The sequence below is a fragment of the Actinomadura macra NBRC 14102 genome, assembly GCF_001552215.1.
Taxonomy (GTDB): domain Bacteria; phylum Actinomycetota; class Actinomycetes; order Streptosporangiales; family Streptosporangiaceae; genus Spirillospora; species Spirillospora macra.
Map to the genome: position 1 here is coordinate 168,215 of NZ_BCQT01000003.1, position 57,671 is coordinate 225,885.

General features: G+C 69.6%; 51 protein-coding genes (2 of these 51 running past the window's edge). 24 read left to right on the plus strand and 27 right to left on the minus strand.

The window, feature by feature from the left end; translation table 11 throughout:
• The 5 genes from AMA02S_RS04475 to AMA02S_RS04495 form a co-directional block, all read left to right on the plus strand.
• Positions 1-2,377: the 3' portion of a winged helix-turn-helix domain-containing protein gene (locus tag AMA02S_RS04475; protein ID WP_157430376.1), read on the plus strand. 293 nt of this gene lie to the left of the window's left edge; 2,377 of the gene's 2,670 nt are visible here — the last part of the coding sequence; the start codon falls outside the window, past its left edge; the stop codon is at positions 2,375-2,377.
• 515 nt (positions 2,378-2,892) lie between these two features.
• Positions 2,893-3,906: an ABC transporter substrate-binding protein gene (locus AMA02S_RS04480; RefSeq protein ID WP_067451957.1), complete on the plus strand. Its 1,014-nt coding sequence runs from the start codon at positions 2,893-2,895 to the stop codon at positions 3,904-3,906.
• 10 nt (positions 3,907-3,916) lie between these two features.
• Positions 3,917-4,759 carry an ABC transporter permease gene (locus AMA02S_RS04485; protein WP_084264593.1) on the plus strand — a complete coding sequence of 281 codons (843 nt, stop codon included), beginning with the start codon at positions 3,917-3,919 and terminating at the stop codon, positions 4,757-4,759.
• A gap of 13 nt (positions 4,760-4,772) precedes the next feature.
• Positions 4,773-5,597 (plus strand): ABC transporter permease, encoded by an 825-nt coding sequence (locus AMA02S_RS04490; RefSeq protein ID WP_067451962.1) that lies wholly within the window; start codon positions 4,773-4,775, stop codon positions 5,595-5,597.
• Positions 5,594-6,418 (plus strand): ABC transporter ATP-binding protein, encoded by an 825-nt coding sequence (locus AMA02S_RS04495; protein WP_067451965.1) that lies wholly within the window; start codon positions 5,594-5,596, stop codon positions 6,416-6,418. The genes AMA02S_RS04490 and AMA02S_RS04495 overlap by 4 nt, the downstream gene beginning before the upstream one ends.
• Positions 6,419-6,429: 11 nt before the next feature.
• On the opposite strand, the gene AMA02S_RS04500 is transcribed toward AMA02S_RS04495, so the two are convergent.
• Positions 6,430-6,972, minus strand: a complete 543-nt coding sequence (locus tag AMA02S_RS04500; RefSeq protein WP_067451968.1) for a hypothetical protein — start codon at positions 6,970-6,972, stop codon at positions 6,430-6,432.
• Positions 6,973-7,182: 210 nt separating this feature from the next.
• Here AMA02S_RS04500 and AMA02S_RS04505 point away from each other — a divergent pair, with 210 nt between their 5' ends.
• Positions 7,183-7,629, plus strand: a complete 447-nt coding sequence (locus tag AMA02S_RS04505) for a hypothetical protein (protein ID WP_067451970.1) — start codon at positions 7,183-7,185, stop codon at positions 7,627-7,629.
• A gap of 14 nt (positions 7,630-7,643) precedes the next feature.
• Here AMA02S_RS04505 and AMA02S_RS04510 read toward each other — a convergent pair whose 3' ends face one another.
• The gene (locus tag AMA02S_RS04510; RefSeq protein WP_067451971.1) at positions 7,644-10,334 is read right to left on the minus strand and encodes a LuxR C-terminal-related transcriptional regulator; all 2,691 of its coding nucleotides are present in this window, start codon (positions 10,332-10,334) and stop codon (positions 7,644-7,646) included.
• A gap of 622 nt (positions 10,335-10,956) precedes the next feature.
• Between AMA02S_RS04510 and AMA02S_RS04515 the strand changes: the two genes are divergently transcribed.
• Together AMA02S_RS04515 and AMA02S_RS04520 are read left to right on the plus strand one after the other, a co-directional pair.
• A complete protein-coding gene (locus AMA02S_RS04515; protein ID WP_067451974.1) occupies positions 10,957-11,298 on the plus strand; it encodes an STAS domain-containing protein in 342 nt (113 codons plus the stop codon).
• Between the two features lie 72 nt (positions 11,299-11,370).
• On the plus strand, positions 11,371-12,234 hold the full coding sequence (locus AMA02S_RS04520) for a hypothetical protein (RefSeq protein ID WP_067451977.1): 864 nt from the start codon (positions 11,371-11,373) through the stop codon (positions 12,232-12,234).
• Between the two features lie 136 nt (positions 12,235-12,370).
• Here the strand turns inward: AMA02S_RS04520 and AMA02S_RS04525 are convergent, their stop codons facing one another.
• Both AMA02S_RS04525 and AMA02S_RS04530 read right to left on the minus strand, forming a co-directional pair.
• Positions 12,371-12,970 (minus strand): HdeD family acid-resistance protein, encoded by a 600-nt coding sequence (locus AMA02S_RS04525; protein WP_218004837.1) that lies wholly within the window; start codon positions 12,968-12,970, stop codon positions 12,371-12,373.
• Positions 12,971-13,111: 141 nt separating this feature from the next.
• The gene (locus tag AMA02S_RS04530) at positions 13,112-13,612 is read right to left on the minus strand and encodes a DUF6069 family protein (protein WP_157430378.1); all 501 of its coding nucleotides are present in this window, start codon (positions 13,610-13,612) and stop codon (positions 13,112-13,114) included.
• Between the two features lie 195 nt (positions 13,613-13,807).
• On the opposite strand from AMA02S_RS04530, the gene AMA02S_RS04535 reads away from it, so the two are divergent.
• The 3 genes from AMA02S_RS04535 (at position 13,808) to AMA02S_RS04545 (ending at position 21,902) form a co-directional block, all read left to right on the plus strand.
• Positions 13,808-16,945, plus strand: a complete 3,138-nt coding sequence (locus AMA02S_RS04535; RefSeq protein ID WP_067452266.1) for an ATP-binding protein — start codon at positions 13,808-13,810, stop codon at positions 16,943-16,945.
• 184 nt (positions 16,946-17,129) lie between these two features.
• On the plus strand, positions 17,130-17,552 hold the full coding sequence (locus AMA02S_RS04540) for a hypothetical protein (protein ID WP_218004838.1): 423 nt from the start codon (positions 17,130-17,132) through the stop codon (positions 17,550-17,552).
• 33 nt (positions 17,553-17,585) lie between these two features.
• The gene (locus AMA02S_RS04545) at positions 17,586-21,902 is read left to right on the plus strand and encodes a tetratricopeptide repeat protein (protein ID WP_157430379.1); all 4,317 of its coding nucleotides are present in this window, start codon (positions 17,586-17,588) and stop codon (positions 21,900-21,902) included.
• Between the two features lie 78 nt (positions 21,903-21,980).
• On the opposite strand, the gene AMA02S_RS04550 is transcribed toward AMA02S_RS04545, so the two are convergent.
• Positions 21,981-22,607: a TetR/AcrR family transcriptional regulator gene (locus tag AMA02S_RS04550; RefSeq protein ID WP_067451992.1), complete on the minus strand. Its 627-nt coding sequence runs from the start codon at positions 22,605-22,607 to the stop codon at positions 21,981-21,983.
• A gap of 115 nt (positions 22,608-22,722) precedes the next feature.
• On the opposite strand from AMA02S_RS04550, the gene AMA02S_RS04555 reads away from it, so the two are divergent.
• Together AMA02S_RS04555 and AMA02S_RS04560 are read left to right on the plus strand one after the other, a co-directional pair.
• A complete protein-coding gene (locus AMA02S_RS04555; RefSeq protein ID WP_218004839.1) occupies positions 22,723-23,478 on the plus strand; it encodes an SDR family oxidoreductase in 756 nt (251 codons plus the stop codon).
• 82 nt (positions 23,479-23,560) lie between these two features.
• Positions 23,561-24,301 carry an SDR family oxidoreductase gene (locus AMA02S_RS04560; protein WP_218004840.1) on the plus strand — a complete coding sequence of 247 codons (741 nt, stop codon included), beginning with the start codon at positions 23,561-23,563 and terminating at the stop codon, positions 24,299-24,301.
• On the opposite strand, the gene AMA02S_RS41350 is transcribed toward AMA02S_RS04560, so the two are convergent.
• The 12 genes from AMA02S_RS41350 to AMA02S_RS42755 form a co-directional block, all read right to left on the minus strand.
• The gene (locus tag AMA02S_RS41350) at positions 24,279-24,440 is read right to left on the minus strand and encodes a hypothetical protein (RefSeq protein ID WP_157430380.1); all 162 of its coding nucleotides are present in this window, start codon (positions 24,438-24,440) and stop codon (positions 24,279-24,281) included. The genes AMA02S_RS04560 and AMA02S_RS41350 overlap by 23 nt on opposite strands.
• Positions 24,441-24,599: 159 nt before the next feature.
• A complete protein-coding gene (helR, locus tag AMA02S_RS04565; RefSeq protein ID WP_067451999.1) occupies positions 24,600-26,747 on the minus strand; it encodes an RNA polymerase recycling motor ATPase HelR in 2,148 nt (715 codons plus the stop codon).
• 121 nt (positions 26,748-26,868) lie between these two features.
• Positions 26,869-28,059, minus strand: coding sequence for a CaiB/BaiF CoA transferase family protein (locus AMA02S_RS04570; protein WP_067452002.1), 1,191 nt, complete (start codon positions 28,057-28,059; stop codon positions 26,869-26,871).
• Positions 28,041-29,762 carry a urocanate hydratase gene (hutU, locus tag AMA02S_RS04575; RefSeq protein WP_067452007.1) on the minus strand — a complete coding sequence of 574 codons (1,722 nt, stop codon included), beginning with the start codon at positions 29,760-29,762 and terminating at the stop codon, positions 28,041-28,043. The genes AMA02S_RS04570 and hutU overlap by 19 nt, the downstream gene beginning before the upstream one ends.
• 30 nt (positions 29,763-29,792) lie before the next feature.
• Complete coding sequence (locus AMA02S_RS04580) at positions 29,793-30,662, minus strand: enoyl-CoA hydratase/isomerase family protein (protein WP_067452010.1); 870 nt, start codon at positions 30,660-30,662, stop codon at positions 29,793-29,795.
• Positions 30,663-30,747: 85 nt separating this feature from the next.
• Positions 30,748-32,976, minus strand: coding sequence for an acetate--CoA ligase family protein (locus AMA02S_RS04585; protein WP_067452013.1), 2,229 nt, complete (start codon positions 32,974-32,976; stop codon positions 30,748-30,750).
• Positions 32,966-34,117 carry an ABC transporter ATP-binding protein gene (locus tag AMA02S_RS04590; RefSeq protein WP_067452016.1) on the minus strand — a complete coding sequence of 384 codons (1,152 nt, stop codon included), beginning with the start codon at positions 34,115-34,117 and terminating at the stop codon, positions 32,966-32,968. Before AMA02S_RS04590 ends, AMA02S_RS04585 begins: the two co-directional genes overlap by 11 nt.
• Positions 34,114-34,917 (minus strand): ABC transporter permease, encoded by an 804-nt coding sequence (locus AMA02S_RS04595; RefSeq protein ID WP_218004841.1) that lies wholly within the window; start codon positions 34,915-34,917, stop codon positions 34,114-34,116. The genes AMA02S_RS04590 and AMA02S_RS04595 overlap by 4 nt, the downstream gene beginning before the upstream one ends.
• Positions 34,918-34,991: 74 nt before the next feature.
• Positions 34,992-35,861, minus strand: a complete 870-nt coding sequence (locus AMA02S_RS04600) for an ABC transporter permease (protein ID WP_169806776.1) — start codon at positions 35,859-35,861, stop codon at positions 34,992-34,994.
• Between the two features lie 91 nt (positions 35,862-35,952).
• Positions 35,953-37,074 carry an extracellular solute-binding protein gene (locus tag AMA02S_RS04605; RefSeq protein ID WP_067452022.1) on the minus strand — a complete coding sequence of 374 codons (1,122 nt, stop codon included), beginning with the start codon at positions 37,072-37,074 and terminating at the stop codon, positions 35,953-35,955.
• A 1-nt stretch (position 37,075) separates the two neighbouring features.
• Positions 37,076-38,572 (minus strand): amidase, encoded by a 1,497-nt coding sequence (locus tag AMA02S_RS04610; protein WP_067452025.1) that lies wholly within the window; start codon positions 38,570-38,572, stop codon positions 37,076-37,078.
• Entirely contained in the window at positions 38,569-38,850 is a 282-nt protein-coding gene (locus AMA02S_RS42755; protein WP_067452030.1) for a hypothetical protein, read from the minus strand. Before AMA02S_RS42755 ends, AMA02S_RS04610 begins: the two co-directional genes overlap by 4 nt.
• A gap of 135 nt (positions 38,851-38,985) precedes the next feature.
• Here AMA02S_RS42755 and AMA02S_RS04620 point away from each other — a divergent pair, with 135 nt between their 5' ends.
• Entirely contained in the window at positions 38,986-39,708 is a 723-nt protein-coding gene (locus AMA02S_RS04620) for an enoyl-CoA hydratase/isomerase family protein (RefSeq protein WP_067452031.1), read from the plus strand.
• A 16-nt stretch (positions 39,709-39,724) separates the two neighbouring features.
• On the opposite strand, the gene AMA02S_RS04625 is transcribed toward AMA02S_RS04620, so the two are convergent.
• From AMA02S_RS04625 to AMA02S_RS04640, 4 genes are all read right to left on the minus strand, one after another.
• A complete protein-coding gene (locus AMA02S_RS04625) occupies positions 39,725-40,726 on the minus strand; it encodes a TauD/TfdA family dioxygenase (RefSeq protein WP_067452033.1) in 1,002 nt (333 codons plus the stop codon).
• A gap of 31 nt (positions 40,727-40,757) precedes the next feature.
• Positions 40,758-41,744: a TauD/TfdA family dioxygenase gene (locus AMA02S_RS04630; protein ID WP_067452036.1), complete on the minus strand. Its 987-nt coding sequence runs from the start codon at positions 41,742-41,744 to the stop codon at positions 40,758-40,760.
• A 176-nt stretch (positions 41,745-41,920) separates the two neighbouring features.
• Entirely contained in the window at positions 41,921-43,084 is a 1,164-nt protein-coding gene (locus AMA02S_RS04635) for an acyl-CoA dehydrogenase family protein (protein WP_067452039.1), read from the minus strand.
• Positions 43,077-44,249: a CaiB/BaiF CoA transferase family protein gene (locus tag AMA02S_RS04640; protein WP_067452042.1), complete on the minus strand. Its 1,173-nt coding sequence runs from the start codon at positions 44,247-44,249 to the stop codon at positions 43,077-43,079. The genes AMA02S_RS04635 and AMA02S_RS04640 overlap by 8 nt, the downstream gene beginning before the upstream one ends.
• 242 nt (positions 44,250-44,491) lie before the next feature.
• On the opposite strand from AMA02S_RS04640, the gene AMA02S_RS04645 reads away from it, so the two are divergent.
• The 7 genes from AMA02S_RS04645 (at position 44,492) to AMA02S_RS04675 (ending at position 50,345) form a co-directional block, all read left to right on the plus strand.
• Positions 44,492-45,196, plus strand: a complete 705-nt coding sequence (locus tag AMA02S_RS04645) for an IclR family transcriptional regulator (protein ID WP_084264604.1) — start codon at positions 44,492-44,494, stop codon at positions 45,194-45,196.
• Between the two features lie 13 nt (positions 45,197-45,209).
• Positions 45,210-46,091, plus strand: coding sequence for a hypothetical protein (locus AMA02S_RS04650; RefSeq protein ID WP_067452047.1), 882 nt, complete (start codon positions 45,210-45,212; stop codon positions 46,089-46,091).
• Entirely contained in the window at positions 46,084-46,911 is an 828-nt protein-coding gene (locus tag AMA02S_RS04655) for an alpha/beta fold hydrolase (RefSeq protein WP_067452051.1), read from the plus strand. The genes AMA02S_RS04650 and AMA02S_RS04655 overlap by 8 nt, the downstream gene beginning before the upstream one ends.
• Complete coding sequence (locus AMA02S_RS04660) at positions 46,908-48,074, plus strand: thiolase domain-containing protein (RefSeq protein ID WP_067452052.1); 1,167 nt, start codon at positions 46,908-46,910, stop codon at positions 48,072-48,074. The genes AMA02S_RS04655 and AMA02S_RS04660 overlap by 4 nt, the downstream gene beginning before the upstream one ends.
• Complete coding sequence (locus tag AMA02S_RS04665; RefSeq protein WP_067452053.1) at positions 48,071-48,499, plus strand: Zn-ribbon domain-containing OB-fold protein; 429 nt, start codon at positions 48,071-48,073, stop codon at positions 48,497-48,499. Before AMA02S_RS04660 ends, AMA02S_RS04665 begins: the two co-directional genes overlap by 4 nt.
• A gap of 510 nt (positions 48,500-49,009) precedes the next feature.
• Positions 49,010-49,663, plus strand: a complete 654-nt coding sequence (locus AMA02S_RS04670) for a DUF4360 domain-containing protein (protein ID WP_067452055.1) — start codon at positions 49,010-49,012, stop codon at positions 49,661-49,663.
• A 37-nt stretch (positions 49,664-49,700) separates the two neighbouring features.
• Positions 49,701-50,345: a DUF4360 domain-containing protein gene (locus AMA02S_RS04675; RefSeq protein WP_067452056.1), complete on the plus strand. Its 645-nt coding sequence runs from the start codon at positions 49,701-49,703 to the stop codon at positions 50,343-50,345.
• A gap of 94 nt (positions 50,346-50,439) precedes the next feature.
• Here AMA02S_RS04675 and AMA02S_RS04680 read toward each other — a convergent pair whose 3' ends face one another.
• From AMA02S_RS04680 to AMA02S_RS04690, 3 genes are all read right to left on the minus strand, one after another.
• On the minus strand, positions 50,440-50,805 hold the full coding sequence (locus AMA02S_RS04680; protein ID WP_067452061.1) for a GntR family transcriptional regulator: 366 nt from the start codon (positions 50,803-50,805) through the stop codon (positions 50,440-50,442).
• Positions 50,802-51,578: a hypothetical protein gene (locus AMA02S_RS04685; RefSeq protein WP_067452064.1), complete on the minus strand. Its 777-nt coding sequence runs from the start codon at positions 51,576-51,578 to the stop codon at positions 50,802-50,804. The genes AMA02S_RS04680 and AMA02S_RS04685 overlap by 4 nt, the downstream gene beginning before the upstream one ends.
• 162 nt (positions 51,579-51,740) lie before the next feature.
• Entirely contained in the window at positions 51,741-52,388 is a 648-nt protein-coding gene (locus tag AMA02S_RS04690; RefSeq protein ID WP_067452067.1) for a TetR/AcrR family transcriptional regulator, read from the minus strand.
• A 227-nt stretch (positions 52,389-52,615) separates the two neighbouring features.
• On the opposite strand from AMA02S_RS04690, the gene AMA02S_RS04695 reads away from it, so the two are divergent.
• The 3 genes from AMA02S_RS04695 to AMA02S_RS04705 all read left to right on the plus strand — a co-directional run bounded on the left by AMA02S_RS04695 (position 52,616) and on the right by AMA02S_RS04705 (position 54,644).
• Positions 52,616-52,873 (plus strand): alcohol dehydrogenase catalytic domain-containing protein, encoded by a 258-nt coding sequence (locus tag AMA02S_RS04695; RefSeq protein WP_067452070.1) that lies wholly within the window; start codon positions 52,616-52,618, stop codon positions 52,871-52,873.
• 90 nt (positions 52,874-52,963) lie between these two features.
• Positions 52,964-53,650 (plus strand): SRPBCC family protein, encoded by a 687-nt coding sequence (locus AMA02S_RS04700; RefSeq protein WP_067452073.1) that lies wholly within the window; start codon positions 52,964-52,966, stop codon positions 53,648-53,650.
• A gap of 229 nt (positions 53,651-53,879) precedes the next feature.
• On the plus strand, positions 53,880-54,644 hold the full coding sequence (locus tag AMA02S_RS04705) for an alpha/beta fold hydrolase (protein ID WP_067452076.1): 765 nt from the start codon (positions 53,880-53,882) through the stop codon (positions 54,642-54,644).
• Positions 54,645-54,754: 110 nt separating this feature from the next.
• Here AMA02S_RS04705 and AMA02S_RS39915 read toward each other — a convergent pair whose 3' ends face one another.
• The 3 genes from AMA02S_RS39915 to AMA02S_RS04710 all read right to left on the minus strand — a co-directional run.
• On the minus strand, positions 54,755-56,353 hold the full coding sequence (locus tag AMA02S_RS39915) for a caspase, EACC1-associated type (protein ID WP_157430383.1): 1,599 nt from the start codon (positions 56,351-56,353) through the stop codon (positions 54,755-54,757).
• Positions 56,343-56,693, minus strand: a complete 351-nt coding sequence (locus tag AMA02S_RS43940; RefSeq protein ID WP_369688374.1) for an effector-associated constant component EACC1 — start codon at positions 56,691-56,693, stop codon at positions 56,343-56,345. The genes AMA02S_RS39915 and AMA02S_RS43940 overlap by 11 nt, the downstream gene beginning before the upstream one ends.
• A 219-nt stretch (positions 56,694-56,912) precedes the next feature.
• Positions 56,913-57,671 carry the 3' portion of a LysR family transcriptional regulator gene (locus tag AMA02S_RS04710; RefSeq protein WP_067452079.1) on the minus strand. 108 nt of this gene lie beyond the right edge of the window, so 759 of the gene's 867 nt are visible here — the last part of the coding sequence; its start codon lies beyond the right edge, outside the window; its stop codon occupies positions 56,913-56,915.

Here is a 57,671-nt window from a genome sequence, read left to right on the forward strand (position 1 = left end):
CGCGTTCCGGGCCCGGGACGGGGAAACGCACGGCGACTCGCTCGTCCAGACGGTCGGCGCGCAGCTCGGCCACCTCGATCCGCCGGTCGTCCTGGTCGTGGACGACTTCCCCGCGGAAGCCGGCTCCGGCCCCGCCGAAGCCGTCAGCGGCCTGCTGCGTCACATCGGATCGGGGCTGCACCTCGTCGTTCTGACGAGGAGCAGCCCTCGGATCCTCCTCCAGCGGTATCGCCTGAGGGGCGAGCTGACCGAGATCGGGTACGACGAGCTCGCCTTCAGGGATGACGAGCTCGCGGCCGTCCTGGAGCAGCACGCCATCAGGCTCTCGGTCGCCTCCCGGAACAGGCTTCGGGAAAGCACCGGCGGCTGGCCCGCGGGCACCAGGATGGCCGCGATCGCCATGGCCGGCCGTCCGGGTTCCGCGCGCCTTGCGGAGGAGTTCGCGGGAGACCATCCCGCCGTCGTCGACTATCTCACCGAGGAGATCGTCGATGCTCAGCCGCCGGAACTGCGGCGGCTTCTGCTGGCGGCGAGCATCACCCGCAGGTTCAACGCCGATCTGGTGGCGGAACTGGCCGGCGAGACGGGCGGGCTGTTCCCCGAACTCGTGCGCCGGAACACGTTCGCCGTTGCGCAGGGGGACGGCTGGTTCCGCTACCACCCCATGTTCGCCCAGGCCATGCGGTTCATCCTCCGGCAGGAGTCACCTGGTGAAATGCGGGAGCTGCATTGCCGTGCGGCGGGCTGGCTGGAGCGGACCGGGAACCTCACCGAGGCGGTGGAGCACGCCGTCCAGGCCGGAGAGTGGAGCCGGGCCTCGCGGATGGTGGTGAACCGGTTCGCCATCGGACAGGTTCTCGGGCTCCACCCCGGCGGTTCGCTTGCCGGAGTGTTCGACGCCATGCCGGACGACGTCGTCTCCGGCGGCACGGACCCGGAGCCGGCGATCGTCATGGCGGCCGCAGCCACGGCCCGAGCGGACGACCGTGCCGCGGCCTTCGCCTTGAACCGTGCGAACGCGCTGCTCGGCTCGTCCCCACAGGACGAGGCATCGGCCGCACGGGCATGTCTGGTGACGGTCGAACTCTGGCGCACGGGCGTCCTCCCCTCGGCCGAGGCCCCCGGCCGTCCCGGAAAGGGCATCGCCCGGTTACAGCGATTGCCTGCCAGGATTCTCGACGAGCGGCCGGAGCTGGGGGCGCTGGCCGCCGCGAGTGAGGGGGCCGAACGCCTCTGGCACGGCGAGCTGCGGGCCGCGGCCCGGCTCTTTCGCCGGGCCTCGTCCGCCGCGGAGAATGTGGGAGGGGATCTCCAGAGGCTGTGCCGCCGGGGCGAGCTCGCGCTCACCGAGGCCCTGCTCGGCAACGCCGGAACGGTGTCCAGGCTCCTGAACGGAGCCGTGCGGGGGGAGGGAACGGCCGTGTCGCCGGCCGTCGAGCGGGACGCGGCAGTCCATCTGGCCTCGGCGTGGGTCCTCGTCGAGCAATGGCGCATCACGGCGGCCCGAAGCGAGCTCGCCCTGGCTCGGCTGACCCTCGCCGAGCGCCCCGGTTCCTTCCTGGCCATCGTGCACGGCCTGGTGACGGCCTGGGCCGACGTGGCGCAGGCCCAGCCGGGGCGCGCACTGGACACCCTGCACGCGGTCGAGATGATCACGCCACGGCCACGATGGCTGAAGCGGAGGCTGTGCCTCCTGGCCGCCGACGCGCACGCGGCACGGGGGGAGGGCCGGGCCGCGCGGCTCGCGGTGGAGCGAGCGGGCAGGACCGAGGGCCTCGATTCGCGGTTGGCTCTGGCCAGGGCCGCGATGAGCGACGGCGACGAGACGACGGCCGAGGCGGTGCTCCGCCATGCCCTGCGCGGGGTGGTGGACGCCCCCACCAACGTGCGCGTGGACGCGTGGGTCCTGGAGGCGGGGTTGTCCTACCGGAGAGGTGACCGGTCCCGGGGGCGCCGGTCGTTGGAGCGCGCGCTGAGGCTGGCCACCCGCGAGCAGATCAGACGGCCCTTCGCGATGTCGCGCGCCTGGCTGCGGCCGGTACTGCTCACAGATCACGAGCTTCTCCGGCCCTACCTGCGGATTCTCGAACCGTTGGACCTCCCGGCGGGAGCCGGTGAGGCACCTCGCGACAGGGACGACGCTCCGGTGGAGCCGCTGAGCGCACGGGAGTCAGACGTCCTGCACAGCCTGGCCCAGATGATGACGACAGAGGAGATCGCCGCGGACCTGTGCCTGTCGGTGAACACGGTGAAGACCCACCTGAAGAGCATCTATCGCAAGCTGGCGGTGACGCGGCGGGGCGAGGCCGTGCGGCGTGCGCGCCGCCTTTCGCTGTTGCGGCCGCCGGTGCCGTCGGAGCGTCGGCAGAACGGGTGACCAACGCCGCGGAGTCCGTGCCTGACCGACCGGCTCCGATCGATTGATCGATTTTTGATCGCGCCGCCTCTGGCGTGGTCGGCGAATTCGGACCTTCAATTAGGTGATCAGAGCTGCCTTGATCGGGGTCGGGTCAGAGGATCTCTTACCTTGCGATCGATCGTTCGATCTAGTAGCGTGCAGTCACGTTGCCTGAGGGCGTCCCGCGGACCAGGGTGGCCCGGCAGGCCCGTCGCGACCGGGAGGTCGATGATGGTTTCCGATACCAGCGCGGCTGGCCACGCTCCGGACGACGTCACCGTCGGGCCTGGTGGGCCGAGCTTTCACCGGGAGGTACGCACCCGGCCGCCGACCCGCGCGGTGCGCCGAGCCGTACGACGATCACGCCACCATGACGCGCCCGGTCCAGGGCGGCGCGCTCGACGTCCCGATGGCGGTGCGGGTGATCGGCGCCGCCGGCCGTGCGGCGGGCCCCCACCACGAGCCACCACCCCAGCGCAAAGGAGCACACCATCATGTCGAAGAGCCGGAGAAGGCCGCCGGGCCGCCTCCCCGTAGCCGTCGTCACGTTCGCCGTCCTCGCCACGGCGGCCGGCTGCGGTTCGGGCGCCTCCAACTCCACCACATCGAACGGCACGCCGAAGATCACCGTGCTGCGCTCCAACAGCGCGCTCTTCGAACCGCTCTACATCGCGCAGCAGCAGGGCTACTTCAAGGCCGCGGGCTTGGACGTGACCATCAAGCCAGGCGCGCAGGACACCTCACAGAACGCGCCGTCCGTCCTCAGGGGCGAGGCCCAGTTCGCGATGACCGACAGTTCGGGCTTCCTCAAGGGGGCCGCGAAGAACATGCCGATCCGGATCGTCACCGGGCTGGCGTCCGCCACCACCAGGACCGTCCCCACCGACGGCCTGCTGATCAAGAAGGGCGGCTCCATCGCGTCCTTCAAGGACCTGGAGGGCAAGACCGTTGGCCTCGCGGCGCTCGGTGGCACGTTCCAGTTCATCGTCGAGTACCTGACGGAGAAGAGCGGCGGCGACCCCAGCAAGATCAAGTTCGTCGCCCTGCCGACCCCGTCGCTCACCGACGCCGCCGTCAGCGGCAAGACCGACGCCGTCTACTCCTTCGGTGCCTTCTACGCGGCCGGGAAGCAGGCCGGACTGACGTCGATCGGAAACGGCATGAACGACCTTCCCGGCATCGCCCAGGGCATCCTCTTCTCCTCGCAGAGTTACCTGTCCGGCAACGCCGCGGTGGCGAAGAAGTTCACCGCCGCCATCGCCCAGGCCATCACCTACGCCAACGCTCACCCCGAAGCGATCAGGGCGGTCGACAAGCAGTACACCCAGCTGCCTCCGGCCTACATCGACAAGGCGCCGGTCTCCTTCTACGACAAGAACATCAACACGGCAGTGATGCGTACGGTGGTCACGAAGATGCACCAGTACGGCATCCTCAGCGGCGCGCCAAAGGACGACGCCCTCTACTGGGACGAGATCTCGGCCGCCCCCGCCGGCGGACGCCAGTAGAGGCGACGCCGTGGCCACCTCCACAACGCGCGGGCGCCGGGCCGCCGGCCAGGCGTCCCTCGCCCCGCGCGAGGGACGAAAAGGTCCGGGGCGAGGCGGACTCCTCCTGCTCCAACTGTCGGCCGTGGTGGCCGTCCTCGTCATCTGGGCGGCCTCCGCGGCGGCCGGCTTCGCGAGCTCCACGGCGCTGCCCGGCCCGGTCTCGGTGTTCGGGCAATTCCCCGACCTGCTCGGCAGCAATGCGTACTGGCAGGCGGTGAGCGACACCCTGGGCGGAGCGGTGACGGGCTTTCTCCTGGCGGTCGTCATCGGAGTTCCCCTGGGTCTGGTGACGGGGACGTACGCGGTGGCCGAAGAGTCCGCACGGCTGCTGGTGGACGTGCTGCGCTCGTTTCCCGTCATCGCGCTGCTGCCGGTGTTCCTGCTCGTGCTGGGATCGACACCGACGATGAAGAGCACCGTCGTCTTCCTCGCCTGCGTCTTCCCTCTGTTCCTCCAGGCCCAGTACGGCGCCCGGTCCGTACCTCCGATGATCGCGGAGACGGTGTACGGCTTCCGCGTCCCGAGACTGCTGCGTTTCCGCAAGGTGGTCCTCCCCAGCGCCACGCCCTCGATCATGACCGGCCTGCGGCTCGCGGGGACGACGTCCGTGCTCGTGGCGATCGGCGTCGAGGTGCTCACCACGCTGCCCGGGATCGGCCACGAGGTCGTCCAGGCGCAGCAGGGTGGCGCGTCGGCGTCGGCGTACGCCTACATCCTCACCGCGGGAGCGATCGGCTACGCGATCAACCTGCTGTCCCAGTTCGCCGAGACTCGGCTGTTGCGCTGGCGGCAGCCGAGGCACACCGAATGAGGCGGGTGGAGCCATGCCCCTGAGACCATCGGGCGCCTTCTGGACGTCCGCGCTCAAACAACTGTGGCTGCCGGTCCTGTGCGTCGCCGGGCTGCTGCTCGGCACCGCCGGAAGCACCAGTTTCTACTTCCCGCCGGCAACGGACGTGCTGGCCACGCTGTGGCGGGAACTCGTGCACGACGGGCTGGCGGCCGACCTGCTGTTCTCACTACGCAACATCATGGTCGGGCTGGCCATCGCCATCGTCGTCGGGGTCGGCGCGGGCCTCGTCATCGGCGAGATCAGACTGCTGCGACAGGCGACCACGCCTCTGCTGGACTTCGCCCGTGCGACCCCGACGGTGGCATTCGTCCCCGTCATCATCCTGACCCTCGGCATCGGCTCCGGCCCCAAGATCTTCCTGATCGCCCTCGGCTCCGTCTGGCCGATCCTGCTCAACACCATCAGCGGCGTGCACGGCATCAACCCGGCCGTGCACGAGACGGCGCACAGCTACCGCATCCCGGTGCGGTTGAGGCTGCTGAAGGTCATCCTGCCCGGAGCCCTGCCGCAGATCTTCGCGGGGACCCGCGTCGCCCTGTCGATCGCGGTGGTTCTCATGGTGGTCAGCGAGATCTACGGATCCCCGGTGGGGCTGGGACATTTCATCTTGCAGAGCGGCTCCGGCTTCGCCGTCCCGGAGGTCTGGGCCGGCACGGTGCTCATCGGCATCCTCGGCTACGCCCTGAGCGTTCTCCTCCTCGCGGCCGAGTACGCCCTGCTCGGCTGGTACCACGAGCGGCCGCCCCGCAACAGGCGAGCCAAGCCCCTGCCCCGGAACGAGGTCACGACATCATGAAACGCGGATCCAGCCTGGTCGTGGAAGACGTCTGCAAGACGTTCGGCCACGGCGCGGACGAGCACCGGGTGATCGAGGGCCTGTCACTCCGGGTCGACCCCGGCGAGTTCGTCTGCATCGTCGGTCCGTCCGGCGCGGGCAAGACCACGCTGCTGCGCTGTCTGTCCGGACTGACCCGGCCCAGCTCGGGCACCGTGCGCTACGGCGACCGGCCGGTCGTCAAGCCGCTGGCCGACATCGCGGTGGTGTTCCAGGACTACCGCGGTTCGCTGCTGCCATGGATGCGGGTCCGGGACAACGTGGCCTTTCCACTGGAGGGCATGGGCATCAAGCGGGCCGAGCGGCGCGAGCGCGCCGAGGAGTGCCTGGTCGCCGTGGGCCTCGCGGGCGTCGGTGACAAGTACCCCTGGCAGCTCTCGGGCGGAATGCAGCAGCGGGTCGCCATAGCCCGCGGCCTGGCGTACGAGGCGCCCGTGCTGCTGATGGACGAGCCCTTCGGCTCGGTGGACGCCCAGTCCCGTTTCGATCTGGAGGACCTGACGCTGGCGCTGCGGGCGAAGCTCGGCATCACCGTCATCGTCGTCACCCACGACATCGACGAAGCCGTGTACCTCGGTGATCGCGTCGTCGTCCTGGGCGGCCGGCCGACCACGGTCGTCGACAGTCTCACGGTCGACCTGGGCGCGGCCCGTGACCAGATCACCACGCGCGCCGACGCCCGCTTCACCGATCTGCGCACCCGCGTGTTGACCAGGGTCCGCATGGCTCAGGCGGGAGGCGAGCCGAAGCACACCGAGGCGCCGGACGCCGCCCGCGGGTAGAGGCTCCGCTCTCACCTGGGTCTCTCGCGGGCGTTCTCCAGGCTCTGCAGTCGCTCCGCCTCCTCTGCCGTGTGCAGACCGATCGCGACGAGATCAAAGGGGCTGACGAACCCGTCGCTGATGTGGTGGCCGCCCGCGCGCGCTATCGCGTCGCGCAAAGGCACGGCCCAGTGGTGCTCCAGCAGGAGGAGTGCCGCCGCGGAGCCGGGCGGGATCTCCTCCAGAACGTCCCACGCGTCCTCGGCCAGGATTCCCGCGGACTCGGAATCGGTGCCCGCCTCGGCCGCGGCCGGCGGCGCGATGTGCGGCTCGCCCTCGATGTCGAGACCGATCAGTGCGCCGATCCTGCTGCCTGTCTCGACGGCCTCGTCGTGAGAGAGCAGGCTGAGGTGTTCCACCTCCAGCCCGCCGCCTGAGTCCTTGAAGACGGCGAGCGCGTCGAGCACGCGGATCGTGTCGTCCGACCGAAGCCGTTCGAGTTCCACCACGATGTCGCGCTGGAAGCCAGGTCCGGCGAACCCGAGAGCGATCAGCTGGACGGGTCCGATCGGCATGGCAGCCTCACCTTCGCGGCCGTGGGACGACACGTTTTCCCTCCTCACCAGACGACCGTGCCACGCGGTTCCGGACCTCGCGTCACCCTCTCCGGGTGACCGATCCCGTGCCGCACTTGAAAACCTGCTCGGTTCGGGGATCCAACGGCGCGGCCGTCGAAGCCAGCCTTGAGGACACCACGGCAATGCGAGCGAAAGAGAAGGCGGATCATGGGAGAACGCGTGTTGATCGCCGAGGAGGAACTGCCCGTCTCCGGGTGGAGGGCGTTGCTCTACCCGGGCGGCGACTACTGGTGGATGCTGTATCTGTTCTCTCCGGCCGGGTCCCCGGTGATCCGCAGCGTCCTGAAGTACGCCACCGAGAGTCAGATGGTCATCGGCGCGCATCGGCAGCGCGCGGAGGCCGGGTGGCCCCTGGGGAGCGCCATCGTCAGAGGCGGTGGCCGAGCGGGATGGGCGTTCGCCTACGGGGCGGTCGGCGCGGAAGGCCCGCCGCGGGTGCGCTTCTCCCATGACAGGGTTCTCAGATCCTGCGTCGCGAGGGAGGCGGAGCCCCTCCTGCTCGGCGGGTCCGTCTGGCTCGCCGAGTGCGCCGGTGACTTCGATCAGGTGCGCGTCGACAGCGGCACGCGCTGGAACGTCCGGCTGCTGCTGTGAGACGACGTCTCCTGCTATCGCGGACGGTCACGCTCCAGCGCGAGCCGGGTCAGCTCGACGCGCGAGCCGACCTCCAGCTTCCGGAAGACATGCCGGAGATGGAAGGCGATCGTGTGGACGCTGAGGAACATCTGCTCCGCGATCTGCCGGTTGGTGAGGCCCTGGGCCGCCAACTCGATGATCTTCTTTTCGGTGTCGGTCAGGCTGGCCCAGCCCGACTTCGGCCGGGCCCGGCGCGACCAGTGCCGGCGCCGGACCCCGATCTCCCGCAGCCGGCTGCGCACCCGCGCCGCGTCCCGCACCGCACCGTGCCGCTGGTAGAGGTCGAGCGCCTGGTCGAGACGGTTCACCGCGTCCGGACGGGCGGCGGAGCCGGCGAGGACGACACCGCAGTCCTCAAGGGCCGAGGCCCTGCACCAGGGGTCCGGGCTCTGCGCCGCCTGATCGAGCATGGCCGCGTCCTTGCGGAGCAACCCGCGTGCGTGGGCCGCGGTACCGGCGAGGAAGGCGAAGCACGGGTTCGTCTCGGCGAGCTCGGTGGCGACGGCGACCACGCCCTCGGCCTGCGCCTGCGCGCCGCCGGCCAGCGCGAGCCGGACGAGCCAGGCGGCCGAGTCCGGCGCGATGACCAGCAGCCGGCGATACTGATCATCCGCGACGTGCAGGCGGGAGAGCAGGGCCGCGGCCGCTTCGGAACCGGACCAGGCCTCGGTGAACTGGGCGAGTACCAGGACGCAGCGCAGAGTGTCCGGAACGGCCTGACCCTCCACGAGCAGGTTCTCGAATCGCTCCAGATGGCGTGCGGCCGCCCTCATGTCGCCGCCGCGCAGGGCGGCCGTCGCGAGCACCGAGATCGCCGTGGGGGCGAACAGGTCGGCCCCGGTCTCGGTGGCCAGCCGGAGCGCTGCCGAGGCCTCGGCAGCGGCGTCGTTCGGCCGTCCGGTGGCCAGATGGACCCTGGCCTGCAGCGCGCTCACCCCGGCGGCCCAGGCATGGTGGTCCAGCGAGCTCCGCTCCCGATCGGCGGTGCGCAGGAGCTCCTGCGCCTCGTCGAGCCGGTGCACGTCACTGAGCATCGAGGCGAGGACGAGCCTCGGGTGGGTACGCCTGGCCTGGATCGACCCGAGCAGGGCCTGGCCCACCGCCTCGCGGGCGAGGCGCAGCGCCTCCCGCAGTTCTCCGCGGCCCCACAGGGAGGTGGCCAGCAGGATCCGGGCCGCGATGAGCGAGGCGTCGCCGTGCCGGTCGGGCTTGTCCAGGACGGCCATCGCCCGCTTCTCGCCCGCTCGCTCACCCGGGTCCGCCGCCATGGCCTGGAGGACCGCTACCTGGGCCTGGTCGCGCAGGTTGACGGGTAGCCTCGGGAAGGCCAGCGTGTCGTCGGCCTCGGACAGCGCCTCGGCCGGCCTGCCGCGCAGATGAAGGATCACCGAGACCGCGATCCGCAGCCGCGCGGCGGTGGGCATGGGCGCCGGCTCGGCCAGCGCGGCGCGGGCCAGCGCTTCGGCCTTCTCCAGATCTCCCGTGAGCGTCAGGGTCTCGACCGCCGTCGCGGTCCGGGCCAGCCAGTCCGAGTCCCGCTGATCGGTGAGCTGTAGCGCCCGTTCGGTCAGGTGGAGCGCGGTGCTGGGGGAGGTGGACAGCGCCTGCGCCGCGGCCCGGTCGAGCCGGGACAGCGCGCGGGCGTCGCCCGGCGGGGTGCCCAGGATGAGATGTTCCGCCGCCGTCTCCGACAGCTCGCCGCGTTCGAGGAGGATCTCGCCGATCTGGCGGTGCACCGCCTGGCGGACGGTCATCGGGATCAGCTGGACGATCGTCCGCCAGACGAGCTCATGGCGAAAGCACGCGGCCTGGGCGACCTCGATGAGCACCCCCTCGGCCATGGCCTCCTGAATCGCCGACAGCAGTTCGACCGGAGCCTGGTCGAGGAGTTCGGCCAGATCCTCGGCCGAGAAGCTCCGGCCGAGGATCGACGCCACCTCAAGTAGCCGGCGGGTGTCCGGCTTGAGGTCGTCCAGGCGACGCTGCACGATCATTCGAACACGCTGCGGAACCACATTGGAGATAAGGTTCGCCGAACCCTTGCTCACCTTGACGGCGTCTTCCTCCAGCAGGCCCTTGAGCAGTTCCACCAGCAGCAGCGGATTTCCCGCGGTCTGGGCCGCCAATGTCAGCAGCTCCGGGTCCGGCTTCGCCTTCAGCACGTCACCCACGATTTCCGTGACGGCCACCCCGTCGAGCGGGCCCAGTTCGACGTACCGGGCGCCCTCGTGGCGAAGACGGTCGAAAAGCAGATCGGCTTCGGTGGTCCTCGTCGCTGAGACTTGGCGGGTGAATATCCATGCCACTGGCGCGGTCGCGAGTTGGCCCGGCAGTATCTTGAGCGTGAGGAGCGTCGCCAGGTCGGCTTCTTGGACATCGTCCAGCCAGACCAGCACAGGCATGTCATGCGAACGCTTCTTCACGAGGCCGCGCAGCTCGTCGATCGCCGGGAACAGGTTCTCTGAGGCACCGGCCTCGAACGCACCTCCCACGGGCACTCCAAGCCCTTGAAACACCGAGATCAGGGAACCCAGCGGCGCGAGCCGTCTGAGCCCGGACGCCGATCCGCCGGCCACCGCGAAACCGCGACCGGCGGCCTCGTCCACCGCCTTCGCGAGCAGTCGCTTTCTGCCCATACCGATCTCCGCATCGATGAGAAGCACGCCGACTCCTCTGTTCCCGACCCCGTCGAGGAGGTTAAGAACGGCTCTCCACTGGCTGTCGCGTCCTCGCATGGCATCGTCTCCCGAGCTCTTCCGGCAACTGGCATCACTACGCACCGGGATCGGCTCGTCCTTCTCCGGAGCTGATGCGCGCAAAGTCGCGTCTCCATGATTGTCTTGGAGATCTTATATGAGCATCCACTAATTGAGTTTGCAAGAGCAAACCTATTCGTCAGATGAGTCCCGGGTGCATGTGGCAGACCGGTCGGGAACTCCTGGCAGCACTTCATTATCGGCAGAAATCCGAGACCGAATTATCGCTCACCTGTTCGAGTTGTCCCATGATTTGCTTCGGTTATAACAGTCTCATACCGCGCCGGTAAATCATTCAGTCGGGTAGCGGTGATTCGCCTGGGGCCGCTTCCTGGCGGGATGCGCTGCGCGGCCGTCCGGTTCCCTGCGAATCGTGGCCGCCAGAGGCGATCACCCCTGGCGGACCGGCCGGAGCGCCGCACCGGGGACGGCGATGACTACACCCTTTGAGGATGTGACGGGGTGTCCCCGTGGGGTCCCATGGGACTCGCGAAATCCGATCCCGGACGTCTCGCTACGGGAGTTGACCATGATCCTGTCGCTTCAGACCCGGCCCGTGGAGCAGATGGCCGTCGTGTACATCGGTGGTGAGGTCGACCTCGCCTGTGCGGACGGCATGCGTGGCCACCTCATGGCGGCGCTGCGCACCGCCGGACCCGGTCTGGTCATCGATCTCGCCCGCGTCGAGTTCATGGACTGCGCGGGCTTGGGGGCGCTGGTCGCCGCCCGGGGCAGGGCCAGGCTGATGGGGAAGCAGCTGTTCCTCTCCGCCGTGCCGGACAGGATCCGCCGGATCATCCGGCTGGGCGGGCTGGACGACGCGTTCACGTTCTGCAACGGGGCTCCCGCCCAGGAACGGAGCCTCTTCTGAGGAGTCTTCGCGCAGGAAGCCCCACGAAACAGAAGCCCTGTGAGGAACATCCCGGCACCGGGAGGGTGCGTCATGACAACGACGTTCGGATTCAGCCAGAGGTTCGTCCGTGCCTACCGTCCCGCCGATGAGCCCGAGGTGCTCGCGCTCATCAACGAGGACCGGCTGGTCGGGCAGCCCCTGTGCACCTGGGGGATGCTGGAGGCCGCCCGGGTCGGCCGGTCCGCGTTCGAGGGGGCGAGCTGGGCGCGGCTGGAACCCGTCCGTACCGACGTGGTCGTGGACGAGGAGGACGTCGTCCTGGGCGCCGTCTCCACGGGCGTCCACCGCTTGGACGGCACGGGAACATTGCTCTGGCTCCACGCAGGAGAGGAGCCGGCGGTGGTGAACCTGCTCCTGGACACCGCCCTGTACCGGCTGGCCGGACGAACGATCCAGGCCTTTCCGCTCCTGAGCTCGCTCGGTCTCGGCGTCAGAGGGATCCCCGCGAAGGCCCGCGCCGCCACGTTCGCCGCGATGCGCAGCCGAGCGTTCGAGCCGGCAGGCTCCTTGACCTACCTTCACCAGCAGCTGATCGCCCCCACGTCCCCGTCGGCCGACGTGCGGATCCGGCCGAAGCAGAACTCCGACTTCACCGGCTGGAGAATCCATGCGGGCGATGCCGACGCCCACCTCGACGTGACCGTCTCGCCGCACGACGTCGGCTGGGTCACGCATGTCGAGCCCGACCCGAACTGCGCCGAGACGGCCGACCTCGTCCGGTCGGCTCTGCACGTTCTGGTCCGGTGCACCGCCCGCGAGGTCATCGCGACCATCCCGGCCACCGGCGCCGATGCCCGTGCACTGCATGAGGTGTACCGGCGGCTCGGGTTCACCGAGATCGACCGACTCACCGTCCTCAGCCGCCCCGCGTCCATGCAGCGAACGGCTGAGTGAGATGAGCCGCGCGCGGCCCCAGGGGGGTGGGGTCGCGCGCACCTCTGCGGGGCGGGGGTCCCGTCCCCGCCCCGCAGAACGGTCAGGGCCTGGGTCTCAGGGGCACCCAGGTCCTGACCGCTTTCTCAGGAGTACCTCACGCGGCGGACGCCGTTCGCCGGCCGGCGTGCCGGATCCACAGCGCCGCGAGGACGCCCACCACCCCCCAGGTGATCAGCCAGAGGCCGGACAGCCAGGTCAGGGCCACCAGGCTCGCCTTGGGATAGGCCAGCACGACGGTCCCCGCGAGGATGGACAGGCAGGCGAGCACCAGCTGCGGAACCCGGCCGGGCCGGCCTTCGTCCGAGAGCGCCGCGACGGCTTCGATGATGCCTCCGACCAGCCAGAACACACCGAAGAGCACGGCCAGGACGGTGACGGTCTGGAAGAGGTGGCGCAGCGCCAGGACACCGATGGCGAGCGACAGCACCCCGAGGACGGCCATGAGCGTGCGCGTGCCGGGCGAGAGCCCGTTGACGACCGCCTGCGCGACGCGGAAAACGCCATTGATGATCAGTTGAAGGCCCACGAGCACGGCCAGTACGCCCACGGTGACCTCCGGCCAAACGACGATGGCGAGTCCCAGCAGGATCGCGGTGCCACTCAAAACCAGAGCCAGCACCTGACCATTGTCGACGAGATGTGATCCTCGGGTGTCAGTGGCGCTCTCGCCGCTCGCGGGAGAAGACGTCGGCATGTTGCTCCCTTCCATAGCCTCACGTTTCATTCGGCATTCGGTCATTCATGGCCGGTCGCCATTGAAAAACCATTACCGATGAAACCGGGCCGGGCGGGCGGGCGACATCCTCCGTGGTGGGTGAACCGTCGAGTCCCCCGGTCAGTCCAACGGCGCGGAACCGAACGACTCCTCGTCCCGGATCATCGAATGCCCGGCCTGCGAGAGCAGGGAGAGGATCACAAGTCCCACGCACAGATCGATCAGGCCCGTCGCGATCTGAGCCGCGGGCGGCGCGCCCGTGCTGAAGGGTGCGACCGTGAAGATCAGGGTGAGCAGCACCATGATCCAGGAGAACACGCGCAGGGGAGCGGGGGTCAGCGCGACGAGGAATTGCAGGATCAGCGTCGCGAGGAGGGCTCCCATTCCCGCCAGCACAATGAAGGCGCTGGTCGGCATCCCGCTGAGAACGCCTCTTTTCCAGGGCGGGAAGAGTTCGATGTCGAAGACGCCGCCCACGATGAGCACACCGAGGCAGGCGACGAGTTCGGCGACCAGCGCGGTGGCGAGTCCGGCGCCCCAGAGTCGGGTACCGTCCACGCGCATCCTTCCGGAGTCTCGCGTCCCGGCGGGGACGGTGCGGCCATGGAGAGGACCCGTCACGGCAGGCTCCCTTCGAATCGGCGCTCTCCTTGTCAGGGTCCGCATACCGCCCGCCTGATGGATCATCCCGCACGGGTGACTTCGCTTCTATTTCAATAAGGGCCGCTAATCGACTGTCATCACGCATTGTGATCACCTAAAATCTGTAGGTGATGATCGGCCGGTCCTGCCGTGTCGCCGGAGGAGGTGGCGCCGATGGAATCGCAGCTCATCGGGCGGGAGACCCAGACGAGGGTGCTTCGGGACCTGGTGGCGCGGGCCGGGGTGAGCCACGGCGGGTTGGTGCTGGTCTGCGGGGAGGCGGGGATCGGGAAAACCGCGCTGGCGGGACGTGCGGTCGCCGAAGCTGCGCGGCAGGGCATGCGGGTCCTGCACGGCGCATGCTGGGACGGCGACGGCACCCCGGGGTACTGGCCCTGGGCGCAGGCCCTCCGCGGGCTGCGGCGCGGCTGCACCCCGGAAGACTGGGCGGACCTGGCCTCGGCCGCGGACGGCGTCCTGCCGGTCCTGCTGGGCGAGGACTCCAAGAGCGAGGACGTCCCGGCCTTCCACCTCCTGGACGCCGTCGGCACCATGATGGTCACCGCCTCGCGGCGCCGTCCGGTGCTGGTGGTGCTGGAAGACCTGCATTGGGCGGACGCGGCGTCCCTCGGGCTGCTGGAGTTCGTGGCGCAGCACATCTGGTTCGAACGTGTGCTGCTGGTGGCGACCTACCGCGACGTGGAGATCGAAAGACCCGACCATCCGCTGCGTCCGCTGGCCGCACGAGCGACCACGCTGTACCTGACGGGGCTGGAACCGCGGGGCGTCAGGGAGTTGCTGGCCCGCACGGCCGGGGAACAGCTACCGGAATCCCTGGTCAAGGCCGTACACGCGCGCACGGGGGGCAACCCGTTCCTGGTGGAGGAGACCGCGCGGCTGTGGTCCGCGGGACATCCCATCACCACGATCTCGCCGGGTGTGCGGGCCGCCCTGCACCGGCGCCTGTCGCTGCTGAGCGAACCCGTCGTGCGCCTGCTGGAGGCGGCAGCCGTCCTGGGCCAGTGCTTCCGCCCCGCCGTGCTCGCCCGGTCGACCGGCGTCGACGAGGCGCGCGTCTCCCACCTGCTGGCGGAGGCGGCCGACGCCCACCTGGTGCGGCCGGCCGGGGCCGAGGGCCTGGTGTTCCGGCACGACCTGGTGCGCGAGACCTTGGACGAGTCACTCGGCGAACGCGAGCGGCGACGGCTGCACGCCGCTGCCGTGCACGCCCTGCGCGACCTGACCGGCCCCGCCGACCCGGCCCGTCCGACCGAACTGGCCCGGCACGCCTATTTCGCGTACGACGAACTGGACGGCCGGGTCGCCGCGGACCTGCTGGCAGACGCGGCCCGGCACGCGGCGGGGAGGCTGGCCGACCAGGAGGCCGTGGCGCATTACGAACGCGCCCTGGAACGGCTCGGCGACGCGGATCCGGCCAGGAGCGTCCAGCTGTCCCTGCTTCTCGGAAACGAGCTGTACCTGGTCGGCGACCGCGACCGCGCCTGGCGCGCCTTCGGCGACGCGGTCACCTGGGCGCGCGGGCTGGACGACCCGACCGTCCTGGACCAGGTGGCGCTCGTCCTGCACGGCACGGACGGACGCGGCGACACCACCGGGCTGAAGGAGCATCTTCTGCGGGAGGTCTACGCGCGGCCGACGGCCACCGCGACGGGCGCCGCCGCCGCGACCGCGGACGATCCCGCGATCATGGCCGACCATGTCGCCCGACGCGTCGTCACCACCGGACGTGAGCGCCACGACGACGAGGCCCTTCACGTCGGCCTCTGGGCACGGTTGCATGCCTGTTGGGGGCCGGAAACGGTGGCCGAGCGCGCCGCCCTGTCGAGCGAGCTGGTCGAGGTGTCCCAGCGCCGCGGCGACCGCTGCGGCGCGCACAGGGCGATGTCCATGCGCTGGGTGGCGCTGCTGGAAAGCGGTGATCCGGCCTACCTCGACCAGTTCCATACGCTGGTCGCGACCGCGGGCGACGGAGGATCGCCGCGGATGCGTCTCACCTCGCTCATCGACCGCGGTGTCGTGTACGCGGTCATGGGCCGTTTCGCCGAGGCCGAGGAGGCGCACGCCGAGCTGGTCACGTCCCATGCCCGGCTGACGGACCGGTTCCAGCACTACGCCCGCCACCATCGCTGGGCGCTGTCGCTGCTGCAAGGCAGGTTCGCCGAGACGGACGGGATCCGCGAAGCGCTGAGTGCGCGCGACCACACGCACGGAGAACTGCTCGCGGCCATCACGGCGCTGGAACAGGGTGAGAACCCCACCGGAGCGGCGCCGCGCCTGGGGGAGGGGCGGCCCCCACATGACCGGGGCCTCGTCCCGCTCTGGCTGCGCTATCAGGCACAGGCCGCCGCCTCCGCGGACCCGGCCTGGTGTGAACAGGTGCGGGCCGCGTTGAAGCCGTACCGGGGCCGGTGGCTGATCTCGTTCTACGGGTGGGACGTCAGCGGCCCGGCCGCGCTGTGGACGGGCCTGGTGGACGCCGCTCAGGATCGCTGGGACGACGCGGTCGAGGAGTTCACCCGGGCACAGCGCTCCGCCGACCTGCTGGGGGCCCGCCCGTGGTCGGTCCGTGCTCGCCTCGAACTCGCCGCGGCCCTGAGCGCACGCGGAGCCGGGTCCGATGCGGACACGGCCGAGGGCCTGCTGCGCGAGGCGGCCGTCGAAGCGCGGCTACTGGGCATGGCGCACCTGGCCGACCGTGCCGAGCGCGCCCTGCCCACCCCCGTTCCCGACTCGAACGCCGCTGACCTCGTGAACGACTTCACGACCGACGGTTCCATCTGGCGGCTGGGATTCGCCGGCCGGACCGTGCACATGTCCGACGCCAAGGGCCTGCGTGACCTGCACTGTCTGCTCGGCTCGCCGGGGCGGTACGTCCCGGCGGTGCGGCTGCTCAACGCCCGGGATCCGGCCGTCGAGGCGAGCGCGACCATGGGTGCGGACACCGTTCTCGATGACGAGGCCAAAGCGCGCTACCGGCGGCGTCTGAAACGGCTGGACGAGGAGATCGATCGCGCCGCCGGGCGCGGCGACGACCGGCGCGCCGCCGAGTTCGACCATGAACGCCAGGCCCTGCTGGACGAACTGCGCCGCGCCACCGGACTGGCCGGCCGCGACCGCAGGCTCGGCGACGACGGCGAACACGCGCGCAAGAGCGTCACCGCCCGCATCCGCAACACCCTGCGCCGGATCGAGGAGCGGCATCCCGAACTCGGGGCCCACCTCCGCCAGACGGTGACGACCGGAACCACCTGCCGCTACGCACCAGACCACGAGATCCGCTGGCGGCTGTGAAGAACAGCGAGGAGGAACCCGGCCGCCGCAGCTTGGGGCTGTACTCGTGAGGCGCTACTCGGAATGCAGCGCCGCTGCTTCGGATCGCGCGGTCGGCATAGCGCTGAGAAGAACAGACTGGTGACCTTGAGGATGCCCTTTTGCGTGCTTCGGCCCGGCGTCCTGGATGCGGTTGGGGTTGGAGGTGGACTGGCCGGTGTCGGACTGGTTCGGTGCTTCTTGCGTGGTCCGAGAACTTCGGTTGGATGATGACGATGTGAGCGGGCAGCGTATTGCGGTAGCGGTGACGGCGGTGCTGGTGGCCGGGCTGGCAGTGGTATTGCTCGTCCTGAAGTGGAATGACGCCAACAAGGTGGCGGTCGTGGTGTCGACGCTGGCGGCCGTGGCCGCGGTCGGCGTCGCGGTCGTGGCGGTGTTGCCTGGTGGCGGCCCGCGGGGTGCGCTTGTGTCGCGGACGGGTCGCGCGATATCGGGCCGTGGTGGCCGCGCTAATTCCGGGTTCGCGGGACGATCACGCTCGCACCGGGGGGACGTGCAGGTGCGGCGAACGGGGGACGCCGATGCGTCCAAGGGCGGCGACGCCAACTCCGGGATTCAGTTCGATTGACCCGCGCGCGGTCCGAGACGCTCAGGGGCGGGGGTGACGATGGGGAACCGGGCGCGGTGGCGGGTGCGGCTGCGCGGTTCCGGCCAGGCGACCGGCGGTGACCACAGCATCATTAACACAGGTGTGTTGACCCTCAACAACCAGCCGGCCCGTCCCCCGGTCTCGGCTTACCTGCACCGGGTGCGGCAGATTTTTCCGGGCGTCCTCGAAGACCGCGAAAGCGAATTGCGCGAACTCCGACAATTCTGTACGCAGGCAGAGGGCCCATCCTACGCATGGTGGCAGGGGCCCGCATGGGCGGGCAAATCTGCACTGATGGCATCACTGGTACTGAACCCGCCCTCAGGCGTGCGGATAGTGTCGTTCTTCATCACGGCTCGATGGGCAGGGCAGAGCGACCGAGCCGCTTTTCTTGAGGCGACATTGGTGCAGTTGGCCGGGATCACCGGAGAGCCGCTACCCGATGTTCTGACGGAGTCGAGCCGTCATGATTGGTTCTTACGATTGCTGGACGAAGCGGCGCTCGCATGTGAACGTGATGGCGTCCGGCTGGTTCTGGTGATCGACGGGCTGGACGAGGACAGCGGGGTGACGGCCGGCGCGGGAGCGCACAGCATCGCAGCCCTGCTCCCCGCGGCACCGGCCCGAGGACTGCGCGTGGTCGTGGCGGGAAGGCCGCACCCGCGGATCCCCTCCGATGTGCCTCACTGGCACCCGCTGAAGGACGGCGGCATCATCCGCCCGCTGAGCGTCTCGCGGAAGGCGGAGCTCGTCCGCAAGGAGGCGGAACGCCAGCTGGTGCACCTTGTGGACGACGCCGGTCTCGGCCGAGAACTGCTGGGGCTGGTGACCGCCGCCGGTGGCGGCCTGAGCGGCGATGATCTGGCCGAGCTCGCCGATGTGTCGGTGTGGCAGGTCGAGCGCGTGCTGGACGCTGTCACCGGGCGAGCCTTCATGACTCGTGACGGAACCTGGCGACCTGAATCGGTGCCCCAGTTCGTCTTGGCCCACGAGGAGCTCCAGCGAACCGCGGCGCATTGCCTGGGTGACGCCGCTCTCGCCGGATGGCGAGACCGCCTGCATCAGTGGGCCGACCGGTACCGGCGGCAGGGCTGGCCGGCGGAGACGCCTGAGTACCTACTGCGCGGGTACCTGGCGATGCTGCATGGCGTTGGAGATCTCCCCCGGATGACAGACCTGGCCACTGACCGTATCCGGCTTGATCGGATGCTGGATGTCAGCGGTGGCGACGCGACCGCTATCGCGGACATCATCACGGTGCAGGAATTCGTCCGAGACCAGAAGCAGCCGGACCTTTCAGCGAGCCTGCGTCTGGCATTCACCAGGGAGCGCATCGCCCGGCGTAACAGCTACATTCCCACCGACCTGCCGGTGACCTGGGCGCAGATCGGCAATCCGATTCGAGCAGAGGCACTCGCCCGCTCCATCACCGATGTCGCCGAGCAGGCGCGCGCGCTCAGGACACTGGCTACGGCGCTGGCCCACGGCGGTGATCTAGCACGGGCCGAGTACGTCGCCGGCTCCATCACCGAACCCTCCGAACTCGCCCAGGCGTTGAACGCGATCGTCGGAGCGTTGGCCGCCAGCGGTGATCTGGCACGGGCCGAGCACATCGCAGGCTCCATCACCGATCCTTCCAAGCGATCCCAGGCGTTGAACGCGATCGTCAGAGCGCTGGCCGCCAGCGGTGACCTGGCACGAACCGAGCGCATCGTCATGTCTGTCTCGGATCCCTACGAGCAGGCTCAGGTGCTGACGGCGCTTGCCACGACCGTGGCCGGCAACGGCGAGATGAAGCAGGCCATCCGTGTCGCGCGGTCCATCACCGACCGCTCCGCGAGAGCACGGGCGTTGACGGCGCTCGCCACGATCGGCAGCGGTGACCTGAAACAGGTCGAGCACATCGCCAAGTCTCTCACCGATCCCTACGAGCAGGCTCAGGTGCTGACCGCGCTCGCCACGAGCATGGCCGGCAACGGCGAACTGAAACGGGCCAAGCGGGTCGCGCGTGCGATTCCCCGTCGGTACGCGCCGGGCCCGGCTCTGATCGCCCTGGCCACTGCGATGGCCAAGGCGGGAGACCTGGATCAGGCCATGAGCATCGTCGACTCCATCACCTACCCGCCGGACCGGGCTGAAGCGTTGACGGCGGTGGCTCGGGCGGCGACCCGGAGCGGTGACTTCGGCCGGGCGCGTCAGTTCGGGGAACTGGCCGCGGACATCATCCCGTCATTCTGGCCTTCTTCGGATCAGGTCGGGGCGTTGACGGCGGTGGCTCGGGCGGCGACCGAGAACGGTGACTTCGGCCGGGCACGCTGGCTCGCGGAAACGGCCGCGAACATCGTCCTGTCGTTCAGCCGTGCTTCGGATCAGGTCGGGGCGTTGACGGCGGTGGCTCGGGTGGCGACCCAGAGCGGTGACTTCGGCCGGGCGCGTCAGCTCGCGGAATCGGCTGAGGACATCACCGACTCCGTCATCTCCTCCGCCGAGAAGGTCCGGATGCTGACAGCGCTGGCCCGAGCAGCAGGCGAGAACGGTGACTTCGGCCCGGCGCGCCGGCTCGCGGAATCGGCCGAGAGCACAGCGCGCTCCATCAGCCACCCCTCCGATCAGGCTCGAGCGCTGACGGAACTGGCGCACGAGGCGACCGAGAACGGAGACCTCGATCGGGCCAGGTACATCGCCGGCTCCATTGCCGACCCCTCGGGGCGGGCCCGGGCGCTGACCGAGATGGCCACGACGGTGGCCACGGGCGGCGACTTCGGCCGGGCCAGGTACATCGCCCACTCCATCGCCGACCCCGCGGCGGAGGCGCAGGCGTTGACGGCGGTGGCCCGGGTGGCGGCCGATGGCGGGGACATCGACCAGGCGCGGGACCTGGCGAGTTCGGCCGAGCGCATCGCCCGTGCCATCAGCCACCCAATCGAGCAGGCTCGGGCGCAGGTGTTGCTGGCCCGGGCCGTGGCCTCCAGCGGCGACCCGGACTGCGCCGAACGCATTGCCCGGTCCATCGCCCATCCTGATGAGCAGACCCGGGCGCTGACAGACCTGGCCATCGCCGTCGCCGACAGCGGCGATCTGGAGCGCGCCGACAGCATCGTTCAATCCATCACCGACGAATACGAGCAGACCCGGGCACTGCGAGCGCTTGCCGTCGCCACCGCCACCGGTGGTGACCTGGACCGCGCCGAAGGCATCGCCCGGTCCATTTCTCACACCACTGAGCAGGCTCAGGCGTTGACGGAACTGGCTACGACCATGGTCTCCAAAGGCGATCCAGACCACGCCGAGCGCATCGTCCGATCCATCAGCGAACCCCTGGAGCAGGCACGAGCGCAGGTGTTGCTGGCCACGACCGTGGCCTCCAACGGTGACGCGGATCGCGCCGAACGTATCGCCCGGTCCATCGCCCATCCTGACGAGCTGACCCAGGCGTTGACGGAACTGACCGCCATCATGGCCTCCAACGGTGACCCAGATCGCGCCGAGCGCATCGCCCGGTCCATTACTCATCAGTACGAGCGGACCCGGGCGTTGACGGAGCTGGCCTGCACCATGGCCAATAGGGGTGACCAGGTCCGAGCGCAAGAACTGGCGAAATCAGTCGAGAGCAGCGCCGGCTCCATCAGATTTCTCTCCGAGAAAGCCCAGGCCCGTAGCCTGCTTGCCAGGGTGGTGGCGGTAAGCGGCGACCTGGACCGCGCCGAGAGCATCGCTCATTCGATCACCGTCTCGTTGGGGGACGCTCAGCCGCTGGCGGCGGTGGCCATGGCAGCGGCTGAAGGGGGCAACCTGGAGCGGGCCAAGAGCATCACCGGATCCATCATCAACCCCCACCTTCACGCTCAGACGCTGATGGCGCTGGCCAAAGTGGCGAGCAAGAGCGGAGATTTGTATCAGGCACGTGAGCTTGCGGAATCAGCCGAACGTATCGCTCGCGCCATTCCCTCTCCCTATGAGCAGGCTCGGGCCTTGATGGCCGTGGCCATGGCCGCCACGCAGAACGGTGACCTGGGGCGGGCCGAACGTATCGCTCGCGCCATCCCCTTTCCCTATGAGCAGGCTCGGGCCTTGATGGCCGTGGCCATGGCCGCCGCAGAGAACGGCGATCTGAAGCGCGCCGCGGCCATCGGCCACTCACTCACCGACCCGTACGAGCAGGCCGCGGTGGTGACCGCGATGGTCGGCCAGGCCGGGGCGGACCAGCCCCGGCGGCTGCTCGCGGATGCGCTGACCAGCGCTTCCCCCTATGCCTTGCTGCACGCGGTCGCCGCGACCGATCCGGAAGCGCTGGTGGCTGCCGCACCGCATGGTCTAGAGGAGTTCTGAACGTTTCCGGACCAGTCTGCTGGGTTCGGTCGCCAGGGGATGCGGACCGTCCACTCGGCGATCGCGCAGGTCCTCCTGTCACGGGGTGGTGGAGCGATCGGGCACGGCCTGGAATGAGCGCAGGTGGGTGAAGGCCGCGTCGAGTGCCACGCTGAGCGGCTCGGCGCTCCTGTGTGTCTTGGCGAGGAGAAGACCACCCTGAAGGCTCGCGAAGACCGCGGTGGCCAGCTTTTCGGGGTCCGCATCCGGGACGAGCCCGCCGCGCCTGCGCATGCTGTCCAGGCCCGCCACCAGATACCGTTCCCAGTTCGCGAAGCAGCGCGCCAGGTCGGCCCTCGCCGCCTCATCGCGGCCCGCGAGTTCGCTGGCGAGGGTCCCGATGGGGCAGCCGGGAAAGTCGTGCGACGCGCTCTCCGCAATGATCGTTTCGAGCCAGCGGCGGATCCCGCTCCAGCTGTCGAGCCCGGTGAGCAGGGGCATCTGCTCGTCCAGGACGTTCTGGAACCGGTGGGCGATCACGGCGCGGACGAGATCGTCCTTGCCGGAGAAGAAGTGGTACAGCTGGCTCTTGCTCGCCCCGGCGTCGGCGAGGATCCGGTCGATTCCGGTCCCCTCAACGCCGAGATCGTCCATCAGCGCGGCGGCCGCGTCGACGATCCGCTGGCGGCTACGCCGGCCTCGCTCGGTCGTCGGTTCATGCGCCATGACAGCGATCCTACGTGTACTGGACAGGTCGGTCCACTTTTCCTTAGAGTGGACCGGTCGGTCCAGTCCGATCGGGCACTCAGCGGGGCCGGCAGGTATGCGAAGGAGCACCGCCGTGACCGGACAGACCTCTCACCCCGTCGCGCTCGTCACCGGCGGCACCACCGGTATCGGCCTGGCGACGGCCAGGCAGCTCCACGCCGACGGGTTCGCCGTGCTCGTCACCGGACAGAATCGCGACACCTTGGCCGCCGCCGAGCGGGTGCTTCCCGAGGACGTCGTCGTCCTGCGCGCCGATGCGCGGATCCCCGGCGACGCCGAGAAACTCGCCGCCGAGGTCGACAGGCGGTTCGGAGGACTCGACCTGGCGTTCCTCAACGCGGGTGTCGGTAGGTTCGCGCCGCTGGAGGCCGTCGACGAAGCCTTCTACGACGAACACTTCGACATCAATGTCAAAGGACAGCTCTTCACATTGCAGCGCGTTCTTCCCCTGCTCGTCCCCGGTAGCGGGGTGATCTTCAGTGGTGCGGTCAGCGTCGAGCTGGGGCAGCCGAACTGGTCGGTCTACAGCGCGACGAAGGGCGCCGTCGCGTCCATGGTCCGCGCCCTGGCGGTGGAACTGGCTCCTCGGGGCATCCGCGTCAACGTCGTGAGCCCGGGGCCGGTGGACACGCCCGCCCTCGACAAACTCGGTCTGCCCGGCGCCGCCCTCGCTGATTTCCGGGAGACCATCCCCGTGCATATCCCACTGGGCCGCATCGGGACCGCAGAGGATGTGGCGCGAATGGTCTCCTTTCTGGCCTCACCCGCGGCCGGCTATATCACCGGAACGGACATCCTCGTCGATGGCGGCTTGTCCGCCGGCGTGTAGGTCCAACGTTCGCGTTGCAGGTTCAAGCGACTGATTCACGAGAGGTTGGAAGATCTTTATGACAGAGGAGACGTCCTGTCCCGTGGCGCTCATCACCGGCGGAACCTCCGGGATCGGCCTCGCCACGGCCCGGGCGCTGCATGCGGACGGTTACGCCGTCCTTGTCACCGGGCGGAATCCGCACAACCTCGCCGCGGCCGAACGCGCGCTTCCCAGCGGTGTCGCGGTTCTGCGCGCCGATGCGGGCGTTCTCGCGGAGATCGACGTCCTCGCCGCGGAGGCCCGTGCGCGGTACGGCAAACTCGACCTGGTCTTCCTGAACGCCGCGGTAGCGCGATCCGCATCCCTTGAAAGCCTTGACGAGCAATTCTACGACGAGCATTTCGATGTCAATGTCAAAGGGCAGTTCTTCACTCTCCAGCGCATGCTTCCTCTGATCGTCGACGGTGGCAGCGTCATCTTCAGCGGTTCGCGGATCGCGAAACGTGCGTTCGCCGGATGGTCGGTGTACGGCGCGAGCAAGGGCGCCCTGCTGTCGATGGCGCGGGCGCTGGCCATCGAGCTCGCGCCGCGCCGGATCCGGGTGAACACGGTGAGTCCGGGGCCCATCGACACCCCGGCGTTGAAGAAGCAGGGGTTTTCTCCGGAGAAGCTCGATGACTTCCGCTCGGAGATGGCCCTCCGGGTGCCCTTGGGGCGCCTCGGATCTGATGACGAAGTAGCGCGCGTGGTCGCGTTTCTCGCCTCACCCGCGGCGTCCTACATCACGGGATCGGATGTCGTCGTCGACGGAGGGATGTTCACCACGCTGCCTTCCCGGTAGGCGGTGGTGCGTCGGGTAGGACGGCGAGGGCGCTGAGGGCGGCGGCGGTCAGAAGCGCCGCGCCGATGGACAGGCCGAGTGCGTAGCCCTCGTTGAGCGCCTCGGGTGCGGCGCTCTGGCCGGTGCGGTGCTGGGCCACGGTGCAACATCCGGAGGTCCATCAGTGTCTTGGCGATCGCCGGGAGGGCGCTGACCTCCGAGCGCCGCGCCCGGGAAGAGCGCGAACGCCGGACGGGACGCCGTGTCCGGGATCAGCTGCTCCGGCATCGCCAGATCGACCGGCCTCACCCGCCCGGCGTCACGAACTCGTGAGGATCACGAGGCGCTGGGTCGCCCGGGTCATCGCGACATAGCGGTCGACCGCCCCTTCGATCCCCTCGCCGAACGTCTCCGGATCGATCAGGACGACCAGGTCGAATTCGAGCCCCTTCGACAGCTCCGGGGTCAGCGACCGGACGCGTGACGTCGCGCGGAACGCGGGATCGCCGATGACGCAGGCGATCCCGTCGGCATGCGCGGCCAGCCACTCGTCGAGGATCGAGCCCAGATCCGAGGTGGACCCGTGGACGACGGGAACGCCGCCGGCGCGGATGGAGGTCGGCACGTTGGCGTCCGGGAGCACGGTCCGGATGACCGGCTCGGCCTCCGTCATGACCTCTTCCGGCGTCCGGTAGTTGATGCTCAGGGTAGCCACGTCGATCCGGTCGAGCCCGATCCGCTCCAGCCGCTCCCGCCACGACTCGGTGAACCCGTGCCTGGCCTGGGCGCGGTCCCCGACGATGGTGAGGCTCCGGGACGGGCAGCGCAGCAGCACCATCTGCCACTCCGCGTCGGTCAGTTCCTGAGCCTCGTCCACGACGATGTGCGCGAACGGGCCGGCGAGCAGGTCCGGGGTGGTGCTGGACAGCGCGGTCTCGTCGACCAGGATGCTCTGTGCGTCCTCCCCCCGCAGCATCGTCACCACGCCTTCCCCGTCGTCATCGGCCTCAAGGAGATCGTCGACGACCCTGGCCATGCGTTCGCGTTCGGCGGCGACCGTGGCGTTGTGCCGGCGCCGGCGCCGTGACGCCTCCGGGTCCCCGAGCCGCTGGCGGGCGGCGTCCAGCAGCGGCAGGTCGGACACAGTCCAGGCATGGGCGTCCCGGCGCTGGAGCGTGCGGACGTCGTCGGGGTCGAGCCAGGGAGCGCACCACCGCAGGTAGGCGGGCACCGACCAGAGGTCTCCGACGAGGTCGGTCGCTTCGAGCAACGGCCACGCCCTGTGGAGGGCCGTGAGCAGTTCCCTGTCCTGGAGCAGCGACTTGCGGAGCAGGTCGGACGAGACCTCGTCGTCGTGCTTGTCCAGGAGGATCGTGACCAGTTCCTCCCAGATCTGGTCGTGCGCCTCGTTGTGCGGAGTACCCGGCTCACGTGCCGCGAACGCCTCGGCCCAATCGTCGGCGCTCAGCCAGACGTCGGACCATTGGGTCGTGACCGTCATCCCCTCGGTCGGCGGCCGCTCATAGAACCGGACGGCCTTGTCGATCGCCTTCACGAGGGCCGCGGACGACTTCAGCCGGGCCACGCTCGGGTCGGTCTCGGTCCCCGCCGCGGCTCCCTCGACGACGAGATCCCGCAGGGTGCAGGTCTGCACGCCCTCCTCGCCGAGGCTGGGCAGGACGTCGCCGACATAGGCCAGGTAGGGCTGGTGCGGACCGACGAACAGGACCCCGCCCCGGCGGTGACCGAGGCGGGGGTCGGAGTACAGGAGGTAGGCGGAGCGGTGCAGGGCGACGACGGTCTTCCCGGTGCCCGGGCCGCCGTCGACGACGAGGGCGCCCGCCGATCCCGCGCGGATGATCGCGTCCTGGTCGGCCTGGATGGTGCCGAGGACGTCTCGCATCCGGGCCGACCGGTGGCCGCCGAGGCTGGCGATGAAGGCGGACTGGTCGTCGAGCGCGGCGTGCCCTTCGAACCCGTCCGAGGCGAACACCTCGTCCCAGTAGTCGCTGACCAGGCCGCGGGTCCAGCGATACCTGCGCCGGCTCGCCAGCCCCATCGGGTTGGCGTGGGTCGCTCCGAAGAACGGCTCGGCCGCGGGGGACCGCCAGTCGAGCAGCAGCCGGCGACCCGCGTCGTCCTTGAGGCCGAGCCGCCCGACGTAGACGGGCTCGGGATCGTCCGCGCCGACGATGCGTCCGAGGCACAGGTCCAGGCTGAAGCGACGCAGGGTGCGCAGGCGGCCGGCCAGCCGGTAGATCTCCAGGTCCCGGTCCATCGCACCCTGGCCTGTGCCGCCGGGCGCCCGGCGCTCGGCGTCGAGGCGGTCGGACAGGTCCGCGATCGACTGATCGAGGCTCCGCGCGATGGCCGCGAAGTGCCGCTCATCGTCGGCGATCAGTGCCGGATCGGCCTTGGGGGTGAGATGGTCGGGAAGGTCGAAAGCGCTGGTAGTCAGGGAGTTCACGTCCTCGGCTCGGAAGATTCTGGCCTCGGCCGTCGATTGTGCGGCACCACCCGGGTCTTGCCGCAAGCCCCCTGCTGCGCTATACGTTGAAAATGGAAGGGACCGGCCCACCCCCGAACGGTTAATCCGATCCGGAGGTCCGCGAGGGCACGGTCGTGGGTTCCGGGGAACGGTCGGCGTCGTCGGGCTCCAGGCCGAGGATCTCCTTCGTGTGCTGGCCGATCGAGGGCGGCCCCGCGGCGAACGCCGAGTCGACCACCGGCAGCGGCGAACCCGGGACGAACACCTCGCCGGGCCCGCTCTCCAGGGGGATCGACCGCACCATCGCGCGGTGCTGGACGTGCGGGTCGGACGCCAGCGCGTCCACGCTGAAGATCGGGCTGCACGGGACGCCGACGTCGCCCATCCGCGCGACGACCTCGGCCACCGGACGTGCGCGGGTCCACTCCTCGATGACGCCGTCCAGCTCGTCGCGGTGCTCCAGCCGGGTGTCGGCGGCCGGGCTGGTGAAGAACGGCAGCAGCCGCGGCGCCTCCACCACCCCGGCCAGCGCCGTCCACATCCGCAGGGTCATCGGCGCGAGGTACACGTAACCGTCGGACGCGGTGTAGGTGCCGGCGTAGGACCGCCGGACCTTGCTGCCGACCCGCATCGGGCTCACGCCGAGCTGGAGCGCCTCGGCCAGGCACGGGCCCAGCAGCGACATCATGCTGTCGAGCATGCTCAGATCGGTGAACGACCCCTCGCCGGTGGCCTGCCGCCGGCTGAGCCCGAACATCACCGCGAGCGCGGCGTACAGGCCGGTGACATGGTCGGGCACGAACAGGCCGGCCTGCATCGGCATCCCGTCGGGCTCGCCGGTCAGGTGCACCAGGCCCGACATCGCCTGGATGATGCCGTCGAAGGCCGGCCGTTTGGCGTACGGGCTGTCGTTGCCGAAGCCGCTGGCGTGCAGGTAGACCAGCCGCGGGTTGATCTCCCGGGCCTGCGCGTAGCCGAAGCCGAGACGCTCGGGGATACCGACGGCGTAGTTGGTGACCACCACATCGGCCGAGCGCAGCAGGGTGACCAGGCTCTCCTGCCCGCCGTCGGACTTCAGGTCCAGCATGACGCTGCGCTTGTTGCGGTTCAGCGCGTGGAAGTAGACGTCGTTGTAGGACAGGGACTCGGTGCCCCGGCTGGCGTCGCCCTCCGGCGGCTCCACCTTGATCACGTCGGCGCCCTGGTCGGCCAGGATCTGACCGCAGAACGGCCCGGCGATGTAGTGGCCGAACTCCAGTACGCGGATGTCGCTCAGGGGCGCGGCGTCCATGGGTTCTCCTCTTCCGTTCCCTGGCCGTCCTTGGACGCGGTGGCGTCCAGGCTCGGCATCCAGATGCCCTGCTCGGCGGCGAACTCGACAGCGCGTTGGTATCCGGCGTCGGCATGGCGGACCACGCCGCTGCCGGGGTCGTTGGTCATCACCCGGTCCACGCGCTGCGCGGCCAGCGGCGTCCCGTCGGCGATCACCACCATTCCGGTGTGGACGGACCGTCCGATCCCGGTGCCGCCGCCGTGCTGCACGCCCACCCACGTCGCGCCGCTGGAGGCGTTCAGCAGCGCGTTGAGCACCGGCCAGTCGGCGATGGCGTCGCTGCCGTCGATCATCGCCTCGGTCTCCCGGTAGGGGGAGGCGACCGAGCCGGCGTCCAGGTGCTCGCGCCCGATCGCGACCGGCGCGCTCACCTTCCCGTCGCGAACGAGATCGTTGATGACCCGCCCGGCGCGGGCGCGCTCCCCGTAGCCGAGCATGCAGGTGCGCGCGGGCAGGCCCTGGACGCGGACGTGGCGCGCGGCCAGCCGCAACCATCGGGTCACCGACGGGTTGTCCGCGAACTCTTCGAGCATCGCCGCGTCGATCGTGGCGATGTCGGCCGGGTCGCCCGACAGCGCGATCCAGCGGCAGTGCCCCTTCGCCTCGCAGAACAGCGGGCGGATGTAGGCCACGATGAAGCCCGGGTAGTCGAAGGCCCGCTTGAACCCGCCGAGGTCGGCCTCCACGCGGATCCCGTTGCCGTACTCGAACACCTCGGTGCCGCGGTCGAGCAGCGCGGTCAGCGCCTCCACGTGGTCGGCCATGCTCACGCGGGCGCGCAGCACGTAGGTCCTCGGGTCGTGCGCGCGGAGCTGGTCGGCCTCCTCCGGCGACAGGCCGGGAACGGCGTACAGGAGCGGGTCGTGCGCCGAGGTCTGGTCGGTGGCGATGTCGACGGTGATCTCGCGGGCGACGATCTGGGGGAGCACTTCGGCGGCGTTGGCGCGCAGCCCGATCGACAGGGCCCGCCGCTCGTCGCGCGCGGCCAGCGCCAGCGCCAGCGCGTGGTCGAGGTCGTCGGCCTGGGTGTCGAGGTAGCCCAGCCGCATCCGCCGGCTGATCTTCGCCTGGTCGACCTCCAGGCACAGGGCCACCCCGCCGTTCATGGCGATCGCCAGCGGCTGCGCGCCGCCCATGCCGCCGAGGCCCGCGGTGACGGTCAGCGTGCCGGCCAGGGTCCCCCCGAAGCGCCGGGACGCCACGGCCGCGAACGTCTCGAACGTGCTCTGCAGGATGCCCTGCGACCCGATGTAGGCCCACGAGCCGGCGGTCATCTGGCCGAACATCGTCAGCCCGGCGTCCTCAAGACGGCGGAACTCCTCCAGCGTCGCCCACTCCGGCACGACCATCGCGTTGGAGATGAGCACCCGTGGCGCCCACTCGTGCGTGCGGAACACGGCCACCGGACGGCCCGACTGCACCAGCATGGTCTCGTCGTCGGCCAGCTGGCGCAGCGTCGCGACGATCGCGTCGAAGTCCGGCCAGGACCGCGCGGCACGGCCGTTGCCTCCGTAGACGACCAGGTCGTCGGGGCTCTCGGCGACGTCGGGGTCCAGGTTGTTCATGAGCATGCGCAGGGCCGCCTCCTGCGCCCAGCCCCGGCAGGTCAGGTCGACGCCGTGGGGCGCCCTGACCGGCCGTGCTCCTGCCGTTCCTGTCATCGGCTCTCCTTCGCTCACGTGGGGTGCCACCTACTCGGCCGGCCGTTCGGACCGCGGTCCGAACGGCTCGGGCCGGAACGGGTCGTCGCGGGCGCTGAGGAAGGCCCGCAGGCCGCCCTCGGCCTTCGCCGCGTTGAGCCGTTCGCGCTCCGGTCCGTAGGAGGAGTGGGCCAGCGCGTTGAGCGCGCCGTTGAGCAGCAGGCCGCTGTCGATCCCCGCCGCGCGCAGGCCGAGCATGGTGGTCGCCTTGTTCAGCCGCACCGACGCCGCGGGCACCTGCGCGATGCGCCGGCCCAGCCGTTGCGCGGTGGGCAGCAGTTCGTCCGGCGCCACGACCTCGTTGACCACGCCGATGCGCAGTGCCTCGGCGGCGTCGAAGTGGTCGCCGGTCAGGGCGTAGCGGTTGGCGGACTTCCACCCGCACAGCGCCGCGAACAGGAAGATGGAGCTGGAGGTCATCCGCACCTCGGGCTGGGCGAAGACCGCGTCGGTGGAGGCGATGGTGATGTCGCAGGCCAGGCTGTACCAGAATCCGCCGCCCATGCACCAGCCGTTGACCGCCGCGATCACCGGCTTGGACAGGCTCCAGATCTGCTTGAGGTGGTCGAGTTCCTCGTAGTTGCGCTCGTACCAGGTGGCGATGACCTCCGACGGGTAGGGGGACGCCGGGTCGGAGGGGTTCGTGCCGGCGACCGCGGTCATGTCGTAGCCGGAACAGAACCCCCGGCCGGCGCCGGTCAGGATGATCGAGCGGACGTCCGGGTCAGTATCGGCGCGGCGCAGGGCGTCGTGCAGTTCCCGCTCCATGTCGGACGACAGGGCGTTCATGACCTCGGGCCGGTTGAGGGTGAGGGTGACGACCGCGTCGTCCACCTCGTACAAGATCGTTTCGTAGTCCATGGCGGAGCTGTTCCTTACGTGTGTGCGGCAGATACGGGGACCTGGACGGGAGCTCCGTCCAGGAACGCCCCTAACTCGTCGGCCCTCATGGCGCCGGCCGGGGCCCGGCCGCGGCGACGATCCGGAAGTCGAGCACCCGTACGCCCTGCCCTCGCGGCAGCACGGCGACCGGGTTCAGGTCGATCTCCACCTCGGCCTCGCGCAGGTCGGCGGACAGCCGGGCGACGCGCTGGACGAGGTCGACGAACGCGTCGGCGTCGGCCGGTGGGGAGCCGCGGTAGCCGGCGAACAGGCGCGCCAGCGGCGTGCCGGCCACCATCCGCCGTGCCTCCCCCGGCGACACCGGCAGCAGCGCCAGCGCCGGGTCGGGTTGGAGTTCGACCAGCGTCCCGCCGGCTCCGAGCGCCAGCACCTGCCCGTACACCGGGTCGAGGCCGCATCCGACGAACGCCTCCACGCCGCCGGTGACCATCTCCTCCACCACGACCTGCGGCGCCGGCTCGCCGAGATGGCCCGCCACCGACGAGGTGACGGCCTCGTACGCCTCGCGCACCTGCGCCGGCGTGGACAGCCCGACCGCGACACCGCCGAAGTCGCTCTTGTGGACCACCTTCGGTGACGCGGTCTTCAGCACGAGCGGGAAGCCGACCGAGGCTGCCGCCGCGACCGCGCCGTCGGCCGAGTCGGCGGTGATCCGCCGCGGCAGCCGCAGCCCGTACCGTTCGGCCAGCTCCGCCAGCACCTCGTGGGACACCTGCCCGGCCGGTGACGCGTCCAGCGCCCGCCGCACGGCCCGCAGGGACTCCGCGGGCCCACTGTCGGTGACGGTGACGTCCGGCTGCGCGTCGTCCTGGGCGGTGGCGCGGACGTGCGCGGCGGCGGTGGTCACCGCGGCGACCGCGGCCATGCCCGCGCGGGTGCCGTGCACGATGGGGATGTCCGAACCGGCCAGCGCCTCGGCGGCGAACGGGTGCAGCCCGCCGCCGTAGTTCGACAGCACCATGACCGGCGTGCCGGAGCGCAACCGGACGCCGGGCAGGGTCGCCAGCAGGTGGGAGTAGGAGGTGACCAGCCGGTCGCCCAGCGACGGCGGCGCGTCCAGGATGACGGTGAGGAGGTCGACCCCCGGATCGGCGGCCACGGCCGCCGCCAGCCGCCCGAACCGTTCGGGATCGCCGACCAGCTGGCCGGTGCCGTCGAGCGGGTTGGCGATCGTGGCGAAGTCCGGCAGGATCCGCGCGAGCTCCTCGCGGGTGCCCGGTGACAACCGCGCGAGCCGAACCGCGCCGCTCTCCTCGTCCTCCGCGGCGGTCTGGCGGACGCCGAAGTCGGCGGCGACGTCGGAGACCAGCCCGATCTCGCCGCCGGACAGCCCGACGAACGCGACGCGCTCGCCGGCCGGGCCGGTACGCAGCGTCGACAGCGCCGCCAGCGCCTCGGTCAGCTCGTCGAAGTCGGTGACCGTCACGATCCCGGCCCGCCGGCAGAACGCCTCGTAGGCCCGCGCGTCCCCGGCGATCGCGCCGGTGTGGGAGGCGACGTTGCGCGCACCGAGTTCGGTCCGGCCGACCTTCAGGGCCACCACCGCGACGCCGTTGTCGTGCCCCTTCCGGACCGCGGCCATGACGCCCTCGGCGTCACTGAGGCCCTCCACCACGATGCCGACCGCACGGGTGGACGGCTCCTGGACGAGGTAGTCGAGGTAGTCGGCCAGGCCGGTCACGGTCTCGTTGCCGCTGGAAATGACATAGGAGAACCCCAGCCGCCCGGAGCCGGCCAGCAGGATGCACCCCGATCCCGACTGCGACACCACGGCGACCGGGCCCGCCCGCAGGTCCGCGCCGTAGCGGGTGCCGGTCAACCACAGGCCGCGGCCGGGATTGAACACCCCCAGGCAGTTCGGGCCGACCAGGCTCATGCCATAGCGGCCGGCCAGTTCGCGCAGCCGGTCGGCCCGCGCAGCGCCGTCGGCGGTCTCCTCGAACCCCGAGGCGAAGACGACCACGCCACGGCAGCCCTTCTCACCGGACTGCTCGACCAGCGCGGCCACGGTGTCGCCGGGCGTGCAGACCACCGCCACCGTCGGGGTGTCCGGGACGTCGGCCAGCGACCGGTACACCGCGACGGCGTCCACGTCCCGGCCGCTCGGGTGCACGCCGTAGACCGTGCCGCCGAAGTCCGCCCGCCGGAGGTTCTCCAGGATCCGGCGGCCGGTCGAGCCCGGCCGCGCCGACAGCCCGACGATCACGATGCTCTTCGGGTTCAGCAGATCCTCAAGCGCGGGCTGGCGGTAACGCGCGCCGCTACCGCTCATGGGGCACCGCCGCCACCTGGGTCGTGTCGAGGTAGGCCGTCAGCGTTCCGCCGTGCCGGATCGAGTCGCGCGCGTCGCGGGGCAGGGTGGCGCGCAGCGAGTCACCGTCGGCGGTCCGCACGGTGACGCGCACGGAGTTGCCCAGGTACAGGTCGTCGAGCACCTCCACCTCAAGACGGGCCGGAGCCGCTCCGGCCGGCGTCAGGCTCAGCGCCTCTTCGGGGATGCTGAGAATGACCCGCTCGGCCGGCTCCAGCGGCTGGCCGCACGCGACCTCCATGTCGCAGCCGGCGAACCCGACGCGCGCCCGGTCGCCGGTGAGCCCCGCCAGGGTGGCCTCGACGACGTTGTGCCCGCCGAAGAAGCTCGCGACGAAGCCGGTGCGCGGCCGGGTGTAGAGCTCCTCGGCGGTGCCGACCGCGTCGATGCGGCCGTCGTGCATGATGACGATCCAGTCCGAGAGGGTCAGCGCCTCCTCGCGGTCGTGCGTGACGTAGACGGTCGTCGCGGCGGCCTCGTGATGCAGCCGGCGCAGCTCCACCGCCATGCGCATGCGCAACTCGCGGTCCAGCGCGCCGAGCGGTTCGTCCATCAGCAGCAGTTGCGGACGGAAGGCCAGCGCGCGGGCGACGGCCACCCGCTGCTGCTGCCCGCCCGACAGCTCGCGCGGCAGCCGCCCGCCCAGCGCGCCGAGGCCGACCAGCTCCAGCATCTCGGCCACCCGCCGGTCGCGGTCCGTCTTCGACCAGCGGCGCATCTTCAGGCCGTAGGCGATGTTGTCCGCCGCGGTCATGTGCGGGAACAGCGCGTAGTTCTGGAACACCATCCCGATCTCGCGCGAGGCCGGGGGTATCCGGGTGACGTCGCGGCCGTCGATCAGCACCTCGCCCTGGTCGGGTGCCAGGAAGCCGGCCACGACGCGCAGGATGGTGGTCTTCCCCGAGCCGCTCGGGCCGAGGACGGTGACGAAGTTGCCGTGGTCGGCGACCAGGTCGATGCCGCGCAGTGCCTCGGTGCTGCCGAAGCGCTTGATCAGCCCGCGCAGTTCCAGCCCTGCCGTCGCGGGTGGCGCGGCGGGGGCGGGACCGGGTTCGGCCGCGGCCTCCTGCCGCGGCGGCCCCTTCCGTGCCCTGACGTTCATATCTTCCTCCGCAGCATGAAGGCGAGCGAGCCGACGACACCGGTGCCCACCATGAGCAGGGTCGCGATCGCGGTGATGTTGGGATCCAGTCCCGTCTTGACGTTGTCGAAGATGGCCTTCGGGAGCGTCACCGTTCCCGGACCGCCGAGGAAGTTGATGAGCACGGCCTCGTCGAAGCTGGTGATGAACGAGAAGAGGTAGGCCGCGCCGATGGCCGGCAGCAGCTGCCGCAGCGTGATCCCGAGCATCGCGCGCGGCCGTGACGCACCGAGGGTCATCGCGACCAGCTCGGTCTCCGCGGGAAGGCGCGCCATCGCCGAGCCGAGGATCAGCAGGACGAACGGCAGGCCGTGCACCGCGTAGGTCAGCACCAGGGCCCCGAGGTTGCTGGTGAGCCGGAACTGCACGAACAGCGTGTACAGGGCGACGGCGTAGGCGACGCCCGGAATCACCAGCGGGCTCAGGCCGATGGCCTGGAGCAGCCCCTTCAGTGGCAGCCGCGACCGGTGCAGCGCGAACACCGCCGGGATGCCGATCAGCAGCGAGATCGCCGCCGAGACGGTGGCCAGCTTGAACGACAGCATCATCGCGTCGATCCAGGTGTCCGAGCCGAAGAACGACCGGTACTGGCGCAGCCCCCACTCCTCGGGTGGGAACTGGAGCACGTCGGCGTTGGAGAACGACAGCACGACGACGCACAGGATCGGCACGGCCAGGAACAGCACCGCGGCTGCGCGCACCACCAGGTCGGCCACCTTCACGCCGCGGGCGAGGGCCCGGCGTCCGGTCGTGTCGGGCACGGCCCGTGGAGCGTTCCCAGGGGCGACGGACGCAGTCCCCGAGGGAGGCATGGACGGGGGGAGGGTGTCGGTCGTCATCCGATGGCCCTCCGCATCCGCTCCTTGCCCACCAGGCGCAGCCCGCCGAGGATGACCAGCGCGGCGACGATCAGCAGCAGCACCGAGGCGACCGCGGCCTGCGCCGGTTCGAACAGGTTGAAGATGTCATCGGCGATGAGGCTCGCGGTGAACGGCGCCGTGGCCCCGCCGAGCAGCACCGGCGTCAGGTAGTAGCCGATACAGATCACATAGACGATCACTGTCGAGGCCAGCAGCCCCGGCAGGGCCAGCGGCGCGACCACGTCGCGCAGCGCCCGCACCCGCGAGGCGCCCATGCTCTCGGCGGCCTGGATGAGGTTCAGATCGATGGTGACGTAGACCGCGTACAGCGGCAGCACCGCGTAGGGCAGCATCTGGTAGGTCATGCCGGCCACCACCGCGAACTGGGTGCGCAGCAGTTGCATTGGCTCGTCGATGATGCCCAGCGACGTCAGGGTCCGGTTGACGACCCCGAAGCGCTCCAGGAGCACGGTGAAGGCGTAGATCTTCACCACCGCCCCCATCCACAGTGGCATGAACACGGCCAACAAGATCACCATGCGGGTCAGCCGGCTCTTGGTGGTGCGCAGCGACCACGCCAGGACGGCGCCGACCACCACGACGATCACCGTGACGATCAGCGAGGTGAAGCAGGTCGTCCACAGCGTGCGCCGCGCCGCCGGGCTGTGGAGGAAGTCGCTGAAGTTGCCGAACCCGTCGGGCTCGCCGAACGCCGTCCGCAGCAGCTCGACGAACGGGTAGAGGATGAACACGCCGGCGGCGACGAGGAACGGCGCGATCAGTCCCAGCCCGGTCAGGCCGGAGAACGTGGACTGCCATCCCCTCGTGCGTGTTCGGCGGCTCATCCGAAGCATGTGCTCATCTCCTGGTCATCTCCCATCCGTGCTCATCGGTGGACGGCGTGCCGGTGGTGGTGTGCCACCGGCACGCCCGCTCTCAGCCGACGAGGATCTCGCGAAGCGCCTTGCCGAGTTCCTGCTGCTGCTTGGCCCCCGCCTTGCCGTCAACGAGGGTGATGCCGGTCTTGTTGATGGGAAGATTCGGCAGCACGCTGGGCGACAGGTACTTCTGCATGTCGCGACCGGCGGTGCCGCTGTAGATCTTCTCGGTGAACTTGGCCTGGTTCTCCCGGTGCGCGGCGTACCACTTGATGAACTCGAATGCCGCTTCCTTGTGCTTGGCGCCCTTGGTCACGCACCAGCCCTCGTCGAAGAGCAGGCCGCCGTCCCAGTAGAGCTTCAGGGTGGGGACCTGCTTCATCGCCGACACCAGGACGGTGTTGGGCGCCTGCATGATCGCGACCTCGCCGTCCACGACGGCCTGCTGCATCTGCGCGGGGCTGGTCGACCACACCGGGACGTTCGGCTTGATCTTCTTGAGGGCGTTCATCGCGCGGTTCACGTCGACGGGGAAGTACTGCGCGGGCTGGACGCCGTCGCCCGCCAGCGCGAACACGCTGGTGAAGACGGGGTTGTTCGCCGTGATGCCCCTCGTGCCCGGGAAGTTCTTCACGTCGAAGAACTCACGCGGGTTCGTCGGACACTTCTTGACCAGCTTGGTGTTGCAGCCGATCAGGTTCACTGTGCCGCCGTGGTCGAGGTAGTACGGCTCGGACGGGCTGGGCCGGATCGCGCCGTCGGCCACCACCGGCGAGATCTCGGTGACCAGCGACTGGGGGAACCTCTCGAGGTTGCCGTCCAGGACCAGCTTCGAGGTGTCGCCGCCGGGGGCCTCCAGCAGGTCCCACTCGATGTTGTTGCCGGCGCGCTGCGCGGCGACCTTGGCCGCGAAGCCGCCGCCGGGCGTGGCGACGGTCACCTTGATCCCGGTGTCCTTCTCGAACTGGTCGTAGAATGCTTCCTTGTTCGCGGCCGTGAACGACCCGCCCCAGCCGGCGACGACCAGGGTCTTGTCCGAGCCGCCGCCGGAGTCGGAGCTCGAACCGCAGGCGGCGGTGACGGTCGCGACCGTCGCGGCGAGCGTCCCGATCGCCAGGGCCGTCAGCCGGCCGTGCCGTTCACGCCTGCCACCGCCGGAGTGCTTTCTCTGGGAAGACATGTCATCCTGCTCCTTCTCGTGCTGTGTGCGATGACGGTGCGACCCTCTGGTGTGCGACCCCGTCGCGTGTGGCAGGCGGCACCCTCAGGTGCCAGTCGGTGTGCCGCTGGTAGGTGTCGGCGACGCGCAGCACCGTGCTCTCGCCGAATGGCCGGCCCACGACCTGGAACGACAGGGGGAGCCCTGCCGCGGTGAACCCGCAGGGCACGGCGACCGCCGGCAGCCCGGCGGCGTTCCACAGGCCGTGGAAGCCCGGCCGTACCAGTGCCGCGGTCATGTCCGCCGACGCGATCGGCGCGGCGGCCGTGAGCGCGACCGGTGTGAGGAGAACGTCGACCTGCGCGAAGACCTCCGCCAGAACCTGCCGGAACAGGGTCCGGACCCGCTGGGCCTGGACGTAGTCGGCGCCGGTGAAGAACGCCGCCCGCGCGAGGAGTTCGCGAGTCGACCTGCCGTACTCGTCCCACCTGCCCACCAGGTTCTTCCGGTGGTAGGCGAACGCTTCGGAGAGGAACGTGATGTTGTTGGCGTCGTTCGCCTCCTGCGCGTGGGGTACGACGACGTCGGTGAGCGTCGCGCCCGCACGTGCAAGTTCGTCCGCGGCGCCCAGCACGCCGCAATGGACCTCGCCGTCCAGCAGTGGCGAGTCCAGGAAGTACCGTGTCGGCACGCCGACCCGCAGCCCGTCGACCCCGCCCCCACGCGCGCCCTCGGCGTAGCGGTCGACGGGTACCGCCGAGGAGTACCGGTCGCCGGGGTCGTGGCCGGCGATGACGTCGAGGATCAGCGCGCAGTCATAGGCGCTGCGGGCCATCGGCCCGACGGTGTCGAGGCTGAACGCGCACGGGACGACGCCGCTCTTGGGCACCCGGCCGAAGGTGACCTTCAGCCCGGTGTGGCCGTTCGCGCCGGCCGGGCCGCGGACCGATCCGCCCGTGTCGGTGCCCAGCCCGCCCAGGGCCAGCCCCGCGCTGACCGCGATCGCCGTCCCCGAACTGGAACCCATCGGCGTGTGCTCGGGGTTCCAGGGATTGCGGGGGAACGGGAAACGCGTCGCGTCGTCGTGCGCAGGCTCGCCGTGCGTGGGCTCGGCGGGCAGGCCGCAGGCGAACTCGTTCGTGGTGGACTTGCCGAGCAGGACGCTGCCCGCCGCGCGCAGCCGCGCCACGGCCGGCGCGTCGACGCCGTCGCCCCAGCCGGGGTCGAGGACCTCGCTGTTGGCCCGGGTCGGAGCGTCGCGGGTGGCGATGATGTCCTTGACCACCAACGGGATTCCCTGGAGCGGCGACCTGTCGCGTCCACGCGCGAAGTCCGCGTCGGCCTCGGCCGCCGCCGCGAGCGCCTCGGCCTCGCACACGGTGACGTAGGCGCCCAGCCCGCCGTCGAACCGGACGATCCGGTCGAGCACCGTCCGCGTCAGGGCCGTCGAGGTCACCGCACCGGACCGCAGCGCCGCGGCGGCGTCCTCGATGGTCAGCGGTAGGGCCGGAGTTGTCATGGACGTGAGCCCTGACGTGAGCCCTGACGTGAGCCTGGACGTGAGCAGGGTCGTGCGCCTCCGCCGGGGAGGGCGCCGGCAGGCGGCAGGGCGACGGGGTCGACCGGCGGATCGTCGCGCAGGGCCAGCTCCGACAGTGCGTCGGCCTTGGCGCGCAGTACGTGGTAGCCGGCGGCGATCCGGCCGATCTCGTCGTCGGTCGGCGAGAGCCCGGCCGCCCGCAGCGCGGTCGACGCCGCGTGGACGGCCGCGTCCACCGTGGTCTTCGTGTCGTCCACGAGCCGCCCGTCCCTTCGGTTGCAGTGAGCACGGTTGCTGTCGTGAGCACGGTCGTCGCGGTGAGCACGGTCACGGCCGGCCGCCGCGAGCCGGGGGTACGATCTGCCGTATTGCCTGGTCGTGAGGAGGAGCGCGTGAGTGTCGAGCCCTTGCGCACCGACGTGACCGGCTCGGTCGGGCTGGTCGAGATCTGCCGGCCGGGCAGGCGCAATGCCATCGACTCGGCGACCGCCACGCTGCTGGCCGAGGCGGTCGCCCGCTTCGACGCCGACCCCGGTGTCACCGCGATCGTGCTGTGCGGCCAGGGCGGTGACCTGTCCTCGGGAGCCGACGTGAGCGAGCCCCTGCCCGACCCGGCGAGCGCCCCGTGGCGACAGACACCTCATGCGCGGATGCTCCGTGTCGTGCGCACCAGCGCGCTGCCGGTCGTCGCGGCGGTCGAGGGCTGGGCGCTCGGCCTCGGCGTCGGGCTCGTCGGCGCGTCCACGTACGCGGTGGCCGGCGCGTCGGCGCGCTTCGGGTTCCCCGAGGCACGGTTCGGATACTTCCCGACGGGCGCGGTACCCAACGTCATCCGCCGGGTGCGCCCCGACCTCGTGCTGCGCTGGGCGCTGACCGGCCGGCACCTCGACGCCGCCGAGGCCGCGGCGCACGCGCTGGTCACCGACGTCGTGCCCGCCGGGCAGGCGCTGCCCGCCGCCCGCGAACTCGCCGCCGAACTCGGCGCGGCGCCACGGCACGTCGTGACCGCGGGCATGGCGTGGCTGCGGCAGTGGGCCGAGCACACCGTGCGGCCGCTCGACGACTGGTCGGAGGAGCACATGACCTTCGACCAGCCGCCCGCGCCACCGGACTGAACCGCCGCCGGGGCCATCACGAGACCCCGGCCCGCCACCGCCGCAGCGCCGGCACCAGCGGGCGCCCCTCGGCGCCGCGGCTGATCCACAGGCGTTGCAGCCGGCGCTGGTGGCTCGGGTCGGACGGGTCGTCGACGAACCCGGTGCGCGAGTGGATCACCGTGTAGTTGTTGACGAACTCCATGTCGCCGGCCCGCAGTGCCACGTGGACCGCGGTCCCCGGGCGCCGCAGCAGCGACTCCAGGTACATCAGGCAGGTCATCGCCTCCGCGCTCAGCCGCGGGACCTCCTCGAACCGCATCGCGCTCATGATCCGCTTGGTCGCCAGCGAGCAGGTCAGCGTGTCGCCGACGGCGGAGAAGATCGGTCGGGGGCTCCAGCCCGGTTCACCCGTAGCCTGCTGGTCCTCCCAGTCGGTGGCGTAGTCCTGGTAGACCAGCTCCAGCCACTCCGGGTGCTCGCGCACCAGGGCGTTGTAGACCGTCGCGGCGCTGGCCACCACCCGCGCGCCGCCGCTCTTGGCCGGTGCCAGGCAGAGATAGCTCACGACGTCGGTGGGATCGGTGTGGAACGGCGCGCCGGCCTTGCTGGCGTAGGTCCCGCCGCGCTGGGCGGGGTGGTGGGCGTCCTCGAGAAGGCGCAGCAGGTCGCCGTCACCGTTCTGCGGCACGACCTCGCCCACGTGCTGGGCGATCGCCCAGTGGATCCGCGACGCCTGCTCGGGCGTGTACCGCGTTCCCAACGGCAGGCCGCGCAGCACCGCGTAGCCCGTGCCGTGCTCCAGCCGCTCGACCAGGTCGGCGACCACGCCGGCCAGCCCAGGGGCGCGGACGTCCTGCCGCGTCAGTTCGCGGGTCGGACGGCCCGGCGCCGCGGCAAGCATCTCATCGGCCGCGTCCAGGTCGCGCTCGGTGAGGTGCCGCACGTACGGCTCGTCGGACTGGAGGTCCGCGGCGGTCCACACGCCAGGGCCGGTCACCGGCCGGTTCAGTACTTCCGTCGTCACTTCCGTCGTCACAATGAACTCCTGATCAGTCTCGGGCCGGGGGTCACGCGGACCGCGCCCACTCCAGGCGTGAGATGCCACTGCGCCAGTAGTGGTATTCCGGGCACACGACCCGCCCGGTGTCAGGGCGGCTGACCCACAGCCGCAGCAGGTGCCGCTGGAACCGGGGGTCGTCGGGGTCGTCGACGAAGCCGGTCCGGCTGTGCACCGTCACGAAGTTGTTGACGAACTGGATGTCGCCGACCTCCAGCGTCATGTCCAGCGCGATCCCCGGCCGGGTCGGGATCTCGTCGAGGAACAGCAGGCATGACACCTCACGCGCGGTGAGCCGCGGCACGTCCGGGAAACGGGTCGCGCTGAGGATCCGGCCGGTGCGGTAGGCCGCCGACAGCAGGCCGTCCACGTGGGAGTACAGCCGCGAGTAGTACCAGCCGGGGTTGCCGGGCGGCTCCTCGCTGACCCAGTCGGTCGGGAACCGCTTGAAGAGGATGTCGAGCCACTCCGGGTGCTCGTCCAGCACGATGTTGTAGGCGGTCATCGCGCTGGCGACCAGGCTGATGCCCCCGCTGCGGGCCTGGTTCAGGCACATCAGACCGACGATGTCGGTCTGGTCGGTGTGGAACGCGGCGGCCGAGGTCGTCGCGTAGCCCCGCGCGTTGTGGCCCTTGGCGCCGAGGTTCTGGATGTTCCCGATCAGCTCGCCCTTGCGGTTCTGCGGGACGAGCTCGCCCATGTGCAGGCCGATCGCCCAGTAGATCTTGGTGGCTTCCTCGACGCTGTAGCGGTCGTGGATCGGCAGGCCCCGCAGCAGCACGAACCCGGTGCCGTGCTCCAGCTCTTCGAGGACGTCCTGGACCTTCTCCGTGAAGGTGGGCAGCGGGAAGTCCCGTTTGGACAGCTCCTGCGCCGACTTGTCCCGGACGCCGGACAGGGCCCGGTCGAATTCCAGGAGGTCGTCCTCGGTGAACCTGCGCGCGTAGGAGTCCTCGTCGCCGATGTCGGCCGCCGTCCACACGCTTCGCCCGGTCACCGGTTCTTTCACTGTGTCTACCATCACGAACTCCAAGTAGGGACGATCGGCGATCACGTACCGAGCCGGGTCGCCAAAAGGGGACGCGGACGGTTCCGCCGCGCCGAATGGGTCTCGTCCTCGGCGGGCGCGCCCCGCGCGCCATGCGGTTTGTTGTAGGTCTGTCTGCTCGGGGGCTACACCACGGTTCCGTGCCTGTCGTGCAGCTGGGCCAGGAGCTTTGCGATGGTGAGCAGCTGGATCTGCGAGGTGCCTTCGTAGATCCGGAAGATCCGGCAGTCCCGGTAGAGACGCTCGATCTCGCTCTCCTTCACATAGCCGTAGCCCCCGTGGATCTGGAGTGCCTTGTCGACGGCCTGGAAGCAGTTCTCGCTCGCCACGTACTTGGCGATCGAGCCGGCCCGCCGGACGTCCTCGGACCGGTCGCGCAGCGCCGCCGCGTGGTAGGCGTTCAGGCGGCCGGACTGGACCAGCGTGTCGATCTCGGCGAGTTGCAACTGGATGGCCTGCAACTCGCGGATCGGCCGGCCGAACTGGATCCGCGTCGAGGCGTACCCGGTCGCGAGGTCCAGCGCGCGCATCGCGACCCCGTTGGCCAGCGCCGCGACGTCGATGCGCGCGCTGTTGAGGACCTCCAACGCGATGCGTCCGCCCCCGCCGGGCTCGCCGAGCGTGGCGCCCCGCTCGACCTGGACGCCGTCGAGGGAGACCTCGTAGGCGTGCTCGCCGCGGATGCCCAGCTTCTCGATGGGTGAGGAGAACCCGAGCCCCTCCGCGTCGGTGGGGACGAGGAACGCGGTGATGCCCCGAAAGCCCGCGTCGGGGTCGGTCATGGCGAACACGACGAGCCCGTCGGACTCCCGGGCGTTGCTGGTGAAGGTCTTGCTGCCCGACAGCGTCCAGCCGTCCGGCCCGGCGGTGGCGCGGGTCCGGATCCTGCTGATGTCCGAGCCGGCGTCCGGTTCGGTCAGGGCGAAGGCGACCCGGTACGACCCGGTGGCGAGGCCGGGCAGGTACCGCTTGCGCTGCTCGGACGAGCCGAACTGGCGCAGGGTCTCCATGCCGAGGTAGTGGCCGGCGAACACCGACCCGAGGGAGGCGTCGGCGTAGGCGACCTCCTCCATCGCGAGCACCTGGGTCACCATGTCCAGGCCCAGGCCGCCGAACTCCTCGGGGATCGTGATGCCCATGAGCCCCATGTCGGCCAGCCGGGAGACCAGCGTGGCCGGGTACTCGGCCTCGGCGTCGCGTCGTGCCGCGCCGGGCATCACCTCTTTGCGGCAGAACTCCCGCAGGGTGTCGCGGAACTCCTGCCGCTGGTCGTCGAGCAGATCAAACATCGGCGTTCTCCCGTCGGCCCTCGGTGCGCACCGGTTCGCCCGTCCAGCCGGCGACCAGGTCGTTGTGCTGGCCCAGCGCGGGCGCCGCCGTGCCGCCCTCGCGCGAGCCGACCATCCGGAAGCCGTTGTCCAGCGTCGGGAAGCCATCGGCCTCGGTGCGGACCATGCCGCGTGCGCTGACCTGCGGATGGCGTAGTGATTCGCGGACGTCGAGCACAGGTCCGCACGGCACGCCGGCCGCCGACAGCGCGGCGATCGCGCCGTCGCGGGTCCAGCCGGTCAGCGCCGCCTCCAGTTCCTTCTGCAACTCGTGGCGGTTCCGCCCGCGTTCGGCGTCGGTACGGAAGCGGGCGTCGTCGGTCCACTCGGGATGGCCGAGGGCCGAGGCGAAGGCCGCGAACAGCGGATCGTTGGCCACCGCGATGGCGATCGGCTGGTCGCTGGTGGCGAAGGTGCCGAACGGCGCGCTGATGGCGTGGTGGCTGCCGGTCGGCGCGATCGGCTCGTCGGTGAGCAGGGCGCGCATCGCGACGGACTCCAGGATGGACAGCAGCCCGTCGAACATCGCCACATCGATGTGCTGGCCCCGGCCGCTCCTCGTCCGCTGGTGCAGCGCCGCCAGCACGGCGGTCGCGGCGTACATGCCGGGCACGATGTCGCCGATGCTGGCGCCCAGCCGCGCCGGCGGCCCGCCGTCCGGGCCGGTGACCGACATCAGCCCCGACATCGCCTGCACGATCAGGTCGTAGGCGGGCTGGTCGGACAGCGGCCCGGTGCGGCCGTAGCCGCTGATGCTGACGGCCACGAGCCGCGGGTTGATCTCCAGCAGCCGCGCGGGCGAGAAGCCGAGCCGGTCGATGACCCCGGGCCGGAAGTTCTCGATGAGGACGTCGGAACGCCGGACGAGTTCGGTGAGCGTCTGGCGGCCCTCGTCGGACTTCAGGTCCAGCGTGATGCCGAACTTGTTCCGGTTGAGGAGCCGGTGGTAGCTGCTGGTGCCGTCGTAGAACGGTCCGAAATGCCGGCCGTCGTCGCCGGTCGGTGGCTCGATCTTGATGACCTCGGCGCCGAGGTCGGCCAGGATCCGGCCACAGAAGGGGCCCGACAGGACGCGTCCGAGATCGAGCACCCTGACGCCGTCGAGCGCGGCTACCTGCTCAGGCACGACACCCCGCCTTCCCGGAACCGATCGACTCTGGACGTGACGCAGGAGACGGAACGTTCCAGCCCGGCGACCCGGCCGTGGAGGTGGCCGCGAGGTCGATGTGTGTTGGTGCTTTTCCGCTGGACAGCTTGCCGCTCATCTGCAACCCTGTCATCTAGTAAAAATCGAAGGTCACTAGATGAAAGCACACGGTCGAAGGCAAGGCAAGCAATCGCGCAAGACGACCACGGAGGACGAACAGGGTGTCGACAGACAACGGTCGGGTGCCGACGCGCACCGTGGAGCGAGCCCTCACGCTGCTGGTGGAGGTCGCCACCAACGACGGCCTCGGCCTGGTGGACCTCGCACGGCGAACGGACCTTTCGCCGGCGACCGCGTCGCGGCTACTGCGCACGCTGGAGGCGACCGAGTTCGTCCGGCGCGGCGAGGACGGCACGTACCACGGTGCGAGCCGGCTGATCCAGGTGGCGGTGACGTTCATGAGCAATGTCCCGCTGTACCGCCTCGCCGAACCCCACCTCGCCGCCCTGCGCGACGAGGTGGGGGAGAGCGCCTATCTGGGCGTCGCCGGCCCGAAGGACACGGTGCTGTACGCGCGCCTGGCCGAGAGCGACAAATCGATCCGGCACCGCGGCTGGCTCGGCAAGACCGTGCCGTTGCAGGGCACCGCGATCGGCACCGCGCTCCGCGACCGCTGCGGTGAGCTCGGCTACGTCACCGCCAGCCACTCGCTGGAGGACGGCGTGACGGCCATCGCGGCGACCGTGCGCTGGCCGGACGGCAGCGTCGCGGCCGCGGTCAGCGTGGTCGGCCCGACGTTCCGGATCTCCGACGAGCAGGTGCGCACGACCGGGGAACTGGTCGCGGCGCGCGCGCAGGCCCTGTCCCGAGAACTCGGTACGCCCGCCTTCGACGCCGACGCGACGTCGAAGCAGGCCAGCCACTAGCGAAGGAAACCTGATGTCCGAGGATGCCCTACCGGCCGTGGGCGCGCGTTCGCGCAGCGCCCCTCACGTCGCGGGGGTCCGCGACGCCACGGCGGACCCGCAGTACGCCGTCGAACCGTCGGTCCTGCTGCGGCTGCTGGAGCAGGTGCGCCCGTCCGGCGACGCCGAACTGATGTCGTTGCGCTGGGACCGGCAAGCCCCGCGGGGCGCCGTCCGAGGCGACGGCGACAGTGGCACATCGCTGCACGGGGAATCCACCTCGCAAGCGGAAGCCGCCGTGCGGTTGGAGGCCACCGTCACGAGGCGGATACCGGGCGCAGGCCCGGCGCACGTGGCGATCCACCAGTCGGTGCACCTGGTGGACGAGCGCGACCGCGTGCTGTCTCGGTCGTCGGTGGCCTGGAGCGTGCCCGTCACGCTGAGCCGGAACACGGCCGTGGAATGGGAGGCCACCGACTTCGCGTCGCTGCGCTGGGGCGGCCGACTGCGCGAGCGGCTGGCCGAGGATCCCCGCTTCGCCCGCACCACGCGCAGCTTCGACGGCGCGATCGCGCTCGCGGCCCCCGACCGGCAGGTGCACTTCCGGATCTACCGTGGCGTGGTCCTCGACGTGACGCGCAAGTCCCTCGACGGCGCGACGTTCGCGATCGAGGGCACCGACCTCGCGTGGCTCGACCTGCTCGCCGCGGACACCAACGACTTCATCCGCCGTACCAGTGACGGCCAGTTCCGCGCCCAGGGCAGCGGTTACCAGTACCTGCGCATGATCAAGGCGGTCATGCTCATGATCGACCATGCCCGTGCGCTGGCCCGCGAGGTGACGACGCACGCGCCGACCCACGAGATCGCGCACGAAAAGGCGCAGGAGATGGCCAAGGAGACGACCCGTGCATAACGCCGACTACCTGGACCTCGACGGCCGGTCGGTGTTCGTCGAGACCTGGCAGGGCAGCCGCCCGACCGTCCTGTGCGTCCACACGGCAGGGCAGAGCGGCGTGCAATACCGGGACGTGGCCGCCGGGCTGGCCGGGCTGGGCTTCGGGGTGGTCGTCGCCGACCTGCCCGGACACGGCAGGTCCGAGCCGGCGGCCGGCGGGCCGGTCAGTGACCTGTCCTGGTACGCCGGCTGGTGCGTGCGGCTGATCGCCGCGCTGGACCTGCGGCGGCCCTACCTGCTGGGCTGCTCGATCGGCGGCAGCATCGCGCTGGACGTCGCCACGAGGATGCCCGGCGAGCTGTCCGGCGTGGTCGCGCTCGACCCGTCCGGGGTGCTCGGCAGCGACGGCCGGCCGCCGCCGCTCCCGGTCCTGGAGGACTCCGCGTCCCCGAGCATGCGCGACCGGACCTACTACGGGACGATCGAGGCGTGCGGACGGTCCGTCCCAGCCGATCGGGCCGAACTGATCGCGCAGATGCACTGCCGCGAGGACTGGCACATCACCGTCAGCGACATCCACGGCGCGCTCACCCACGACATCCGCGCGGAGCTGGCCGACATCACGTGCCCGGTGCGGCTCCTCGCCGGCGAGGACGACTTCTTCGTCCCGCCGAGCCGGGTCCGGCGCATCGCCGACCTCATCCCGCACGCGGTCTACGAGCTGATGCCGGGCATCGGGCACTACCCGATGGAGGAGATCCCCGACTTCGCGCCGCGCTTCGAGCGCTGGGTGAAGGACTTCGACGCCGCCAGCACGCTCGACGAGGTCGCGCCGTGACCATCCGCGGCAGTGCGTTCGTCGTCGGTGCCCACGAGCACCCGCGCCGCGACATCCCCGACCTGTCGGTGGCGGAGATCCACGCCGAGGTGGCCTTCGGGGCCCTGGCCGACGCCGGGCTGTCGCCGTCCGACGTCGACGCCTACTTCTGCGACTCCGACGCTCCGGGCGTGGGGCCGCTGTCGATGGCGGAGTACCTGGGGCTGCGCTGCCGGTATCTCGACACGACCGAGACCGGCGGCGCGTCCTACCTGTCGCACGTCGGGCACGCCGCCGCCGCGGTCGCGGCCGGTAAATGCCGGGTCGCGCTGTGCGTCATGGGCGGGCGCCCGCGCAGCCTGCGGCGCGCCTCCGGCCCGGACCTGTCCGGGGCTCCGGAGACGCAGTACGAGACCCACTGGGGGATCACCGACACCGTCCACAACTACGCGCTGGCCGCCATGCGGCACATGCACGAGTTCGGCACCACCGGCCGCCAGCTCGCCGAGGTGAAGGTGGCCGCGTCGCTGCACGCCCAGCACAACCCGAACGCGTTCCTGCGCACGCCGGTCACCGTCGACGACGTGCTGTCCTCACCGATGATCAGTGACCCGCTGCACCGGCTGGACTGCTGCGTCATGACCGACGGCGGCGGCGCGGTGGTCGTGGCCGGCGCGGAGGTCGCCCGGCAACTCTCGCGCCGGTCGGTCGCGGTCCTCGGCCACGGCGAGGCGGCCAAGGGCACCGGCAACGGCCGTCCCGACCTGACCCACACCGCAGCGGTCTGGTCCGGTCCGGTGGCCTTCGCCGAGGCCGGCGTGACGCCCGCCGACATCGACTACGCGTCCATCTACGACTCCTTCACCATCACCGCGCTGATGGCACTGGAGGATCTGGGCTTCTGTGAAAAGGGACAGGGGGGTCGATTCGTCCAGGACGGCGCGCTGGTCGCCCCGCACGGCCGGCTGCCCATGAACACCGACGGCGGCGGGCTGTGCAACAACCAGCCCGACAACCGGGGAGGGATGGCGCGGATGATCGAGGCGGTGCGTCAGCTGCGCGGCGAGGCCGCGGCGGAGGTGCAGGTACCCGACTGCCGGCTGGCAGTGGTGCACGGCTCGGGCGGCCGGCTGGCCACCCGAAGCTCGGCGGCCACCCTGATCCTCGGACGTGAGGACGCATGAGCGCGCAACTGCCCCAGGCCGCGATCACGCTGGCCGACGCGGACGAGACCTTCTGGGCGGCCACCGCCGAGGGCCGGCTGCTCCTCACCCGCTGCGAGCCGTGCGCGACGGTGATCTGGTACCCGCGGCCGTTCTGCCCGCGCTGCGGTGGCAGCGACGTCACACGGTTCCCCGCGTCGGGTGCGGGGACCGTCTACTCCTACACGGTGGTGCGCAAGGCACGCGGCGAGTACCGCGAGCTGACCCCGTACGTCGTGGCGTACGTCGAACTGGCCGAGGGACCTCGGATTCTCACCAACATCGTGGGCTGTGACCCCGCCGAAGTGCATATCGGCCAGCTCGTGACGCTGGTCTTCGACGCCCCCGCGCCCGCCGCCGACGGCGATGTCGGCGCCCGGTTGTACCGCTTCCACCCCACGGCTTGACAGGGGCCCGGCGCGAGACGCCGGGCCCACGCCGTGATCTCGTCCCAGCGAACCGCTCGCATTCCACGCCCCATCGGTTGTGACCTGAGGGGCCCCTGCTGGTCCTGTGCTGGACCGCGACAGAGAGGTTCGCGGCCGGAGTGCCGACGTCCGACCAGATTCGATTAGTTCCGGACACGTCCCCCGCCTGTTCAGCGCCCTCTCGTCGGCGCTTCAGTATGCCAAGGCGCTTGATGGAACGGTCCTTTGTGAAAAGGCCGGCACCGATTTTCGATGATCGACGATCAAGTTGAACGGCGTGCTCGCGTCCGTTGATTAAACGCCGTCCAAAACGAGTTGAAATTTCGTGATTGACAACACTTGGCGCAAAAGTTACTCTCCGTTGAGATCCTGGATCTACCTCCATTGAGGGTGTCTCTTTAATCCGGAAAATTGGCACCCTGTACCCCGCACCCCGCCTCTTCGGTAACCGAAGAAAAACGCGTCCACTCTCCAGCGAAGAGGAATCGTATGCGTAAAGGGATCGCCATTTCCGCTGCCGCCGTCGCGCTTGCCACGACCACAACCTCCATCTCCTCGGCCAGCGCCTCCACGGGGCTGCTCGAACGTGGCCCGGACGGGGTCACCATCGAGATCGCGACTGTCAACGGTTCCGGGTGTCCGATCGGTACCACCGCGGTCGCCGTATCGGAGGACAAAGAGGCGTTCACCGTCACCTACAGCGACTACATGGCTCAGGTAGGTGGAGACGCCAAGCCCACCGACCGCCGTAAGAACTGTCAGATCAGCATGAAGGTGCACGTCCCGCAGGGCTTCACCTATGCCATCTCGTCGACGGACCACCGCGGTTACGCCTTCTTCCAGCCCGGCGCGACCGGTGTCCAGTTGGCCAACTATTACTTCCAGGGCAGTTCAGGCAACCAGGAAATCCCCCATCAATTGCCCAAGGGGCCGTTCAACGGAAGCTGGCAGGCCACCGACAAGGTTCCGGTGGACCAGCTCGTTTACAAGCCATGTGGCGAGCTGAAGAACTTCAACATCAACACGCAGCTGCGAGTAGATCCAGGGACTTCAGACCCGACGAAGAGCAGCTTCGCCAGCATGGACTCCACCGACGGCAGCATCAAGACGACCTACCACTTCGCCTGGAAGAAGTGCCCGTAATCCGAGTAACCCCCACCACCCTGAAGGAGAAGAACCCATGCGCAAGGGAGTGACTGCTTCGGCAGCATGCCTCTCCGCTCTCGTGCTGTCCGCGGGAATGGCCCCCGCGGCGTCGGCGTCGGCGGCGGTCGAGCCCCCACCTCCGGGACGGATCACCGTCCAGGTCAACACCGTGAACGGCTCCGGCTGCCGCGCCGGCACCGCCGCGGTGGCGGCGTCGAGCGACAACACCTCGTTCACCGTCACCTACAGCGACTACCTCGCGCAGGCCGGCGGCGACTCCAAGCCGACCGACTTCCGCAAGAACTGCCAGCTCAGCCTGGCCGTTCACATCCCGCAGGGATTCACCTACGCGATCGCCAGCGCCGACTACCGGGGCTTCGCGAGCCTCGCCGACGGTGCGTCGGGAGTGGAACGCGCGAACTACTACCACCAGGGTCTGCCGCAGACCTCGTCCATCAGCCACACCGTCAAGGGCAAGTACTCCGACAACTGGCAGTTCACCGACCGGACGCCGGTCGCCGAACTCGTCTGGAAGCCCTGTGGTGAGGACCGCAACTTCAACATCAACACGGAGCTGCGCGTGGACAAGGGCAGTTCCAACGAGACCAGCTTCATGTCCTTCGACTCCGCAGACGGCAGCGTGAGGACGGTCTACCACTTCGCCTGGAAGAAGTGCTAGACGCTGATCCTGTCTGGCTGGGCCGTGCCTTCTCCCGGGGAGGGCACGGCCCGGTCATGCCGTACGGAACCGGCGGCGGAGAGCCATCGATCGTTCATCGTGGTGACGCATGGCCCAGCGCCGCCTCGACGATCCGGACCGCCTCGCCGGGATCGATGCCGACGCTGGCGATGACCGTCGCGTAGTCGCGGGCGGCGCGGCGGGCCTGCTCAAGGGCCCGCTCGCCGGCGGCCGAGACGAACGAGCCGGCCCGCCCGCGGGTCTCGATCATCCCCGCCTCCTCCAGCTCCCGGTACGCCCGGCCGACGGTGTTGACCGCGAGGCCGAGGTCGGCGGCGAGCCGGCGGATCGTCGGCAGTCTCGTGCCGACGGCGAGCGAGCGGTCCTGGATCTGCCTCGCGAGCTGGGCCCGGAGCTGCTCGTACGGCGGCGTCGGCGAAGCCGCGTCGATGACGATCATCGGGGGGCCATGGCGCGCCGCGCCACCGTCCCGACACCCGCGGTCCGGATCTGGATCAGGCAGAGCGCGATGGCGCCCGCCACCACGAGCGCCAGCGAGACGACGTTCCACCAGCCGAGCGAATCCCCGTACAGGAAGATGGCGGGCAGCGACCACACCAGGCTGGGAGTGACGAGGGCGCGGGCGTCCTCGACCCGCATGATGACATCGGCCCTGAGCGACGCCTCATCCTCCGCCACGGCCGGATTCACCAGCACCTGGCGCAGCTGCATGATCATGCCGGCGCCGGCGCCGGCGAGGCCGATCAGCACGACGATCGCCCCGTATCGCAGGCCGGAGTCCGACACCGTCAGTACGCTCACCGCGAGCAGGAACGCGCCGGTGAAGGTGGCGACCGTGAAGATGGCGTACGGACGGCCCAGCACCGCGGGCCAGCCGAGCTCGACGGGGTGGGCCACCCGCCGGGTGAGTCGCGCGCCGGCCCGCCGGTCGGCGCGCCGCACCCACGAGCCGAGCAGCCACTGTGCCACCAGCAATCCGGCCACCAACGCCGTCAGCACCAGCAGCAAGGGCCACCAGGTGGCGTCGGCGGCCCGCCCCAACGCGTGCGTGAGTGCCGCACCGATGAGGAACGCGGCCAGCAGGAGGCTGTCGACGATCTTGGCCCGCCGCCGCACCGCCAGCCGTGCCGCGAGCAGAGCGGTCGGCTCGGCGTCGGCCATGCCGTGCAGGGCCAGCCACCGCCCAGCCTCCGTGTGATCCGACTGGTGCATGCCACAACCTCCGAATGTCGCAAGCTTTGTCTCAATAAGATGAGTCATAGCTTGCGACAATGTCAACCTCAGGTCGGGCGCTGTCACCGTGACCGGGCCAGACCCAATCGGAGTCCCCCGGGCCGAGGCGGTCGGGCATCCGCCCGAGGGGGCGTGTTCCGCTCAGTGCGCCAACAGGTCGTCCAACTCGGCCGCGAAGAGCTGGGCCGGGTCGAAGCCCATGCCGGCGAAGTGGCCGGCGAGTTCCAGGGACAGAACGCCGTGCAACCGGGTCCAAAGGCTCAGGGCGCGGTGGAGGGCCGCAGGCGGGGCGGGGTGCTCGCCCGTCCAGTCCCGGTGATCCTCCAGATGCGCGTCGAACGAGGTGGTGGGGCTGTTTCGGGCCAGCGGAGTGCAGGCGTCGAGCAGGGTCGCCATGATCTCGGACGAGATGGCCGTGGTGTCGTCGGGCGCGTGGTAACCGGGGACGGGGGTGCCGTAGATGAGGAAGTACCGCTGGGGATCCTGGAGTGCCCAGTCGCGAATGGCGTGCGCCAGCGCGGCCAGGTCTGCGCCGGCGGTGGCGGTCGTGCGGAGGGTGTCTGCGAGGCTCCGGTACGCGTCCGTGATGAGCTCGGTGATCAGCTCATCGCGGCTGGGGTAGTAGCGGTAGAGCGCGGGCCCGCTCATGCCCATCTGCTTGGCGATCGCGTTGAGCGACAGCGCGGACGCCCCCGCCGTGGCGATCTGCCTCCACGCGCGTTCCTTGATCTCCGCACGTACCTGGATGCGGTAGCGCTCACGTGGGGTCTTCGCGCTCGCCTCCGCCATGCGTGCCGCCTTCCCTGTTCAGCTACATCCTGAAGGTTCAGTGAGAAGTCATCACGATACCTAGTGACTCTCCCACCGTTGTCGATCCTGATCAGACAACCCCGGATGCAGCCGCACCAGAGGTTCTTGTTAGAGGGTGTAGCAAACATTATTGACACTACCCAACATGTGTCGCTATAACTTCTAACGAACACAAGAACAAGTAACCGGGACCGCTGGAGGCCGACATGAACACCGAAGGACTCGTCGAGGTCGTCCTACCGGGCAAGGCCGAGCTGGAGGGGCTGCGGATCCGGCACGGAGACGTCTCCGCCGCCGGCCCGGGCCAGGTTGTGATCCGGATGGCGGCGACCGGCGTCTCCTTCGCCGAGCAGCAGATGCGCCGCGGCCGCTACTACGACCAGCCGGCCTTCCTGTTCGTGCCCGGCTATGACCTGGCCGGCACGGCGCTGGCCACCGGCGAGGGCGTCGTGCTGACGCCCTGAGCGCACGACGCCCCCGACCACACCCCTCAGCTCGGTGCCCACCCCGGGCACCCTTGCGTCCGATCCCGACCCCAGAACGAGAGGTACATCATGTTCCGTAAAGGCCCGTCGAACACGACAGAACAGCAGCCCCGGCCGCGAACCGCCCGCACCCGTCAGAGTGCCACCGCGCTGACTCTTTCGGTCGCCGTCGCCGTCGCCGGCGTCCTGGCGAGCACCGTCCCGGCCGCCCATGCCGCCCAGCAAAGCGGCGCTCACCACGGTGGCAGGCATCAGTGCCGCGGGGAGGGCGTCGACCCCGCCGCCCGCATCCGCTTCGCCACCGACACCATGATCAAGGCGCCGTTGAGCACCGTCTTCAAGCTCCAGACGGACGTGGAACGCTGGCCGACCTGGCAGCCCCCCGTCCTCACGATGAAACGCCTCGACCCCGGGCCTCTCCGCAAGGGGTCGCGGTTCCGCTGGACCACCCCGGCGCCCCCTACCCCCACCACCACCTTGAACATCACCTCCACCGTCCGCCAACTTCAGCGCGACACCTGCATCCTGTGGGCCGGCCCCGCGATCGGTGACGGTGTGCGCATCGACCAGGGCGTTCATCTGTGGACCTTCACCAGGGTCAGCGGAGGCGTCCACGTCCACACCGAGGAGACCTGGACCGGTGACCAGGTCGAAGCCGACGTCCCCACCGCGACCAGGATTCTCGGCGACGGCCTCAAGGCGTGGATGCGCGACCTGAAGATCGCCGCCGAAGCCCGCACCCACGGCCACCACTGACGCTGGGCACCGGTTGGCGGCAACGGTGCCCCTCCGTCCGCGAACCGAAAATGGTTGGCCGGAGACGAATCTCGGCGGGTAACGTGCAGGCCACCGTGACCGGCTGCGAGGAGGTGAGACCCATGAACGCTGTATCGACGTGGGTGCTCCCTACCCCGTCACGGTCGGGCGAATGACGTAGGTGTCGCCGGGAGCGCCGCAACACAGGGCATCCCGAAAGGCAACACCAATGCACTCTCTACGCTTCACCGCCGAGACATCGTCGAATGGCGTCGTCGAACGCCACTTGACCGTGGGCGAGGTCACCGGCGCCCTCTGGTCGCCCGCATCCGGCGCCGACCAAGCGCCCCTGGTGCTCATGGGGCACGGCGGCGGCCGGCACAGCAAAGCACCGGCCATGGTCGGACGTGCGCACCGCATCGTGACCATCTGCGGTTTCCACGTCGCCGCGATCGATGCCCCCGGCCACGGTGGCCGGCCCCGCACGGCGCACGATGAACAGGAGATCGCCGTGATGCAGCAGGCAATGGCGGCAGGCGAGCCGGTCGGCCCGGTCGTCGTCCGCTACAACGCCCACCTGGCGGAGCGTGCCGTGCCGGAATGGCGGGCGACTCTCGACGCTCTCCAGGAACTCACGGAGATCGGCGCCAATGGACCGGTCGGTTATTACGGCCTGAACATGGGCACCGCGATCGGAGTGCCGTTGACGGCGGTCGAAACCAGGATCACCGCCGCGGTCTTCGGACTCTTCTGGCCCGAGCCCCTGGCCGAGACGGCGAGGCAGATCACCATCCCGATCGAGTTCGACCTCCAATGGGACGACGAGCACATCGATCGCCGATCGGGTCTCGCACTGTTCGACGCCTTCGGGTCGAAGGAGAAGACCCTGCACGCCAACGCGGGCGCGCACAAGGAACTACCCAGGTTCGAGGCCGACAGCGCGGCCAGATTCTTCGCCAGGCACCTCGCCCGAGTAACTGCGTCACCGGCCTGACGTGCCGGGTAGGGCGTCCAGCCAGCAGCCGGACGCCCTACCCTGCCGCCGCCCGCAACAGAGAAACTCCCGGCCGCTGGCACGGTGAATTGATTCAGTCGGTAAATGCCCTAAAGCGGCGGCTCGTCGTGCTGAACCTGGTAGCGCTCTCGATGGTATTGGAGATTGCTCACGTTGATCTCATGCTTGACGGTCAGAACCCCCAACTCCTCGCCATCGATCTGATCGACTACGGTGAAATCATCCTCGATGATCAGAGTTCCATATCGAAACAGATCCCGGTGATTTGAGCAGAGGCAGAGTGCGTTTTCGATGCCCTCTAGCCCATCATGCGGGAACCCAAGCGGGCGAATATACTGGATCATAGCGAACTTTACGTGGCCAAAGGCGAGCATCTGTTGTCCGCAGATCTGGCAGGAGCAATCGTAGATCTTTTGTAGCTCTCTAGAATTGCTATCAGCTACCAGGACCTCGCCGGCTACATCATCCACAGTTTTCTTGAGAAGGTACTGCCAGACCTTAAAACCATCTTCGCGTACCTTGATCCAGGCATCCGTTACCCGAAATAGCCCATCGTAGCTGTAGCCGGTTTTTGGTGAATATTTCGAACTTCCCGCGGCGCCTCGAACGACACGTATCGGCATGTCGACGACCATGCTCTTGACGAGAGCGGCATTACCGGAGTCCTTCAGTACTTGGTCTTTAATCTGCTCGCCCGTGTTGGGGTCGCGTCCTCCATGCCCTGTGTAGACGATGACATCGCCAAAGTCGCGATCATCCTCGTAGCCCCCCGACACCACAATGGACTCGGCTCCTCCGTTGGCAACCGTGCCACATATTCCTGCCTGTAGTGGTCGATGGATCCCGGCAGAACTCACAGCGCGGCGGTCTGGAAACCAGCTGGACGGACGCGCATCACGAAGCGGACCGTAGGCCGGTTCTCCAGGTCCTCTGGAGGAGTGTTGGTTGCGAAAAAGAGCAATGCTTCCACCGTGATCGGACTCACGCCTTTGTGGGATCGGGAGACCTTCGTCTTGGAGGGCTTCACGAACAACCAAGAAGATATCGTCAACGCTCAGAACTGCTGGGCAGCCGGGGATTCCCTTGCGTGCTACATCGATCAATTGTCCAGTGAAGGCGGTATAAGTGCCGCCGGCGTTTGAAGCTGCATTCTCGGAACTGGAGGCGAGTAGGCAGGTCCCTGTCAGGGCAGCTCCGTCGGCCAGAAGACTCGATGGGGTGTCCGAGGAACCCATGGAGTTGAGTGCCTGGCCACTGTGGCAGCAATCCAGGATCGCTATGATTCGAGCGGCTCGCGAGTGGCGCAACTCCTGCCGGACGTGATCATAGTCAACGGCGGTGTACATGCGGTTTCTGTCGGTGCCGGAACGAGCGAGGTGGAGAGTTCCTGAAGTAGAATGCAGAATTCCGTGTCCGGCGAAGTATACGAGCAGAACATCCGTTGCCTCTGCCGCTGCCTCCTTGATCGGATCCAGCATGTCCTCGGCAGTCAGCGGATTGTGAACTACTGTGCAGTCCTCGGGGGCGAGTCCACAAATCCTTTTGTCTTGCAGGATCTCACTTAAGGTCTTTAGGTTGTTTTCGACTGCCGGTAGGTCTTCGAGGTGATCGTACGAACTGACGCCTATGAGGACCACGCGAGAGGTCTTGGGATCCGGTAGTTGAGAAGCGCCGTCTCTATTCTCCATCTTGCTCCACCAACCGAGCTGCAATATCTGCGGCCGTATCCTGGTCGATGCCTTCGATGACTGCGACGATGCCGTCAACGGTAAGAGTGATCGTGCATTTTTGGCGGCGCGTTTCTCTCCAGGTGAGCAGCGTCTGAACAAAATTTGGCAACGCTAGCCCGCTTGTGACAAACATTGTAATCAAGTCGAGAGTGTTTCCCATCTGCCCTGCAGTAGGGCCTATGGGGGCAAGTTGCATTCGGACGTTGCGCCGAACCGCAGGGTCGCGCTGCAGCCAGCCATGTAGGGACCTCAATTCTTCGTCTGCGAACCGTCCAGCCAGTTCGATACTCACTATCACTTGCCGGTCTTCCCTCCCGCCTCGTCTAACCTGAGACGTCCTTCGGGCCTTCGGGGTTCCGCTGTTTCACAGGCCGTCCAACGATGTCCTCTATCGCCCTAGGTGTGGCGTCCAGCGGGCTGAAAGGCAGCACTTCGTAGCCAACGGTAAGCTCTGCCGGAGTCGCTGTCATCAATAATGGCAGGCCGCTTCCGAGCGCGCCCTTGACTTCCTGAAGCGTCAGGTGGAGTGCGTGAGCGCCGTCTGGACGAAACGAGCGATCCACGGCGACCGGCTGCCCGCCGGCCAGAGGGCGAAAGTCTGGTACGGCGCCGCGTCGGGCACTGGGCGGTACGTCACGTCTGGCCGGACGTTCCTCGCGGCCAGCGACGAGGGCACCAGCGCCACGGCTTGGCCGAGGGCGACCACCTCCAACAACTGCGCGCTGTCCCGTACGACGGGTCCGTCGTACGGGCGATCCGGATGTCCCAGCCAGTAGCCGTCATCGACGAGCGGGACACTCCACCGGGGCGCCGGTTCGTCGACCAGATCGGCAGTGCTGAGAACGTCGCGTTCGGCCAGCTGGTGTTCCGGGGTGAGCGCGGCGACGCGCGGTTCGGTCGCCAGCAACTCGGTGTCGAGGCCGTGGCCGTCGAAACAGGCCGCGATCGCCACGTCCGCGCGGCCATCGCGGACCATGTCGGCCTGCTCGCCGAACCCGCTCACCACGACCCCGAGTTCTGGTGCATTCGGTTCGGCGCGGAACCGTTCGCAGATCCGCTGCAACAATTCCGTGGCCACCCCGGGTTTGGCGGTGACGACGAGCCTGTTGTCGAGCCGACCCGCACGTCGCGTCCGGTGAACGGCAAGGTCGAGGGCGCCGAGAACGGCGGTCGCCTCCTTGGCGAGGGTCTTGCCGGCGTGAGTCAACACCAGCCTGCGGTCGGTGCGGTCGAAGAGCGCGACACCCAACCGGCGTTCCAGCTGACGCATGGCCCT

Bases quoted from the DNA above. Each gene is read 5' to 3' on its own strand.
- AMA02S_RS04480 (WP_067451957.1), top strand. From the start codon at position 2,893: ATGTCGAAGAGCCGGAGAAGGCCGCCGGGCCGCCTCCCCGTAGCCGTC.
- AMA02S_RS04490 (WP_067451962.1), top strand. From the start codon at position 4,773: ATGCCCCTGAGACCATCGGGCGCCTTCTGGACGTCCGCGCTCAAACAA.
- AMA02S_RS04495 (WP_067451965.1), top strand. From the start codon at position 5,594: ATGAAACGCGGATCCAGCCTGGTCGTGGAAGACGTCTGCAAGACGTTC.
- AMA02S_RS04500 (WP_067451968.1), bottom strand. From the start codon at position 6,972: ATGCCGATCGGACCCGTCCAGCTGATCGCTCTCGGGTTCGCCGGACCT.
- AMA02S_RS04505 (WP_067451970.1), top strand. From the start codon at position 7,183: ATGGGAGAACGCGTGTTGATCGCCGAGGAGGAACTGCCCGTCTCCGGG.
- AMA02S_RS04515 (WP_067451974.1), top strand. From the start codon at position 10,957: ATGATCCTGTCGCTTCAGACCCGGCCCGTGGAGCAGATGGCCGTCGTG.
- AMA02S_RS04520 (WP_067451977.1), top strand. From the start codon at position 11,371: ATGACAACGACGTTCGGATTCAGCCAGAGGTTCGTCCGTGCCTACCGT.
- AMA02S_RS04525 (WP_218004837.1), bottom strand. From the start codon at position 12,970: ATGCCGACGTCTTCTCCCGCGAGCGGCGAGAGCGCCACTGACACCCGA.
- AMA02S_RS04535 (WP_067452266.1), top strand. From the start codon at position 13,808: ATGGAATCGCAGCTCATCGGGCGGGAGACCCAGACGAGGGTGCTTCGG.
- AMA02S_RS04550 (WP_067451992.1), bottom strand. From the start codon at position 22,607: ATGGCGCATGAACCGACGACCGAGCGAGGCCGGCGTAGCCGCCAGCGG.
- AMA02S_RS04570 (WP_067452002.1), bottom strand. From the start codon at position 28,059: ATGGACGCCGCGCCCCTGAGCGACATCCGCGTACTGGAGTTCGGCCAC.
- hutU (WP_067452007.1), bottom strand. From the start codon at position 29,762: ATGACAGGAACGGCAGGAGCACGGCCGGTCAGGGCGCCCCACGGCGTC.
- AMA02S_RS04580 (WP_067452010.1), bottom strand. From the start codon at position 30,662: ATGGACTACGAAACGATCTTGTACGAGGTGGACGACGCGGTCGTCACC.
- AMA02S_RS04585 (WP_067452013.1), bottom strand. From the start codon at position 32,976: ATGAGCGGTAGCGGCGCGCGTTACCGCCAGCCCGCGCTTGAGGATCTG.
- AMA02S_RS04590 (WP_067452016.1), bottom strand. From the start codon at position 34,117: ATGAACGTCAGGGCACGGAAGGGGCCGCCGCGGCAGGAGGCCGCGGCC.
- AMA02S_RS04600 (WP_169806776.1), bottom strand. From the start codon at position 35,861: ATGAGCCGCCGAACACGCACGAGGGGATGGCAGTCCACGTTCTCCGGC.
- AMA02S_RS04605 (WP_067452022.1), bottom strand. From the start codon at position 37,074: ATGTCTTCCCAGAGAAAGCACTCCGGCGGTGGCAGGCGTGAACGGCAC.
- AMA02S_RS04610 (WP_067452025.1), bottom strand. From the start codon at position 38,572: ATGACAACTCCGGCCCTACCGCTGACCATCGAGGACGCCGCCGCGGCG.
- AMA02S_RS04635 (WP_067452039.1), bottom strand. From the start codon at position 43,084: ATGTTTGATCTGCTCGACGACCAGCGGCAGGAGTTCCGCGACACCCTG.
- AMA02S_RS04650 (WP_067452047.1), top strand. From the start codon at position 45,210: ATGTCCGAGGATGCCCTACCGGCCGTGGGCGCGCGTTCGCGCAGCGCC.
- AMA02S_RS04665 (WP_067452053.1), top strand. From the start codon at position 48,071: ATGAGCGCGCAACTGCCCCAGGCCGCGATCACGCTGGCCGACGCGGAC.
- AMA02S_RS04670 (WP_067452055.1), top strand. From the start codon at position 49,010: ATGCGTAAAGGGATCGCCATTTCCGCTGCCGCCGTCGCGCTTGCCACG.
- AMA02S_RS04675 (WP_067452056.1), top strand. From the start codon at position 49,701: ATGCGCAAGGGAGTGACTGCTTCGGCAGCATGCCTCTCCGCTCTCGTG.
- AMA02S_RS04680 (WP_067452061.1), bottom strand. From the start codon at position 50,805: ATGATCGTCATCGACGCGGCTTCGCCGACGCCGCCGTACGAGCAGCTC.
- AMA02S_RS04685 (WP_067452064.1), bottom strand. From the start codon at position 51,578: ATGCACCAGTCGGATCACACGGAGGCTGGGCGGTGGCTGGCCCTGCAC.
- AMA02S_RS04690 (WP_067452067.1), bottom strand. From the start codon at position 52,388: ATGGCGGAGGCGAGCGCGAAGACCCCACGTGAGCGCTACCGCATCCAG.
- AMA02S_RS04695 (WP_067452070.1), top strand. From the start codon at position 52,616: ATGAACACCGAAGGACTCGTCGAGGTCGTCCTACCGGGCAAGGCCGAG.
- AMA02S_RS04700 (WP_067452073.1), top strand. From the start codon at position 52,964: ATGTTCCGTAAAGGCCCGTCGAACACGACAGAACAGCAGCCCCGGCCG.
- AMA02S_RS04705 (WP_067452076.1), top strand. From the start codon at position 53,880: ATGCACTCTCTACGCTTCACCGCCGAGACATCGTCGAATGGCGTCGTC.
- AMA02S_RS39915 (WP_157430383.1), bottom strand. From the start codon at position 56,353: ATGGAGAATAGAGACGGCGCTTCTCAACTACCGGATCCCAAGACCTCT.